General features: G+C 60.9%; 53 protein-coding genes (1 of these 53 cut by a window edge). 38 read left to right on the top strand and 15 right to left on the bottom strand.

The window, feature by feature from the left end; genetic code table 11:
• Positions 1-197: 197 nt before the first annotated feature.
• From prfB to C2846_RS06530, 6 genes are all read left to right on the top strand, one after another.
• A protein-coding gene (prfB, locus tag C2846_RS06505; RefSeq protein WP_119701005.1) for a peptide chain release factor 2 occupies positions 198-1,293 on the top strand; the annotation gives its coding sequence in 2 pieces (ribosomal slippage) (positions 198-269 and positions 271-1,293; 1,095 coding nt in all).
• A gap of 49 nt (positions 1,294-1,342) precedes the next feature.
• Positions 1,343-2,848 (top strand): lysine--tRNA ligase, encoded by a 1,506-nt coding sequence (lysS, locus tag C2846_RS06510; RefSeq protein ID WP_080048183.1) that lies wholly within the window; start codon positions 1,343-1,345, stop codon positions 2,846-2,848.
• Positions 2,849-3,241: 393 nt separating this feature from the next.
• On the top strand, positions 3,242-4,525 hold the full coding sequence (locus tag C2846_RS06515; protein WP_080048182.1) for a flavohemoglobin expression-modulating QEGLA motif protein: 1,284 nt from the start codon (positions 3,242-3,244) through the stop codon (positions 4,523-4,525).
• An 11-nt stretch (positions 4,526-4,536) separates the two neighbouring features.
• Positions 4,537-4,875 (top strand): PA3694 family proteiin, encoded by a 339-nt coding sequence (locus C2846_RS06520; protein WP_080048180.1) that lies wholly within the window; start codon positions 4,537-4,539, stop codon positions 4,873-4,875.
• Positions 4,868-5,551, top strand: a complete 684-nt coding sequence (gene ung, locus C2846_RS06525; protein WP_119701006.1) for a uracil-DNA glycosylase — start codon at positions 4,868-4,870, stop codon at positions 5,549-5,551. The genes C2846_RS06520 and ung overlap by 8 nt, the downstream gene beginning before the upstream one ends.
• 72 nt (positions 5,552-5,623) lie before the next feature.
• Positions 5,624-6,439, top strand: coding sequence for an enoyl-CoA hydratase (locus C2846_RS06530; protein WP_119701007.1), 816 nt, complete (start codon positions 5,624-5,626; stop codon positions 6,437-6,439).
• 70 nt (positions 6,440-6,509) lie between these two features.
• On the opposite strand, the gene C2846_RS06535 is transcribed toward C2846_RS06530, so the two are convergent.
• Together C2846_RS06535 and ygfZ are read right to left on the bottom strand one after the other, a co-directional pair.
• Positions 6,510-7,337: an HDOD domain-containing protein gene (locus C2846_RS06535; protein WP_080048179.1), complete on the bottom strand. Its 828-nt coding sequence runs from the start codon at positions 7,335-7,337 to the stop codon at positions 6,510-6,512.
• Between the two features lie 10 nt (positions 7,338-7,347).
• Complete coding sequence (gene ygfZ, locus C2846_RS06540; protein WP_080048178.1) at positions 7,348-8,367, bottom strand: CAF17-like 4Fe-4S cluster assembly/insertion protein YgfZ; 1,020 nt, start codon at positions 8,365-8,367, stop codon at positions 7,348-7,350.
• Positions 8,368-8,674: 307 nt separating this feature from the next.
• Here ygfZ and C2846_RS06545 point away from each other — a divergent pair, with 307 nt between their 5' ends.
• Positions 8,675-8,929 (top strand): FAD assembly factor SdhE, encoded by a 255-nt coding sequence (locus tag C2846_RS06545; RefSeq protein ID WP_119701144.1) that lies wholly within the window; start codon positions 8,675-8,677, stop codon positions 8,927-8,929.
• Positions 8,930-8,984: 55 nt separating this feature from the next.
• Entirely contained in the window at positions 8,985-9,365 is a 381-nt protein-coding gene (locus tag C2846_RS06550; protein ID WP_131038208.1) for a hypothetical protein, read from the top strand.
• Here C2846_RS06550 and nadB read toward each other — a convergent pair.
• Positions 9,334-10,947: an L-aspartate oxidase gene (nadB, locus tag C2846_RS06555; protein WP_119701009.1), complete on the bottom strand. Its 1,614-nt coding sequence runs from the start codon at positions 10,945-10,947 to the stop codon at positions 9,334-9,336. The two genes, C2846_RS06550 and nadB, sit on opposite strands and share 32 nt — an antisense overlap.
• 310 nt (positions 10,948-11,257) lie before the next feature.
• Here nadB and rpoE point away from each other — a divergent pair, with 310 nt between their 5' ends.
• The 13 genes from rpoE (at position 11,258) to acpS (ending at position 22,161) form a co-directional block, all read left to right on the top strand.
• Positions 11,258-11,833: an RNA polymerase sigma factor RpoE gene (gene rpoE / locus C2846_RS06560; protein ID WP_080048175.1), complete on the top strand. Its 576-nt coding sequence runs from the start codon at positions 11,258-11,260 to the stop codon at positions 11,831-11,833.
• Positions 11,834-11,893: 60 nt separating this feature from the next.
• Positions 11,894-12,499, top strand: coding sequence for a sigma-E factor negative regulatory protein (locus C2846_RS06565; RefSeq protein WP_119701010.1), 606 nt, complete (start codon positions 11,894-11,896; stop codon positions 12,497-12,499).
• Positions 12,499-13,455: a MucB/RseB C-terminal domain-containing protein gene (locus tag C2846_RS06570; protein WP_119701011.1), complete on the top strand. Its 957-nt coding sequence runs from the start codon at positions 12,499-12,501 to the stop codon at positions 13,453-13,455. The genes C2846_RS06565 and C2846_RS06570 overlap by 1 nt, the downstream gene beginning before the upstream one ends.
• Complete coding sequence (locus C2846_RS06575; protein WP_119701012.1) at positions 13,452-13,931, top strand: SoxR reducing system RseC family protein; 480 nt, start codon at positions 13,452-13,454, stop codon at positions 13,929-13,931. Before C2846_RS06570 ends, C2846_RS06575 begins: the two co-directional genes overlap by 4 nt.
• A 44-nt stretch (positions 13,932-13,975) precedes the next feature.
• The gene (locus C2846_RS06580) at positions 13,976-15,409 is read left to right on the top strand and encodes a DegQ family serine endoprotease (protein ID WP_165443781.1); all 1,434 of its coding nucleotides are present in this window, start codon (positions 13,976-13,978) and stop codon (positions 15,407-15,409) included.
• Between the two features lie 169 nt (positions 15,410-15,578).
• A complete protein-coding gene (gene lepA, locus C2846_RS06585) occupies positions 15,579-17,378 on the top strand; it encodes a translation elongation factor 4 (RefSeq protein ID WP_080051568.1) in 1,800 nt (599 codons plus the stop codon).
• Between the two features lie 20 nt (positions 17,379-17,398).
• Entirely contained in the window at positions 17,399-18,277 is an 879-nt protein-coding gene (gene lepB / locus C2846_RS06590) for a signal peptidase I (protein ID WP_119701013.1), read from the top strand.
• Between the two features lie 96 nt (positions 18,278-18,373).
• On the top strand, positions 18,374-18,751 hold the full coding sequence (locus C2846_RS06595) for a DUF4845 domain-containing protein (protein WP_095623992.1): 378 nt from the start codon (positions 18,374-18,376) through the stop codon (positions 18,749-18,751).
• Positions 18,748-19,437 (top strand): ribonuclease III, encoded by a 690-nt coding sequence (gene rnc, locus C2846_RS06600; RefSeq protein ID WP_080048165.1) that lies wholly within the window; start codon positions 18,748-18,750, stop codon positions 19,435-19,437. Before C2846_RS06595 ends, rnc begins: the two co-directional genes overlap by 4 nt.
• A complete protein-coding gene (era, locus tag C2846_RS06605) occupies positions 19,430-20,326 on the top strand; it encodes a GTPase Era (RefSeq protein WP_119701014.1) in 897 nt (298 codons plus the stop codon). The genes rnc and era overlap by 8 nt, the downstream gene beginning before the upstream one ends.
• Positions 20,327-20,337: 11 nt before the next feature.
• Entirely contained in the window at positions 20,338-21,048 is a 711-nt protein-coding gene (gene recO / locus C2846_RS06610; protein WP_119701015.1) for a DNA repair protein RecO, read from the top strand.
• Positions 21,041-21,784 (top strand): pyridoxine 5'-phosphate synthase, encoded by a 744-nt coding sequence (pdxJ, locus tag C2846_RS06615; protein WP_080048163.1) that lies wholly within the window; start codon positions 21,041-21,043, stop codon positions 21,782-21,784. Before recO ends, pdxJ begins: the two co-directional genes overlap by 8 nt.
• Entirely contained in the window at positions 21,781-22,161 is a 381-nt protein-coding gene (acpS, locus tag C2846_RS06620; protein ID WP_080048161.1) for a holo-ACP synthase, read from the top strand. Before pdxJ ends, acpS begins: the two co-directional genes overlap by 4 nt.
• A gap of 179 nt (positions 22,162-22,340) precedes the next feature.
• On the opposite strand, the gene C2846_RS06625 is transcribed toward acpS, so the two are convergent.
• Positions 22,341-25,130, bottom strand: coding sequence for a response regulator (locus C2846_RS06625; RefSeq protein ID WP_119701016.1), 2,790 nt, complete (start codon positions 25,128-25,130; stop codon positions 22,341-22,343).
• A gap of 238 nt (positions 25,131-25,368) precedes the next feature.
• On the opposite strand from C2846_RS06625, the gene cysM reads away from it, so the two are divergent.
• From cysM to mazG, 4 genes are read left to right on the top strand one after another with little or no spacing between them, the layout of a single operon-like run.
• Positions 25,369-26,265: a cysteine synthase CysM gene (gene cysM / locus C2846_RS06630; RefSeq protein ID WP_119701146.1), complete on the top strand. Its 897-nt coding sequence runs from the start codon at positions 25,369-25,371 to the stop codon at positions 26,263-26,265.
• Positions 26,266-26,267: 2 nt separating this feature from the next.
• Positions 26,268-27,626, top strand: a complete 1,359-nt coding sequence (gene rlmD, locus C2846_RS06635; RefSeq protein WP_119701017.1) for a 23S rRNA (uracil(1939)-C(5))-methyltransferase RlmD — start codon at positions 26,268-26,270, stop codon at positions 27,624-27,626.
• Positions 27,627-27,656: 30 nt separating this feature from the next.
• A complete protein-coding gene (gene relA / locus C2846_RS06640; protein WP_080048158.1) occupies positions 27,657-29,903 on the top strand; it encodes a GTP diphosphokinase in 2,247 nt (748 codons plus the stop codon).
• The gene (gene mazG, locus C2846_RS06645) at positions 29,900-30,718 is read left to right on the top strand and encodes a nucleoside triphosphate pyrophosphohydrolase (RefSeq protein ID WP_119701018.1); all 819 of its coding nucleotides are present in this window, start codon (positions 29,900-29,902) and stop codon (positions 30,716-30,718) included. The genes relA and mazG overlap by 4 nt, the downstream gene beginning before the upstream one ends.
• Positions 30,719-30,906: 188 nt before the next feature.
• Here the strand turns inward: mazG and C2846_RS06650 are convergent, their stop codons facing one another.
• Complete coding sequence (locus C2846_RS06650; RefSeq protein WP_119701019.1) at positions 30,907-31,251, bottom strand: pilin assembly protein; 345 nt, start codon at positions 31,249-31,251, stop codon at positions 30,907-30,909.
• Positions 31,252-31,418: 167 nt separating this feature from the next.
• Between C2846_RS06650 and ppc the strand changes: the two genes are divergently transcribed.
• The 6 genes from ppc to C2846_RS06680 all read left to right on the top strand — a co-directional run bounded on the left by ppc (position 31,419) and on the right by C2846_RS06680 (position 37,841).
• A complete protein-coding gene (gene ppc / locus C2846_RS06655) occupies positions 31,419-34,058 on the top strand; it encodes a phosphoenolpyruvate carboxylase (protein ID WP_119701020.1) in 2,640 nt (879 codons plus the stop codon).
• A 275-nt stretch (positions 34,059-34,333) separates the two neighbouring features.
• A complete protein-coding gene (gene adk / locus C2846_RS06660; protein WP_119701021.1) occupies positions 34,334-34,981 on the top strand; it encodes an adenylate kinase in 648 nt (215 codons plus the stop codon).
• Between the two features lie 98 nt (positions 34,982-35,079).
• Positions 35,080-35,751, top strand: a complete 672-nt coding sequence (gene tsaB, locus C2846_RS06665; RefSeq protein WP_119701022.1) for a tRNA (adenosine(37)-N6)-threonylcarbamoyltransferase complex dimerization subunit type 1 TsaB — start codon at positions 35,080-35,082, stop codon at positions 35,749-35,751.
• An 85-nt stretch (positions 35,752-35,836) separates the two neighbouring features.
• Positions 35,837-36,151 carry a hypothetical protein gene (locus tag C2846_RS06670; protein WP_119701023.1) on the top strand — a complete coding sequence of 105 codons (315 nt, stop codon included), beginning with the start codon at positions 35,837-35,839 and terminating at the stop codon, positions 36,149-36,151.
• A 3-nt stretch (positions 36,152-36,154) separates the two neighbouring features.
• Positions 36,155-37,045 (top strand): DUF72 domain-containing protein, encoded by an 891-nt coding sequence (locus tag C2846_RS06675; protein WP_240638158.1) that lies wholly within the window; start codon positions 36,155-36,157, stop codon positions 37,043-37,045.
• A 7-nt stretch (positions 37,046-37,052) separates the two neighbouring features.
• Positions 37,053-37,841: a class I SAM-dependent methyltransferase gene (locus C2846_RS06680; protein ID WP_119701024.1), complete on the top strand. Its 789-nt coding sequence runs from the start codon at positions 37,053-37,055 to the stop codon at positions 37,839-37,841.
• Positions 37,842-37,855: 14 nt separating this feature from the next.
• Here the strand turns inward: C2846_RS06680 and plsB are convergent, their stop codons facing one another.
• Positions 37,856-40,330, bottom strand: a complete 2,475-nt coding sequence (plsB, locus tag C2846_RS06685) for a glycerol-3-phosphate 1-O-acyltransferase PlsB (protein WP_119701148.1) — start codon at positions 40,328-40,330, stop codon at positions 37,856-37,858.
• 405 nt (positions 40,331-40,735) lie between these two features.
• Here plsB and C2846_RS06690 point away from each other — a divergent pair, with 405 nt between their 5' ends.
• From C2846_RS06690 to C2846_RS06710, 5 genes are all read left to right on the top strand, one after another.
• On the top strand, positions 40,736-41,665 hold the full coding sequence (locus C2846_RS06690; protein WP_119701025.1) for an ABC transporter ATP-binding protein: 930 nt from the start codon (positions 40,736-40,738) through the stop codon (positions 41,663-41,665).
• Entirely contained in the window at positions 41,662-42,396 is a 735-nt protein-coding gene (locus tag C2846_RS06695) for an ABC transporter permease subunit (protein ID WP_080048145.1), read from the top strand. The genes C2846_RS06690 and C2846_RS06695 overlap by 4 nt, the downstream gene beginning before the upstream one ends.
• A 16-nt stretch (positions 42,397-42,412) precedes the next feature.
• Positions 42,413-44,254 (top strand): GldG family protein, encoded by a 1,842-nt coding sequence (locus tag C2846_RS06700; RefSeq protein ID WP_080048144.1) that lies wholly within the window; start codon positions 42,413-42,415, stop codon positions 44,252-44,254.
• Between the two features lie 13 nt (positions 44,255-44,267).
• Positions 44,268-45,257, top strand: coding sequence for a DUF4340 domain-containing protein (locus C2846_RS06705; RefSeq protein WP_119701026.1), 990 nt, complete (start codon positions 44,268-44,270; stop codon positions 45,255-45,257).
• Positions 45,258-45,539: 282 nt separating this feature from the next.
• Entirely contained in the window at positions 45,540-45,749 is a 210-nt protein-coding gene (locus C2846_RS06710) for a cold-shock protein (RefSeq protein WP_095623974.1), read from the top strand.
• 140 nt (positions 45,750-45,889) lie between these two features.
• On the opposite strand, the gene C2846_RS06715 is transcribed toward C2846_RS06710, so the two are convergent.
• The 4 genes from C2846_RS06715 to rlmF all read right to left on the bottom strand — a co-directional run bounded on the left by C2846_RS06715 (position 45,890) and on the right by rlmF (position 49,247).
• Positions 45,890-46,264: a hypothetical protein gene (locus C2846_RS06715; protein ID WP_119701027.1), complete on the bottom strand. Its 375-nt coding sequence runs from the start codon at positions 46,262-46,264 to the stop codon at positions 45,890-45,892.
• 11 nt (positions 46,265-46,275) lie between these two features.
• Entirely contained in the window at positions 46,276-47,079 is an 804-nt protein-coding gene (locus C2846_RS06720) for a putative RNA methyltransferase (protein ID WP_119701028.1), read from the bottom strand.
• Positions 47,079-48,215, bottom strand: coding sequence for a succinyl-diaminopimelate desuccinylase (dapE, locus tag C2846_RS06725; RefSeq protein WP_119701029.1), 1,137 nt, complete (start codon positions 48,213-48,215; stop codon positions 47,079-47,081). Before dapE ends, C2846_RS06720 begins: the two co-directional genes overlap by 1 nt.
• 63 nt (positions 48,216-48,278) lie before the next feature.
• Entirely contained in the window at positions 48,279-49,247 is a 969-nt protein-coding gene (rlmF, locus tag C2846_RS06730; RefSeq protein WP_119701030.1) for a 23S rRNA (adenine(1618)-N(6))-methyltransferase RlmF, read from the bottom strand.
• 222 nt (positions 49,248-49,469) lie between these two features.
• Here rlmF and tcdA point away from each other — a divergent pair, with 222 nt between their 5' ends.
• Positions 49,470-50,246 carry a tRNA cyclic N6-threonylcarbamoyladenosine(37) synthase TcdA gene (tcdA, locus tag C2846_RS06735; RefSeq protein WP_119701031.1) on the top strand — a complete coding sequence of 259 codons (777 nt, stop codon included), beginning with the start codon at positions 49,470-49,472 and terminating at the stop codon, positions 50,244-50,246.
• Between the two features lie 77 nt (positions 50,247-50,323).
• On the opposite strand, the gene dapD is transcribed toward tcdA, so the two are convergent.
• From dapD to map, 5 genes are read right to left on the bottom strand one after another with little or no spacing between them, the layout of a single operon-like run.
• Entirely contained in the window at positions 50,324-51,358 is a 1,035-nt protein-coding gene (gene dapD / locus C2846_RS06740) for a 2,3,4,5-tetrahydropyridine-2,6-dicarboxylate N-succinyltransferase (RefSeq protein WP_119701032.1), read from the bottom strand.
• A 32-nt stretch (positions 51,359-51,390) separates the two neighbouring features.
• Positions 51,391-51,735: an ArsC family reductase gene (locus C2846_RS06745; protein WP_095623967.1), complete on the bottom strand. Its 345-nt coding sequence runs from the start codon at positions 51,733-51,735 to the stop codon at positions 51,391-51,393.
• A complete protein-coding gene (gene dapC, locus C2846_RS06750) occupies positions 51,732-52,934 on the bottom strand; it encodes a succinyldiaminopimelate transaminase (RefSeq protein WP_119701033.1) in 1,203 nt (400 codons plus the stop codon). Before dapC ends, C2846_RS06745 begins: the two co-directional genes overlap by 4 nt.
• An 11-nt stretch (positions 52,935-52,945) precedes the next feature.
• A complete protein-coding gene (locus tag C2846_RS06755) occupies positions 52,946-55,639 on the bottom strand; it encodes a [protein-PII] uridylyltransferase (protein WP_119701034.1) in 2,694 nt (897 codons plus the stop codon).
• A 14-nt stretch (positions 55,640-55,653) separates the two neighbouring features.
• Complete coding sequence (gene map, locus C2846_RS06760) at positions 55,654-56,442, bottom strand: type I methionyl aminopeptidase (RefSeq protein ID WP_080048131.1); 789 nt, start codon at positions 56,440-56,442, stop codon at positions 55,654-55,656.
• Between the two features lie 288 nt (positions 56,443-56,730).
• Here map and rpsB point away from each other — a divergent pair, with 288 nt between their 5' ends.
• A protein-coding gene (gene rpsB, locus C2846_RS06765) for a 30S ribosomal protein S2 (protein WP_080048130.1) crosses the window boundary here: on the top strand, positions 56,731-56,911 show its 5' end (the start). It continues 563 nt past the right edge of the window; 181 of the gene's 744 nt are visible here — the first part of the coding sequence; it begins with the start codon at positions 56,731-56,733; its stop codon lies off the right edge, out of view.

Below are 56,911 nucleotides of genomic sequence, written 5' to 3' on the forward strand. Positions count from 1 at the left end.
CAGGTCAGCGACAATTGGGCCAGTACCGAAATGATTTAATCAGTGTTTCTTTAGTGTAGGCGCTCTGGCTGGAACTTCTCTGATCTGGGTCAAGGCTGGTGGCGCTGCGGTCAACCGCCTTCGGTCGTGGAGAAACTGCACGGGGCAGCCGATTTCCGCTACAATGCCGGCTTTTTCCCGAGCGGGCTGTCTGACCTATGGAAATCAATCCGATTCTGAACAACATCAAAGATCTGCGTGGTCGTTCCGAGACCATCAGGGGGTATCTTTGACTACGATCACAAACGTGATCGTCTGACCGAAGTCGAGCGCGAGCTCGAAGATCCAAACGTCTGGAATGATCCGGAGCGGGCTCAGAACCTGGGCCGTGAACGGGCTCAACTGGCGCAGATCGTCGAAACGCTGGACGATATGCACGCTGGCCTGACGGATGCCTCCGAACTGCTGGAAATGGCCGCTGAAGAAAACGACGAGGCCGCCGTGGCCGACATCGTCAGCGAGCTGCAGCGCTTGCAGGACAGTCTGGAAAAACTCGAATTCCGGCGCATGTTCAGCGGCGAGATGGACGCCAACAACTGCTACCTGGATATCCAGGCCGGCTCTGGCGGTACCGAGGCCCAGGACTGGGCCAACATGCTGCTGCGCATGTATCTGCGCTGGGCCGACAAGCACGGCTTCGAGGCGGAAATTGTCGAATTGTCCGAAGGTGAAGTCGCCGGGATCAAGAGTGCCACCGTGCATGTACGTGGCGAATATGCCTTTGGCTGGCTGCGTACCGAGATCGGTGTGCACCGGCTGGTGCGCAAGAGCCCGTTTGACTCCGGCAACCGTCGGCATACCTCGTTCTGCGCGGTATTCGCCTCGCCGGAAATCGATGACAACATCGAAATCGACATCAACCCGGCCGATCTGCGGGTAGACACCTACCGCTCCTCCGGTGCCGGTGGTCAGCATGTTAACACTACCGACTCGGCAATCCGGATCACCCACGTGCCGACCAATACCGTGGTCAGTTGCCAGAACCAGCGTTCGCAGCACGCCAACCGTGATACTGCAATGAAGATGCTGCGTGCCAAGCTCTATGAGCTTGAAATGCAGAAACGCAACGCCGCCGCCCAGGCGCTGGAAGACAGCAAGTCGGATATCGGCTGGGGCCATCAGATCCGCTCCTACGTGCTGGACCAGTCGCGGATCAAGGATCTGCGCACTGGTATCGAGCGCAGCGACTGCGACAAGGTGCTCGATGGCGATCTCGATGAATATATCGAGGCCAGCCTGAAGCAGGGGCTCTAAGCTCCCGCCAGGCCAACTCTATTACGTGTTTTACCCAGGAAGACCCGACATGACCGATCAGCAGCATGACCAGCAAGCCCATCACGAGGAAGAAAACCGCCTGATTGCCCTGCGCAAGGAAAAGCTTGCCGCCGAACGGGCCAAGGGCAACGCTTTCCCCAACCGCTTCCGCCGTGACAGCTACGCCGGTGATCTGCAGAAGGCCTATGCCGAGCACAGCAAGGAGCAATTGGAAGGCGCGGCGATTCCGGTCAAGGTGGCTGGGCGCATCATGCTCAACCGTGGCGCTTTCATGGTCATTCAGGACATGAGTGGGCGGATTCAGGTGTATGTTGACCGCAAGGGCCTGCCGGCCGAAACCCTGGAAGCGATCAAGACCTGGGACATGGGCGATATCATCGCTGCCGAAGGCACCCTGGCGCGTTCCGGCAAGGGCGACCTGTATGTGCATATGACCGCCGTACAACTGCTGACCAAGTCGCTGCGGCCACTACCGGACAAGTTCCACGGTCTGACCGACACCGAGCAGCGCTACCGGCAGCGTTATGTTGACCTGATCGTCAACGAGGACACCCGCCACACCTTCCAGGTACGTTCGCAGGTGATCGGCCACATCCGCAAGTTCCTCGCCGAGCGCAACTTCCTCGAAGTCGAAACGCCCATGCTGCAGACCATCCCCGGCGGTGCCGCAGCCAAACCGTTCGAAACCCATCACAATGCGCTGGATCTGCCGATGTTCCTGCGCATCGCCCCGGAGCTGTATCTGAAGCGGCTGGTGGTAGGTGGCTTCGAGCGGGTGTTCGAGATCAACCGCAATTTCCGTAACGAAGGCGTATCGACCCGGCACAACCCCGAGTTCACCATGCTCGAGTTCTACCAGGCCTACGCCGACTATGAGGACAACATGGACCTGACCGAGGAACTGTTCCGCGAGCTGGCCATGGCGGTGCTGGGTACTACCGAGGTGCCCTACCAGGGCAAGGTGTTCGATTTCGGCAAGCCGTTCGCGCGGATGTCGGTGTTCGACTCGATTCTGCACTTCAATCCCGAGATCAGCGCCGAGGACCTGCGTGACCTGGGGCAGTGCCGGGCGATAGCGAAAAAGGCCGGTGCCGACGTCAAGGGCTTTGAAGGACTGGGCAAGTTGCAGACCATGGTGTTCGAGGAACTGGTCGAGCACAAGCTGGAGCAGCCGACCTTTATTACCCGCTATCCGTTCGAGGTCTCGCCGCTGGCGCGCCGCAGCGATGACGATCCGAGCGTGACCGATCGCTTCGAGCTGTTCATCGGTGGCCGTGAAATCGCCAATGCCTATTCCGAGCTGAACGACGCCGAGGATCAGGCCGAGCGTTTCCATGCCCAGGTGGCCGACAAGGACGCCGGTGACGATGAGGCCATGCATTTTGATGCCGACTTCGTGCGTGCGCTGGAATACGGCATGCCGCCGACCGCCGGCGAGGGCATCGGTATCGACCGCCTGGTGATGCTGCTGACCGACTCGCCATCGATCCGCGACGTGATCCTGTTCCCGCATATGCGTCCGGAGCATCACTGATCGTTTTTCCGTTGGTCAGTGCAGGGAAACCTTGAGCCCTGGAGTGATGTGCTGCTGGCGCGCCTGGGGACGGCCTATGGCGGACACGCTACAAGCCATCCCTGGGGCTCGACGATGGCCATCCCTGGCCATCGACGGTCCGCCATAGGCCGTCCCCAGGCGCGCTTGGATACATTGATGGGGCTCAGGGTTTCCCCAGACGGCCAGACGGAGCCAACGCTCCTTGCGCTGTCGAAGGTCACTCATTGTGGACCGTCGATAGCCAGGGATGGCTATCGCCGAGCCTACAGGGATGTACTTGTGGCGTGTCCACAATGAGTGGCCTTCGGCAGGGCATTGCACCCAACAAACAAGCCCCGTAATGTCAACGCTCGTCATTCAGAGATTTCGGTCATGGCAGTCAAACAGAGCGAGCAATACCAACTGGTGATCCGCAGCCTGTCCGATCGGCTGGTGGAGGCGCAGGCGCCGATTCGGGTGCTGGATGCGATCAAGTGGGATGATAGTGTGCGCGAGGAGTTTTTTCGCAAACGCTGCAAGAGCCTGCCGCCAGTGGATGCCGATTACTATGCCCAGCGCCCGCTGAGCTTCGATCCGGCCGAGCGTCTGCAACTGTTCCAGGATATTGAGCGCGACATTACCCGCCAGCTAGGCACCTTCAGCCCGGTCGGCCAGATCATGCGCCGCATGTGCCGCGAATATCGCATGGTCATCCGCATGCTGGAAGGGCGCGGTACGCCGGAGTTCGGGCGAATCTCCCAAGAGCTCTATGGCTCGGCTTCGGACGCGTTCCACGCTGGCGACCCGACCATTACCGACCTGGGCATCATGCTTAGTGAGTCCTTGAGCAATATCGGTAACGACCTGGGCCGAGAGCCCAAGACCATTGCAGCGCCAGAAGCGGTGGCGATTCTGCAGGACAGGATGAATCAGGCGTTTCCCGATGATCAGGCGGTGCGGGTCTTCGAGTCCGACGGCATCGTTGCCGATGCGGCCGCTGGCGCCGATTACATCAAGATTCGCAGCGATGCCATGTTCAATCAGCGCGACCTGAAAATTCTGGCAGTGCATGAAGGCATGGTGCATGTGGCGACCAGTCTGAATGGTCAGCACCAGCCGATCTGTACCTTTCTGGCCAAGGGGCCGCCGTCCTCGACCGTGACCCAGGAAGGCCTGGCGATTTTGATGGAGGTGATTACCTTTGCCTCCTATCCAGCCCGGCTGCGCAAGCTGACCAACCGTACCCGGGCAATCCAATTGGCCGAGTCCGGGGCCAATTTCCTTGAAGTGTTCGAGTTCTATCGTGGCGAGGGTTACAGCCGCGAGGACAGTTATGCCAACGCCAGCCGTGTGTTCCGTGGCTCCAGCAGCGCTGGTTTGCCATTCACCAAGGATCTGGCCTACCTCAAGGGTTTTATCCTGACCTATAACTACATCCAGTTGGCGGTGCGCAAAGGCAAACTGCAGCAGATTCCGTTGCTGTTCTGTGGCAAGACCACGCTGGAGGATATGCGCACCCTGGGGCAACTGGTGGACGAAGGTCTGGTGGTGCCGCCGCGCTACTTGCCCGAGCCGTTTGCCGATCTCAATGCGCTGAGCGCCTGGATGTGCTTTTCCGGATTTCTTACCAACCTCAGCCTCGAGCGGATCGAGGCCGATTACGCCAATATTCTGTAACGGAGTTTCGCATGGCCTGGATTCAGGAAGCCAACAAGATACCCATGATTTTGACCGCGTTTGCCACGGTCATCGCCACTGTGACGGTGTTGCACCTGTATGGCTATCTGAACCTGACTCAGGATGATCAGGGGCGTGAGCTGGCCAGTTTCGATCTGGTTACCGTAGCCGATGCCCAGGGGCAGTTGCGTGGCACCCCGGCCGATTACTTGGCCGAGTGTGTGGATGGAGTGCTGGTGCTGCATTCGCGGCGGCACAATGCTCTGTCCGGGGTGCTGGTCGATGGTCGTCAGCGGGTGGTGCGCTGTGAAGCGCAGTCGGTGCCAGTGCTGGGAGGCGCGGATGACTGAGCGTACTGTGCAACTGGACGAGGGCTGGAAGCAGGTTCTGGCAGACCAGTTCGAACAGCCTTACATGCAGCAGTTGCGCAGTTTCCTGCAGGCCGAGAAAAGTGCTGGCAAGGTGATCTTTCCGCCTGGGCCGCTGATGTTCAATGCGCTCAATAGCACGCCGCTGGAGCAGGTCAAAGTGGTGATCATCGGTCAGGACCCCTATCACGGTCCGGGGCAGGCACACGGTTTGAGCTTTTCGGTGCCGCCGGGTGTGCCGGCACCGCCGTCGCTGCAGAATATCTTCAAGGAAATCCAGCGTGACCTTGGCTACCCCATTCCTGACCATGGTTGCCTGCAAAGCTGGGCTGACCAGGGCGTGCTATTGCTCAATGCGGTGTTGAGCGTGCAGCAGGCCAATGCCGGGTCGCATGCCAATCGGGGCTGGGAGCGTTTTACCTCGCGGATCATTGAAGTGCTGAACGAGCAACGTGAGCATCTGGTGTTCATGCTCTGGGGCAGCTACGCACAGAAAAAAGGTGCGCATATCGACTCTGACCGCCATTGCGTGCTGGCCTCGCCACACCCTTCGCCGCTGTCGGCCCATCGCGGTTTTCTCGGTAACGGACATTTCTCGGCCGCCAACCGTTATCTGCAAGAGCATGGCCTGACGCCGATCGATTGGCGTCTGCCCTGATCCCGAAGGTTGTGTGGCCCGGTGGGTTATGGCTTATCCTTGAGGCAGTTTGAACCTGCCTGGAGAACCACCATGGAACATGCTCTGCAACCCTATACCGCGCTGGTACCCAAGACCAAGATGCTGGTGGTCCAGAAGGTGGGCCATACCGCGCTGGTGACCATCGACAACCCGCCGGCCAATACCTGGGATGAAGATACCCTGCACGGCCTGTATGAACTGGTGAAGCATCTGGACAGCGATCCGGAGATCTATGCTTTGGTGATCACGGGACGTGGCGAACGGTTTTTCTCGGCCGGTGCCGACCTGAAGCTGTTTGCTGAGGGTGATCGGGCTCAGGCCCGGCAAATGGCACGCTGGTTTGGCCTGGCCTTTGAGGCGCTACGGGACTTTTCTGGAGTGTCGATTGCCGCGATCAATGGCTATGCCATGGGTGGTGGGTTGGAGTGCGCTCTGGCCTGCGATATCCGTATTGCCGAGCGTCAGGTGCAACTGGCTTTGCCGGAGGCCAGTGTCGGGCTGCTGCCGTGTGCCGGTGGGACCCAGGCACTGGCCTGGCTGGTGGGCGAGGGCTGGGCCAAGCGGATGATTCTGTGTGGTGAGCGGATCGATGGGGTCAAGGCCGAGCGCATTGGTCTGGTCGAGGAGGTGGTCGAGGAAGGGCAGGCCGTGCCGGCGGCGCTACATCTGGCCGCTCAGGTTGGGCGTCAGTCGCCGCGTGCGGTCAAGGCCTGCAAGCAATTGATCCAGGGTGCCCGAAGTCAGCCGTTGAACAGCCTGCTGGCCGACGAGCGCGAGCGCTTTGTTGATCTGTTCGAGCTGCAGGACACCCTTGAGGGTGTCAATGCGTTTCTGGAGAAGCGCCCGCCGCAATGGCGTAACCGCTAACCGCAGGCTGAAAATCGGCCATTGCGAGGAGCGTGGCGACGCAGCAGTCCTCGCAATGGGTAAGGGTCGTTCAGCCGAGCAGGTGCGTAGCTGCTTCCATCTCTGCTGACAGGTCTTCTTCCTCGCCGAGCGGGTTGATACCCAGCTTGGCGAAGGAGGGAATCTGATTCCAGTTCATCTGGGCGAATGGGTGTTCGCTGCCGGCCAGTCCATGGAGCATGGCGACCTGGACGATATCTGCATAGTCGGCTGTGGCCGAGTTGCGGGTGAAGTCCAGGTGCTGGCTGGGTACCTTCAATAGCGGTGCGGGGAAGTCCCAGGCCTCGAGAATCTTGTCACCCAGGACCGGATGGATGCGTTCAATGACCAGATTCAGGCTGATCGAATCGCGCAGCAGTTGGCTGTTTTCCTCGGCATAACTGAGGACCGGCAAAACACCGATCTGGTGGACCAGGCCGGCCAAGGTCGCCTGGTCGGGCTTGAGCCGGGTGTAGTGGCGGCACAGCACGTGGCTGATGCCGGCGACTTCGGTGCTGCGTGCCCAGACTTCACGCATTTTGCGGTCGATCACGTCCGAGGTGGCCTGGAACATCTGCTGCATGGCCAGGCCGGTGGCCAGGTTGGCTGTATAGGTGATGCCTAGGCGGTTGACGGCCATCGACAGGTCGGTAATTTCGCTCCGACTGCGCAGTAGCGGGCTGTTGACTACCTTGATCAGGCGCGCACTGAGTGCAGCGTCGTTGCTGATTTCCTTGACCAGAAAGGGGATGCTGACATTCGGGTCTTCGGCGGCTTCGCGAACTCGCAGGGCGATTTCCGGCAAAGTGGGAAGCGTCAACTGGTCCTTGTTGATGGCGTCGATCAGTTCGTCTTGAACGCGTTGGGCCAGATCGGTCATGCAGTTTCCCTTATTCGGAGGCGTTGTCGGTTTCGGTGGCTGCCAGTTCATGGTCGTAGGGCAGGTCGGCCAGGGTCAGCAGCGGCCCGTCGGCATCGGCCAGACTCAAAGTGGCATATTGTGCCGCATCCTTTTGCAGCACGGCCAGCATTTCCACGCGCTGGGTGGTACGTGCGGCGATAACCAGTTCACCGATCGGCTTGCCGCTGTCGCGCTCGACGATCAGTGTACCTGGCGGTGGTATCGCGGTTCCGGCCAGTAGCAGGCGAAACATCCGGCGTTTGAGTTTGCCCAGATACTGCATGCGGGCGACGATTTCCTGGCCGGTGTAACAGCCTTTTCTGAAGCTGACGCCGCCCTGTAGTTGCAGGTTCAGCATCTGCGGAATGAAGCTCTCCTGGGTTGGCCCCATGACCTGGCCGATCCCGGCACGGATCTGGCGCAGCAGCCATTGGTTGAGGTGAGCGGCAGTGGCCTGTTGGCACAACTGCTCAAGTACGGCTGGGGCCTTGTCGGCCGGTAGCCATAGCTCGTAGGCGCCGTCACTGAGGCGAATTACCAGTCCTTGGGCGGTTTGGCTCGGGATGTCAGTGGTCTCGGGTACGGCCAGTCCTGCCTGCTCCAGAGCCCGGCCGGCCTGTTCACCCCAGAGTCCGAGTCGGCACCAGTGCTGGCTGGCGTCTTCCAGGCGGGCCTTGCGGAAAAAGACGGCGTATTTGTTCAGGTCGGCCAGTTGTGGTGTTAGCAGTGACTGTTCCAGCGCCAAGAGGTAATGCTCGGGTTCACTGCGCAGCAGCCGAAAGCTCGACTGCATCCGCCCTTTGGGGTTGCAGCGCGCGCCCGGCGTACTGCCGGGAACTGGCAGGCGACTGATGTCGCAGGTGATCTGACCCTGCAGGAAGCGCTCGGCATCGGGGCCGGAGATCGCCAGGATGGCCTCGTGACTGAGCAGGGTCAGAGCCGTGGCGGGCTCATGATCGGGTTCGCAGGTGGCGAAGCGGGAGTGCAGGGGCTCAATAATGGCGGTCATGTCAGTCATTGCTTGTGGTTGGTCCTAAGGAAACACTGATTAATTGCACGTAAGCTCAGTAGCCCGGTTGGCGCTGACCTGTTCTGGACCGTTAGATGCCAGGGATGGCATCTAAGAGCGTACAGGGATGTATTTACAGCGTGTCCAGAACAGGTCAGCGACAATTGGGCCAGCTCCAAAACTGATTTAATCAGTGTTTCCCTAACATCATAAGGCAGGGTTGGTGGCTTGTCAGTGCGGCCCAGTTCCGGTGTTGAGGTTATAATGATGTTTAATGCATAGCTTTCAACCCGGTGTGGAGATGTTGATGTCGGCCGATATAGAAATGAAACGTTTGTACTGGCACAGCCGGCGCGGCATGCTGGAGCTGGATGTGCTGCTGGTTCCCTTTCTGCAGGAGGCCTACCCGGGGCTGGATGAGGCGGACAAGGCACGCTACCACAAATTGCTTGAGTGCGAGGATCAGGACATGTTCGGCTGGTTCATGCAACGTGGCGAACCGGAAGATCCGGAGCTCAAGCGCATCGTGAGGATGATTCTGGATCGTGTACAGCCCGACTGAATATCTACTATTGCGACGCCAGCCCTCCCGTGTGCTGGGGGGGCTTGTATTGGTCGTGAGCCTGCTGGCCTGTCTGGCGCTGTATCGCAGCGCCTTGCCGGGGCTGGGTGTGCTGCTGGGTATCGTCCTGGTGCTGGGTTACTGCCTGTGGCTGTGGCCCCGGCAGGTCAGCCTGCGGCATGCCCAGTCGGTAACCGGGCTGCGGTTCGACAGCCAGGGCTGGCATGTGTTGCGGCGCGATGGTTCCGAAGCTGATGTGAGTCTGCAGGCCGATACCTATGTCAGTGCCTTCCTGACCGTGGTGCGGCTGCGTGAGCCCGGGCGCTGGCGCCCGGTCTCTGTGATTTTGCCGGCCGACGCGGCGTCCGAGGATGCCTTGCGGCGTTTGCGTCTGCGCCTGCGTTTCAGTCGTCAGCGCTGGGCGGCTGCAGAATAGTGTCCTCGGCCTGCTCGAGCTGGGCCGGGTAGTCAAGGGTGTAATGCAAGCCGCGACTTTCCTTGCGCAGCATTGCCGAACGGATGATCAGGTCGGCCACTAATGCCAGGTTGCGCAGTTCCAGCAGGTCGCGGCTGACCCGATAGTTGCTGTAGAACTCGTGGATTTCGGCGCGCAGCATGTCGACCCGGTGCTTGGCGCGCTGTAACCGCTTGGTGGTACGCACGATCCCCACGTAATCCCACATGAACCGCCGCAACTCGTCCCAGTTGTGCGAAATGATCACGTCTTCGTCGGAGTCGGTGACCTGGCTTTCATCCCAGCGCGGCAGGTCGCTGGCTAGCTGGGTCTGGTCCAGGCGGCTGAGAATGTCCTGGCTGGCGGTGCGGCCGTAGACGATACATTCGAGCAGCGAATTGCTGGCCATACGGTTGGCGCCGTGCAGGCCGGTGAAGCTGGTCTCGCCGATCGCATACAGGCTGTCCAGATCGGTACGCCCGTTCTGGTCGACGACAATCCCGCCGCAGGTGTAATGCGCTGCCGGTACTACCGGGATCGGTTCGCGGGTGATGTCGATACCGAAAGTCAGGCAGCGTTCGTACACGGTCGGGAAGTGACTGCGGATGAACTCGGCCGGCTTGTGGCTGATGTCCAGGTACACGCAGTCAAGCCCCAGGCGTTTCATTTCATGGTCGATGGCGCGGGCGACAATGTCGCGCGGGGCCAGTTCGGCGCGGGCGTCGAAGCGCGGCATGAAGCGCTGGCCGTTGGGCAGTTTGAGTAGTGCGCCTTCGCCGCGCAGGGCTTCGGTGATCAGGAAGCTCTTGGCTTTGGGGTGGTACAGACAGGTTGGGTGGAACTGGTTGAATTCCATGTTGGCAACCCGGCAGCCGGCACGCCAGGCCATGGCGATGCCGTCGCCTGAGGCGCTGTCAGGGTTGCTGGTGTACAGGTATACCTTGCTGGCGCCGCCTGTGGCCAGCACCGTGAAGCGTGCGCTAAAGGTTTCCACGTGACCGTTCTGACGGTTGAGAATGTAGGCGCCAAGGCAGCGTTTGCCACTGCGGCCAAGCTTCTGGCTGGTGATCAGGTCGACCGCTACCCGATCTTCAAGCAGTTCGATGTTGCTATGGGCCTGGGCCTGTTGCAGTAATGTATTGAAAATCGCTGCACCGGTAGCGTCGGCGGCATGAATGATGCGTCTGTGGCTGTGGCCGCCCTCGCGGGTCAGGTGGAAGTCGTCACTTTCGCTTCCATCTTCACGTCGTTCACGGGTAAAGGGCACACCCTGTTCGATCAGCCAGCCGATAGCATCGCGGCTATGGCCGACGATGTGGCGTACCGCATCTTCATGACACAGGCCGCCGCCAGCGATCAGGGTATCCTGGACATGAGCGTCGACGGTGTCGTGGTCGTCAAGTACCGCGGCTACCCCGCCCTGGGCCCAGAAGGTTGAGCCTTCGGACAACTGGCCCTTGCTCAGGACAGCCACGCGAAGGTCTGCCGCCAGGTGCAGGGCCAGGGTCAGGCCAGCAGCACCGCTGCCGATTACCAGTACATCGTATTCATGCCTGAGGTTCATAGATTGAGGTGCGTCCGTTGAAATCGTGGCTGGAGACCGGCTGCCATGGGCGGTTTGGTGTAGGCCGACTCAGTAGTATATAGAAGGCGTGCGGGCTGCAATACCGTCTGGATGCATGTGTCGGCGCATCGTTGTTTCTGCTGCCGCGCCGGGCTTGCTATTATGCAGGCAGCGGCATGATGGCCGTATGGAACTTTTGCTGTGCTCCGGGCTCCTATGCCTGAACCTGAGTGAGGGGAGAACTTTTGGTTACATTGCGGGTCTACCACATCAAGGCGGGTCGAACGACTGACAGCCATGGGGCGTCAGCATGACCGAACCTAGCGACCAGCAGTTGGTCGAACGTGTACAGCGCGGTGATAAGCGAGCTTTCGATCTGCTGGTACTCAAGTATCAGCACAAGATTCTGGCGCTGGTGACGCGCTTTGTACATGACGCCCATGAGGCGCAGGATGTGGCCCAGGAGGCTTTTATCAAAGCCTATCGGGCGCTGGCGAACTTTCGCGGTGACAGTGCCTTTTATACTTGGCTCTATCGCATTGCGATCAATACCGCCAAGAACTACCTGGTCGCCCGTGGTCGGCGTCCGCCAGATTCTGATATCGCCGCCGACGAGGCGGAATATTATGAGGGGGATAGTGCCCTCAAGGATATTCATTCGCCGGAACGCGATCTGCTGCGTGACGAGATTGAGCAGGTGGTTAACAACACTTTGCGCCAGTTGCCGGACGATTTGCGAACCGCTCTGACCTTGCGTGAATTTGAAGGTTTGAGTTATGAAGACATTGCCGCTGTGATGGACTGCCCGGTTGGTACCGTAAGATCGCGTATTTTCCGGGCGCGCGAGGCAATAGATAAAGCCCTCAAGCCCTTGCTCGAAGCCTGAGCAGTGGATTGAATGGCATCATGCAGCGAGCCCTTCGGGGCCTATAGCAGAGGTACAGCAATGAGAAGCGAATCCTTGCAGGAGTCTCTCTCCGCGCTCATGGATGATCAGGCCGATGAGCTGGAAGTGCGACGGGTGCTGCAGGCCTGTGAGCAGGATCAAGCCTTGCGTGACACGTGGGCGCGCTACCAGTTGGCGCGGGCGGTGATGCACAAGGAGCCCTGGCAGGGTCAGGTTGACCTGTCTGCGGGGATTGCCGCTGCCTTGGCCGATGAACCTGCTCCTATCACCAGCCAGCCAGAGCCTCGACGTGCCGCCTGGTGGCCGCGCATGGGGCAGGTGGCCGTAGCCGCCTCGGTAACCCTGGCGGTGCTGATCGGGGTGCGCATGGTCAATCAGGATGTAACCCCGGGTGAGCCGGTAATCGTCGCCGAGCGCAATGCGCCGAACATGGCGCCGGCACCATTGTCGGGTCGTCAGCCTGGTGGCGCGGTTCTGGCTGGCTTCTCCCGGTCCTCTGACGTCAACGCCGACCCGCAGGCTCCGTCGGCTTGGCACGAGCAGCGTATTGGCAACTATCTGCGTGAACATGCCGAGCACAGCGCCCAGTTCACCACACCGCACCTGTTGCCTTATGCTCGCGCTGCGAGCCTGGAAGGTAATTAGTGGTAATACTGGGTCGCACGCTGCGAGGTGCTTGTCTGGCGGTGCTGCTGGCAGCGCCAGGTGTGCAGGCTGACGAGGCGCGAAACTGGTTGGCACGAATGGCCGAAGCGGCCAACCAGCAAAATTATCAGGGTGCGTTTGTCTATGAGCGCACCGGCAGTTTTTCCACTCACCAGATTTGGCGACAGGTCGACGGCGATACCACCATCGAGCGTTTGGTTCAGACCGACGGTCCTCCTAATGAATGGGTGCGGCGCAACGGCCAGTTGTTGTGTGCCAGCTCATTGACACCGGGCATCACCTGGAAAGATGCTGGCCAGGTCGCCGAGCAGCCAGCGTTGCTGCACAACTGGTATGTGCTTCAGGTGTTGGGTACTACGCGGGTCGCCTCGCGGCCGGTAACTGTCATCGCTGTTCAGCCTCGGGATGCGTTCCGCTACGCCTATGAATTGTATCTGGATAATGACACCGGGCTGCTGCTCAAGTCGCTGTTGATCAGCGATCGCAGCGCCTTGCTTGAGCGCTTCCAGTTCACGTCCATCAGTTTTGGTCGTACCGATGCGGCTGCGGTGCGCGCAGGCCCCAGCTGTCTGCCGCTCAAGCCGCAGGAGTCGGTGGCGGCCAGTACCGGACCGAGCCTTCAGCCTGGTTGGTTGCCGCCGGGCTTTGCCTTGGGGCATCGTGACGTACGGCTGGTCGATGATGGCGAACGCTTCCTGAGCGCCAATGTCTATACCGATGGTTTGGCGCGTTTTACCTTGTTTGTTGAGCCCCTTGGTGAAGATGGACTGGCTGATGATCTGCGCGCTCAGCTCGGGCCAACAGTAGCGGTCAGTCGACGTTTGCTGCTGGCCGACGGTAGCTACCTGGCCACGGTGGTGGGTGAAATACCGCCGACGGCGGCTGAGCGGATCGCTGCCTCGCTGGGTGATTCGGTGGAGCGGCACAGGCCATGATTGAGGAGCAGGGGCGGGTATTGAGTGTCGAGCATGGAGCAGTCTGGGTTGAAACTGTGCGGCGCAGTACCTGCGGGAGTTGTCAGGCGCGCGCCGGATGCGGTCAGGCTTTGTTGCAGAAGCTGGGGTCGGGAGCCCGGCGTGGCTTTGTCCGGGCGTTGTGTGATGGTTCTCCCAGAGTTGGTGATCAGGTTCTGATTGGGGTGCCAGAGGATGCTCTGGTGAAAAGCTCGCTCTGGGTTTACGCCGTACCGCTGGCCGGGCTCTTTATCCTGGCTCTGCTGGCCCAGGCCTTGGGCTGGCAAGAACCGGCGATTATTGCGGCGGCGGTGACGGGGCTGGTTCTGGGTTTGCTGCTGGTGCGCTGGCATGATCGGCGCAGTCGCCATGATCCGGCTTTGCAGCCTCGGGTGCTGAGGGTGCTTGGGTCGCAGCCGTCAGGTGTGGTTCAGGGGCTTGGTGAGCAGGGCGCCTGAAACAAGGCTTGATGAACCTTGATGAACAAAGGAGATGAGGGTCTATGCTGTCTGTGCAACGCTGGGTAGTGGTTGCCTTTGGGATATTTGTGCTGGGTTGGCAGTCTGCTGCCATGGCTGCCCGAGGCCTGCCGGATTTTACTGAGCTGGTTGAAGATGCCGCGCCAGCGGTGGTCAATATCAGTACGCGTCAGAATATTCCTGACCGGGCTTCGCGCATGGTGCCCGGTATGCCTGACCTGGAAGGCCTGCCCCCACTGTTTCGCGAGTTTTTCGAGCGGGGTTTCCCGCAGACACCTCAGCAGGCACCCCGGCAGCGCCAGCCGCAGTCGCTGGGTTCAGGCTTCATCATCTCTCGGGACGGTTATGTCCTCACCAATAATCATGTGATCGCCGACGCCGACGAGATCTTCGTGCGCTTGTCTGATCGTCGTGAGCTGCAGGCCGAACTGGTCGGGGCTGATCCGCGCTCTGATCTGGCGCTGTTGAAAATCGATGCTGGCGGCGACTTGCCAGTGGTCAAGATCGGCAAGTCGGCAGACCTGAAAGCTGGTGAGTGGGTATTGGCAATCGGTTCGCCGTTCGGCTTCGACTATTCGGTGACCGCCGGTATCGTCAGTGCCAAGGGCCGCAGTCTGCCGAACGAAAGCTATGTGCCTTTCATTCAGACCGATGTGGCGATCAATCCGGGTAACTCGGGTGGCCCATTGTTCAATCTCGATGGCGAAGTGATTGGCATCAATTCACAGATTTTCACCCGTTCCGGTGGTTTCATGGGACTATCCTTCGCGATTCCGATGGATGTCGCCATGGATGTGGTCGAGCAGCTCAAGCGTGACGGCAGCGTTCAGCGCGGCTGGCTGGGAGTAGTGATTCAGGAGGTCAATAAGGATCTGGCCGAGTCCTTTGGTCTGCCGCGTCCGGCTGGGGCGCTGATTGCCCAGACCCAGCCCGATGGCCCGGCTGATCGGGGCGGTTTGCAGGCTGGTGATGTGATCCTGCAGTTCAATGGCCAGGATATTGTCATGTCCTCCGATCTGCCGCATGCGGTGGGCCGGGTCCGGCCGGGTACTGAGGCCAATGTGGTGGTGATGCGTGACAAGAAGCGCCGTACTATCAAGCTGACCGTTGGTGCTTTGCCGGACGATGACAGCATTGCTGCCTCGGGTGGGCCGGCTCCCGGCGCTCCGGCTGCAGCCGACAACCGTCTGGGCGTGACCGTGGTCGAGTTGAGCGATGAGCAAAAGCAGAGCCTGGATGTGCGTGCTGGCGTGGCGGTGCGTGAAGTGCGGCCAGGCCCGGGCGCCATGGTTGGGCTGCGTCCTGGCGATATCATTACCAATCTTGACAACAAGGTGATCGATTCGGTGAGCGCCTTTGAGCAGACGGCCAAGGAGCTGCCGAATAATCGCTCGATTTCCATGCGGGTAATCCGTCAAGGACGGGCCAGTTACATTACCTTCAGATTGGCCGAATAGGCCGTCATCCACAAGCCGACCAGTGGTGCTGTATCCGTCGCCGGATGTGGCTCCGTGGTCGGGCTTGCGATAGCGCCTTACGGCGTAATCAGGTACACTCGCGGGCTGTTTTGGGGAGCCTGCCCCGCCCACTGCCATGCCTGGCAATCTAGTCTGGATGAACCGCGCCGTGAGTGACCTGAGTCTTATTCGTAACTTTTCGATCATTGCCCACATCGACCACGGCAAATCGACCCTGGCTGACCGTTTCATCCAGATCTGTGGTGGCCTGACCGAGCGGGAAATGGCCGAGCAGGTGCTCGACTCCATGGATCTTGAACGTGAGCGCGGGATTACCATCAAGGCTCACAGCGTGACCCTGTATTACACCGCGCGTGACGGCAAGACCTACCAACTCAACTTCATTGACACCCCCGGCCACGTTGACTTCCACTACGAAGTCAGCCGCTCGCTGGCGGCCTGTGAAGGCGCTCTGCTGGTGGTGGATGCCGCCCAGGGTGTGGAGGCGCAGTCGGTCGCCAACTGCTACACCGCCATCGAGCAGGGACTCGAGGTGATGCCGGTTCTGAACAAGATCGACCTGCCCCAGGCTGAGCCGGAGCGGGTCAAGGCGGAAATCGAAAGCGTGATCGGAATCGATGCAACCGACGCCGTGGCCTGTTCGGCCAAGAGCGGTCTGGGCGTCGAGGATGTGCTGGAGCGCCTGATTCAGGCTATTCCCAGCCCGGAAGGTGAGATTGAGGCGCCACTGCAGGCACTGATCATTGATTCCTGGTTCGACAACTACCTCGGGGTCGTGTCGCTGGTACGGGTTAAGCATGGCCGGATCAAGAAGGGCGACAAGGTCTTGGTCAAATCGACCGGCAAGGTGCATCAGGTCGACAGCGTTGGCGTATTCAATCCCAAGCACACAGAAACCGCTGATCTCAAGGCCGGCGAAGTAGGTTTCATCATTGCCGGTATCAAGGACATTCACGGTGCCCCGGTGGGTGATACCCTGACCCTGTCGAATACCCCGGACGTCGATCCGCTGCCAGGTTTTCAGCGGGTCAAACCGCAGGTCTATGCTGGTCTGTTCCCGGTCAGCTCGGATGACTTCGAGGATTTCCGCGAAGCACTGCAGAAGCTGACCCTGAACGATGCGGCGCTGCAGTTCGAGCCGGAAAGCTCTGATGCGCTGGGCTTTGGTTTCCGCATCGGTTTTCTTGGCATGCTGCACATGGAGATCATTCAGGAGCGTCTGGAACGCGAGTACGACCTGGATCTGATCACCACGGCGCCAACCGTAGTCTTCGAGGTGGTGAAGAAGGGTGGTGAGGTGATCTACGTCGACAACCCGTCGCACTTGCCTGACCCGTCGATGATCGAGGAAATGCGCGAGCCGATCGTGCGAGCCAATATTCTGGTGCCGCAGGATCATCTGGGCAGCGTGATCACCCTGTGTATCGAGAAACGTGGCGTGCAGCATGACATGGTGTTCCTCGGCACTCAGGTGCAGGTTACCTATGACCTGCCGATGAACGAGGTGGTGCTGGACTTCTTCGATCGGCTGAAGTCGGTCAGCCGCGGCTATGCCTCGCTCGATTACAGCTTCGAGCGCTTCCAGGCCGCCAAGCTGGTGCGTCTGGATGTACTGATCAATGGTGAAAAGGTCGATGCTCTGGCGCTGATCGTGCACCGGGACAATGCTGCCTACAAAGGCCGGCAATTGGTCGAAAAGATGAAGGAACTGATTCCGCGGCAGATGTTCGATGTCGCCATTCAGGCTGCCATCGGTGGGCAGATTGTTGCCCGCTCGACAGTCAAGGCACTGCGCAAGAACGTTCTGGCCAAGTGTTACGGCGGTGACGCCAGCCGTAAGAAGAAGCTGCTGGAAAAGCAGAAGGCCGGTAAGAAACGTATGAAGCAGGTAGGTAGCGTGGAAATTCCCCAGGACGCGTTCCTGGCGGTGTTGAAAGTAGACAGCTAAGTCAATAACCAGGGACAGATATGCATTTCAATTTTCCGCTGATACTGGTCATTGCGGTTGCCGGCACGGGATTGCTGGCACTGCTGGACCGGCTCCTGCTGGCTCCCGGCCGGCGTCGTGCGCAGGAGCGCTATCAGAGAGAAGTGGACGTTGCCGATCCGCAAACCATAGAGCGGCTGGGCAAGGAGCCACTGCTGATCGAGTACTCCAAGTCGTTCTTTCCGGTCCTGGCGGTGGTATTGGTGCTGCGCTCTTTTCTGGTCGAGCCGTTCCAGATTCCATCCGGTTCGATGAAGCCGACTCTGGAGGTTGGTGATTTCATCCTGGTAAACAAATTTTCCTACGGTATTCGCCTGCCGGTACTCGATACCAAGGTGATTCCGATCGGGGGCCCGCAGCGCGGGGATGTCATGGTGTTCCGCTACCCGAATGACCCCAGGGTCAACTACATCAAGCGGGTGGTCGGTTTGCCTGGCGATCACGTGGCTTACGCCGACAAGCAGTTGTTCGTCAACGGCGAGCCGGTCAGTCGCGAGTTGCTGCGAGTCGAGCCCGATGACGAAGTGCCGGCCGGACATCCGTTGCAGGCCATTGCCGAAGCCGATGTATTCCAGGAGCAGTTGGGCGAGACAACTCACCTGATTCGCCACAAACGTCTGTCGCAGGCGCCGCCCGCACGCGAGTGGGTAGTGCCTGAGGGGCATTATTTCATGGTGGGTGACAACCGTGACAATTCCAACGACAGTCGTTACTGGAGTGCTTCGGATATGCCTCGAGAGTTGTGGGGTATGGTTCCCGACAACTATATTGTAGGCAAGGCCTTCGCGGTCTGGATGCACTGGCCCGAGCCGAAGTTGCGCAACCTGCCGAGTTTTTCCAGCGTTGCCCTGATCAACTGAGCTTCGATCCGGTCAGCCTTGCAAGGAATGCCTGCCTGGCTTACATGGCCATGGCAGGCTGATAACAACATCAACATCGGACGTAACGAGGTCATCATGCGCCACTCGCAGAAAGGCATGTCATTCTTTGGTTGGCTGGCAGTCATTGCTCTGATCGTTTTCGGTCTGGTAATCGCGGCCAAACTGATCCCCATCTATATGGACCATTTCGCCCTGCGCAAGATAGTGACTTCGGTGAATGACGACCCTTCGTTGAGCATCAATTCGTTGCGTGACATGCATAGCCACATCAGTCGCGGCATGCAGATCAACAGTATTCGCGATATCCGCATGGATGATGCGGTCAATGTGACGGCCAGCGGGACCGACGCCTATACCGTCGTGATCAAGTACGAGGTACGTTCACCGCTGCTCAAGACCGTGGACCTGCTGGTCCATTTTGATGAAACCCATATTGTCAGACCCTTAAAGTGAGCAACAAGCTAGACCGACTTGAACGTAAGATAGGGTACAGTTTCAAGGACCAGGAACTGCTGGTTCTGGCCCTGACCCACCGTAGTCACGGTGGGCGCAACAACGAGCGCCTGGAGTTTCTTGGTGACTCGGTGCTCAATTTTGTCGCCGCCGAGGCGCTGTTCCAACGCTTTCCCCAAGCCCGTGAAGGCCAGTTGTCGAGGTTGCGGGCCCGGCTGGTCAAGGGTGTGACCCTGGCTGAACTGGCCAAGGGCTTCGAGCTGGGCGAATACCTGCGCTTGGGCTCGGGTGAGCTCAAAAGTGGTGGCTTTCGCCGTGAATCGATCCTGGCTGACGCCACCGAAGCGATCATTGGGGCCATCTATCTGGATAGTGGGATGGAGACCGCCCGCGAGCGTATTCTGCACTGGTTGCAGGAACACATTGCCGAGCTGACCCTGATCGACAACAACAAGGACCCGAAAACCCGCCTGCAGGAGTACCTGCAGTCGCGTCAGTGCGAACTGCCGCGTTACGAGGTGATCGAAAGTAGCGGTGAGGCGCACTGCCGGACCTTCAAGGTCGACTGCCAGATTGCCTTGCTATCAGAACGTACTTTCGGGGTTGGCAGCAGTCGCCGGCTGGCCGAACAGCAAGCCGCCCAGGAAGCTTTGCTAGCCCTGGGGGTGGAGAAAATCGATGACTGACGCAAACCGTTGTGGCTATGTGGCCATTGTTGGCCGGCCAAATGTGGGCAAGTCGACGCTGCTCAATCACATCTTAGGGCAGAAGCTGGCGATCACCTCGCGCAAGCCGCAGACCACCCGGCATACGCTGCTGGGGATCAAGACCGAAGGTCCGGTTCAGGCGATTTATGTCGACACCCCCGGTCTGCACAAGGAAAACGAAAAGGCGCTTAACCGCTATATGAACAAGAGCGCCAGCCAGGCGTTGCGTGATGTTGATGTGGTGCTGTTCGTGGTTGACCGGCTGCGCTGGACTGATGAAGACCAGATGGTGCTGGAGCGGATTCAACAGGTGCGCTGCCCGGTGCTGATAGTGGTCAACAAGGTTGACCGCCTGGATGACAAAAACACGCTGTTGCCGCATCTGGAATGGCTGACCGAGCAGTTGCCCGAGGCCGAGGTGGTACCGGTATCGGCGCTGCATGGACGCAATATCGAGCATCTCGAGCAGTTGATTGCCGAACGTTTGCCCGAGAGTGAACACTTCTACCCTGACGATCAGTTGACCGACCGCAGTTCGCGCTTTCTGGCGGCCGAGCTGGTGCGCGAGAAAGTCATGCGTCAACTCGGTGCCGAGGTGCCTTACCAGGTCACGGTCGAGGTCGAACAATTCAAGCAGGAAGGCAAGATCCTGCATATTCACGCGTTGATTCTGGTCGAGCGCGATGGTCAGAAGAAAATCATCATCGGTGATGGTGGTGAGCGCCTGAAGAAGATTGGCCAGGAAGCGCGGCTGGATATGCAAAAGCTGTTCGGCAGCAAGGTTATGCTCAATCTCTGGGTCAAGGTGCGCCGCGGCTGGTCTGATGATGAGCGGGCGCTCAACTCGCTGGGTTATCGCTTCGACTGATCGGGTGCCCCATGCACCTTGCGCTAACTCCCGCCTATGTCCTGCACAGCAGGCCCTACCGCGACAGCAGCGCGCTGGTCGATTTGCTGACCCTGCATCAGGGGGTGCAGCGAGTCGTCTGGCGTGGCGCGCGTAGTGCGCGCAAGGGCAATGCTGCTCAACCGTTCGTGCCGCTACTGGTCGGCCTGGGCGGGCGCGGTGAACTGAAAACCCTGCAGCAGGCCGAGATCGCCGGGCATTATCGCCTGCTTCAGGGCGATGCACTGTTCAGTGGTTTGTACCTGAACGAGTTGCTGGTACGGCTGCTGACTCCCGGTGATCCCCAGACTCTGTTGTTCGCCGCCTATCAGAACAGCCTGCAGGCGCTGGCCGAGGCCGAGCCGGTCGAGCCGTTGCTGCGCCGTTTCGAATGGCAACTGCTGGCGGTTCTGGGCTATGGTTTCAGTCTTGTCGAGGATGCCGAGGGCACTAGGGTTGACGCGCAGGGTTATTATCACTGGCAGTTCGAGCAAGGCCTGGTACGGCTCTCGGGTCCGGTCCCGCCATCGGCACTGCCGGGGGCGGCGCTGCTGGCCATGGCCGCCGATGACTGGCGTGACGCCGAGACTCTGCGCACCGCCAAGCGTTTGATGCGCCAGGCTCTGGGCGTTCATCTGGGTGAACGACCGCTGCTCAGCCGACAACTGTTTTCCGTTTCCAACAAGGAGTCTTCCCGTGACTGATCCACAACGTGTGCTGTTGGGGGTGAACATCGACCATATCGCCACTCTGCGTCAGGCGCGTGGTACCCGTTACCCCGACCCGGTCCAGGCGGCAATCGAGGCCGAGCAGGCTGGCGCCGATGGTATTACCGTGCACCTGCGCGAGGATCGCCGGCATATTCAGGAGCGCGATGTGCGTCTGCTCAAGGAAGTAATGCAGACCAGGATGAATCTGGAAATAGCGGTTACCGACGAGATGCTGGTGTTTGCCCGGGAGATTGCTCCTGAACACGTGTGTCTGGTGCCCGAGCGGCGCGAAGAACTGACCACCGAGGGTGGGTTGGATGTACTGGGCAATCAGGCCCGGGTGCAGGAAGCGGTCGAGCAACTGGCTGCCCAGGGCGCCGAAGTGTCGCTGTTCATCGATGCTGATCCACGCCAGATTGAGGCGGCCAAGCAGGCTGGGGCGCCTGTGATCGAGCTGCATACCGGCCACTATGCCGACACCCAGGGGGCTGAGCAGGCCGAGGCGCTGGCGCGCATCCGTGAAGGGGTGATCTATGCCCGCAAGCTGGGTCTGGTGGTCAATGCCGGGCATGGGCTGCACTATCACAATGTCGAGCCGATTGCGGCTATCCCCGGAATCAATGAGCTGAATATCGGGCATGCAATCATTGCCCGGGCGCTGTTCAGTGGTCTGGCTGAGGCGGTACGGGAAATGCGGGCGCTGATCCTGAGTGCTGCGGCTGGCCGATGATCATCGGGATTGGCACTGATCTGGTGCTGGTGGCGCGGATCGAGGCGGTGGTGGCGCGCCAGGGTGAGCGCTTTGCCCGGCGCATTCTGACCCCTGCCGAGTTCCAGCGCTACGCCACGCATCACCAGCCGCTGCGGTTTCTGGCCAAGCGCTTCGCTGCCAAGGAAGCGATCCTCAAGGCCTTGGGAACCGGGCTGGCCAAGGGCATGTCCTGGCAGCATATCCAGATCGACAGTGATGCCAACGGCGCGCCTCTGGTGGTGCTGAGCGGCACGGCGCTGGCCCGGCTACAGCAGGGCGGCGGCGGACGCATGCTGCTGTCGCTCAGTGATGAGCGCGAGCAGGCGCTGGCTTTTGCGCTGTGGTCCGCCGGCTAGGGAAACATTGATTAATTGCACGCAAGCCCAGCAGCCCGGTTGGCGCTGACCTGTTCTGGACTGTCGATGCCCTGGATGGGCATCGTCAAGCCCCCAGGGATGGGTTCACGGCGTGTCCAGAACAGGTCAGCGACAATTGGGCCAACACCGAAACTGATTTAATCAGTGTTTCCCTAGGGTCAGCGCTGCTCCAGGTCGGCCTGACAGGCCTGCAGTCGCTCGATGGCCTGTAGCAGTTGGTGGATCTCGGCCTGGCAGTTCTGCCCCTGTTTCAGTCGATTCTCAGCCGCCTGGCAACAATTACGCAATTGTGGCACGCCGCAATAGCGGGTAGCGCCATGCAGGCGGTGAACATGTTCGAGCAGGGCGTCTGGCTGTTCCTGCTGCAGTGCCTGTTCGATACGCCGGCGTTCATCCGCCAGGCTGCCGATCAGCATGTGCAACATGTCTTCGGCCAAATCTAGCTTGCCGGCGGCCAGGCGCAAGCCTTCGGCGTTGTCCAGCACTGGCAGCGCTTCATCCAGGGTGCTGGCCTCGGGTTGCGGCTCATCATCACGTGCTGGTGCTTCGGGTAGCGGGTCAAGAATGATGCCGGTCCAGCGGTGCACGCAGTAGCGCAGCTGTTCCGGGCTGATCGGCTTGCTCAGATAGTCGTTCATGCCACATTTGAGCAGTTGTCGCCGCTCCTCGGCCAGGGCATGGGCGGTCAGGGCAACTATCGGGACCGCATCGCAACCGGCAATCTCTTCGCGCAGACGCAGTTCGGCAGTGGTCTGGCGGCCGTCCATGCCAGGCATCTGAACGTCCATGAATATCAGATCAATACGCTGCTCACCGGTAATGCTCAGGGCTTCTTCGCCGCTGCTGGCGGTGATGACCTGGGCTCCCATTTCGCTGAGGAAGGTTTCGACCAGGCGCAGGTTTGCCGGGTTGTCGTCGACACACAAAACCTTGAGCAGGCTCTCCTGGCGTGGTTGGTTGACGGCGGGGTCGTTCTGGGGTTGCGGGCGTAGCAGCAGCAGGGCGGCGCGGAACAGTTTGCGTTGGCAGACCGGTTTGGAAAGGACCTGGCATTGCGAGCCGACCAATTGATCAAGTTCGGGCAGGTGCTCGCTGGTTTCGGTCAGCAGAATATACTTGCTGTCATATTGTTTGGCCCATTCACGGGCCAGGTTTAGCGGTTCGCCGGGGCCGCAGTTGGGTTGCTGCGAGCTTAGCAACACCAGAGCCGGTGGCTCGGCTCCGCTCTGAAGCTGCTGTTCCAGGACTTGCGGGCTGTCGTACAGGCGAACGCTCAGGCCCAGGTCCTCAAGCCCGTGCAGCAATGCCTGGCGGCTCAACAGCTGAGGCTCGATCAGTGCGGCACTCAGGCCTGCCAGCGGTGTGTTGGGCAGGTCGTCAGCGGCCTGGCTGGATTTGTTGAGGCGCAGCGTCAGCCAGAATTCCGAGCCTTCGCCCGGCTTGCTGTGCAGGCCGATTTCGCCGTGCATCTGCTCGACCAGGCGTTTGGCGATCACCAGTCCCAGGCCGGTACCGCCGGATTGCCGGGTCAGGGTGTTGTCGGCCTGGCTGAAGGCCTGGAACAGTGACTTCTGCTCAGCGCTGGTCAGGCCAACGCCGGTGTCGGTCACGCTGATCCTCAGCAGGGCGTGGGTCTCGTCTTCCTGTTCGAGCATGGTGCGCACGCAAACCGAGCCCTGATGGGTGAACTTGATTGCATTGCTGATCAGATTGGCGAGGATCTGCTTGAGCCGCAGCGGGTCGCCGCTCAGCCCCAGTGGCGTGTCGCGGTAGATGATGTTGACCAGCTCCAGGCCCTTGATATGGGCGGCCGGGGCGAGCATGGTCAGGGTGTCCTGAATCAGGTCGCGCAGGTTAAATGGCAGGTTGTCGAGGATCAGCTTGCCGGCTTCGATCTTGGAGAAGTCGAGGATCTCGTTGATGATCGCCAACAGGTTGTCGGCCGACTTGCCAATGGTATCCAGGTATTCCTGTTGGCGTGGGCTCAGTTCTGTACGTTGCAGCAGGTTGCTGAAGCCAAGAATGCCGTTGAGTGGGGTGCGCAATTCATGGCTCATATTGGCCAGGAATTCGGATTTGATCCGGCTGGCTTCCTGAGCAGTCTTGCGCGCCATGTCCAGCTCGATGTTCTGGATTTCGATGGTTTCCAGGGTTTGCCGCAGATCTTCGGTGGCCTGGTCGATGTTCTGCTGCAGTTCGCCCTGGGCGCTCTGCAGGGTGCGGGCCATGGTGTTGATGCCATTGGCCAGATCATCCAGTTCGCGGCTGCCGGTGGCGCCCAGGCGCACATCCAGCTGGCCTTCGCTGATCCGGTCAATGGTGTCGTTGATTTGGCCGACCGGGTCGGTGATGCGTCGGCCCATGGTGCTGACTACCCCGCCGGTAATCAAGAGACCGATGATGATCAGGGCGCTGGCGCTGAGCAGGCCCTGGTAGCGGCGGATCTGGGTGCTGCTGTGGCTCAGTTCGACCTCCAGCCAGCCGAGCAACTGATCGGTTTCCAGTAGGGCGTCGGGAAATTGTGCGATCAATTCGGCGGTGGCCAGCAGCGGCAGGGTGAAACGGCTGCTGGCCCCGCTAGCCTGGACCTGCAGGCCAGTGCCAGCGCCCAGCCCGTCGGTAGCCAGGGTGCGTGCGCCGGGGATCATCCGTGGGCCGGCATGGGTCAGCAATTGCTGGTCGGGGCTGAGCAGGCTGACGGCTCTGACATCGCTGTGATTGAGGGCGTTGTTCAGCAGGGTACTCAGTTCTTCGGGCTGTTGGTGGATCAGGGCCACTGTGCTGGGGCGTTGCAGGTACTCGACGGTCATCAGTCCGCGTTCGAGCAGTTGGCGTTCCAGCTGGTTCGACTGTTGCCAGGCAAACCAGCCACCCAGAGTCACTGCCAGAAGCCCGGCCGGGACCAGGGTCATCAACAGGATGCGGGCCTTGATGCCAATCTCGCTCATGGGACCTCTCGTGCAGTTTGTTAGTGGGTCAGAATATGCAGGGAAACATCGCTCACCGGCCCACCAGGATTTTATCTGTCGGATTTGTGTTTCACCTGGGTCCTGAGACCCGTTTGTCGGTATCATAGGCGTACTGACAAAAAAGCACAGCCTCAAGCCAGAGCCGAACCTCAGAGCAGCGTCCTGTCAACGGGCCTGGAGGGCGGCAAACTGACGTAATTGAGTATGTAGGTGAATGATGAATATCGAGTATCCCACCATTGCCGACTGCATTGGCAACACCCCTCTGGTTCGCCTGCAACGTTTGCCCGGCCAAACCAGTAATACCGTACTGGTCAAGCTCGAAGGCAACAATCCGGCGGGGTCGGTCAAGGATCGTCCGGCACTATCAATGATCGAGCGCGCCGAGTTGAGCGGGGCGATCAAGCCGGGTGACACACTGATCGAGGCGACCTCAGGCAATACCGGTATCGCGTTGGCCATGGTGGCGGCGATCAAGGGTTATCGAATGGTCCTGATCATGCCCGACAACATGAGTGCTGAGCGCAAGGCGGCGATGACCGCCTATGGTGCCGAACTGATTTTGGTCAGCCGCGAGGCTAGTATGGAAGGTGCCCGTGATCTGGCCTTGCAGATGCAAAGCGAAGGCAAGGGCAAGGTACTCGACCAGTTTGGCAATCAGGACAATCCCGAGGCTCACTACACTGGTACTGGTCCGGAGATCTGGCGCGACACTCAGGGCAGCATTACCCATTTTGTCAGCTCGATGGGCACCACTGGTACCATCATGGGCACGTCTCGCTATCTTAAGGAACAGAATCCTGCGATCCAGATTGTCGGCCTGCAGCCGATGGAAGGTGCCTCGATTCCTGGTATCCGGCGCTGGCCGGAGGCCTATTTGCCGAGCATCTTCGATGCCAGTCGGGTCGATCAGGTGATCGACATGGGTCAGGATGAGGCCGAGCGGACCATGCGTCGGCTGGCTCGTGAAGAGGGCATCTTCTGTGGCGTTTCCTCTGGCGGCGCGGTGGCCGGGGCCTTGCGTATCAGTGCTGAGGTCGAGAATGCGGTGATTGTGGCAATCATTTGCGACCGGGGTGATCGCTACTTGTCCACCGGGGTCTACGACAGCTGACCATGAACAGATTTCGAGGGCGGGCCCGGCGTACACCGCAGGCGCAGGCGCCAGCGGCCATTGGTCAGCGGCTGGAGCTTGGACTTGAGCGCTTGACCCATGATGGTCGTGGCATCGGCCAATGGCAGGGGCGCACGGTGTTCGTCGAGGGTGGTTTGCCCGGAGAAACCGTTAGAGCCCGGGTTGTTCAGGCCCGCAGCAAGCTGATCGAGGCGCGCCTGGAACGGGTGCTTGGTGGCGATTCCGAACGTCAGGTTCCGGCCTGCGCGCATGCCGATCTGTGCGGTGGCTGCAATCTTCAACACATGCCACATGCGACTCAGCTCAGGATTAAGCAGCAGGCTCTGGCCCAGCAATTGCGGCATTTTGCCGGTATACAACCCGAGCACTGGGCAGCGCCGCTGCTAGGGCCGGAATACGGCTACCGGCAGCGTACCCGTATCGCCGTGCGCTGGCAGCCGGAGCAGCAGCGTTTGCAGGTAGGTTATCGCCAGCGTGGCAGCAACGAACTGGTTGAAGTGAATCAGTGCCCTATTCTGGTGCCTGCGCTTGAAGCCTTGCTCAAGGCGCTGCCGGTAGTGCTGGGGCGCTTGCAGGCACCTCAGGCGTTGGGGCATGTCGAGCTGATCGGTGGTGAGCGGCCAGCATTGTTGGTGCGGCATGTCCGCGCGTTGCCGGCGGCTGATATCGAGGCGCTTGGCGTGCTGGCCCGAGCGCACCAGGCACACTGCTGGCTACAGGGCGAAGAGGGGCAGGCGGCGCGGTGCGTGACGGCCGATGCCGAACAGGCGATGCCGGTCTACCGTCTGGGCGATCAGCAGCTATGCTTTGAGTTCGCTCCGGGTGACTTCACTCAGGTCAATGCCGAGATCAACCAGCGGATGGTCAACCAGGCGCTGGACTGGCTGGCACCACAACCGGGTGAGCGGATTCTGGATCTGTTTTGCGGGGTAGGTAATTTTGCCCTGGCCCTGGCGCTCCAGGGTGCGCAGGTCAACGCCATCGAAGGCAGTGAGGCGATGGTGGTCCGGGCTGCGGCCAATGCCGGCAAAAATGCGCTGCAGGGCCTGCACTTTTCCCAGGCGGACTTGTCGAAGCCGGTGACGGAGATATTGTCCGGACAGGTTTGGGACGCGGCTTTGCTGGATCCGCCGCGTGACGGGGCACAGCAGGTGGTCCAGGGGTTGGCGGCGCTGGGGGTTGGTCGGGTGTTGTATGTTTCCTGCAATCCGGCGACCCTGGCGCGTGATGCGGGACTGCTGGCCGAAGCGGGATATCGACTGGAGCGGGTCGGGATCATGGACATGTTCCCGCATACCGCCCATGTGGAAGCCATGGCTCTGTTTCGACACCACAAGTGAGTGTCGCCAGAGCGGCGAGGAATCGAGGTAATGGTACAAGTCAGAGCGGAACACCCGATCAATCGTGACGGTAGCGTCAATCTGGATGCCTGGCTGGAGCGTATCCAGCACCGCGTGCCGTTGCAGTCACCGGCGGTGCTGCGTGAAGCCTGTGAGTGGGCGGAAGATCTCGAGCAGGCGGCGATCGCCGCAGAGAACATCTGGTCCGAAGGCACCAGCAGTTACCGGATTGGCCTGGAAATGGCCGAGATTCTGGCCGATCTCAAACTGGACCAGGATTCACTGGTGGCCGCCGTGGTCTACCGGGCGGTGCGTGAGCGCAAGACTGACCTGGCCGAGGTCGAGCACCGGTTTGGTGAGGTAGTCGCCCGGCTGGTAGATGGGGTGCAGCGGATGGCAGCCATCAGCGTCTCGCAAAACCCGGCCAAGACCAAGGCGTTCAGCCCTCAGGCACAGATCGAGAATCTGCGCAAAATGCTGGTGACTATGGTCGATGACGTACGGGTGGCGCTGATCAAGCTGGCCGAGCGTACCTGTGCAATCCGGGCGGTCAAGGATGCGCCCGAGGAAAAACGCTATCGGGTCGCCCGCGAGGTGTTCGATATTTATGCTCCGCTGGCCCACCGGCTGGGCATCGGTCATATCAAGTGGGAGCTGGAAGACCTGTCGTTCCGCTACCTTGAGCCGGTGCAATACAAGCAGATCGCCAAGCTGCTGGACGAGCGCCGACTGGATCGCCAGGAGTACATCGACAGTGTCATGAACCAGCTGCGCAGCGAGCTGGAAGAGGCGGGTATCCACGCCGAGATTACCGGTCGGGCCAAACACATCTATTCGATCTGGCGCAAAATGCAGCGTAAAGGGATCGATTTTAGTCAGATCTATGACGTGCGGGCGGTTCGGGTCCTGGTGCCGCTGGTGCGTGACTGCTATACCGCGCTGGGCATCGTGCATAGCCTGTGGCGGCATATTCCCAACGAGTTTGACGACTATATCGCCAACCCCAAGGAAAATGGCTATCGTTCGCTGCATACTGCGGTAATCGGTCCGGAGGGTAAAGTGCTGGAGGTCCAGATCCGGACTCAGGCCATGCACGAGGAAGCCGAACTGGGGGTTTGCGCCCATTGGCGCTACAAGGGTACCGACGTCAACAGCGCCTCCAATGCCTACGAAGACAAGATCGCCTGGTTGCGTCAGGTACTCGAGTGGCACGAGGAGATGGGCGATATTGGTGGTCTGGCCGAGCAATTGCGGGTCGACTTCGAGCCGGATCGCATCTATCTGTTCACCCCCGATGGTCATGCAGTGGATGTGCCCAAGGGCGCGACCCCGCTGGATTTCGCCTATCGCATTCATACCGAGATTGGTCACCGCTGCCGGGGTGCCAAGGTCAATGGGCGGATCGTCCCGCTCAACTACATTCTGCAGACCGGTGAGCAGGTCGAGATCATCACCGGCAAGCACAACGGCCCAAGCCGGGACTGGCTTAACACCAACCTCGGTTACGTCAATACCTCGCGGGCCCGGGCCAAGATTCAGCACTGGTTCAAGCAGCAGGCGCGGGAACAGAACGTTCAGGCCGGCAAGCTGATGCTCGAGCGTGAATTGACCCGGCTGGCGCTGAACGGGGCCGATTATGCGCAACTGATTGACCGGCTCGGGATCAAGAGTCAGGAGGATCTGTTCGCCGCCGTAGGCTCGGGCGATCAGCGTCTGGCCCATGTGGTCAATGTCGCCCAGCAACTGGTCGAGCCGGACCGGCACAGCGAGCAACTGGAGCTTATTCCCCGGCGACCGAGCCGCCCTGGCCGGCGTGGCGATGTCTATATTCAGGGCGTCGGCAATCTGATGACCCAACTGGCCGGATGCTGCCAGCCGGTGCCGGGTGATCCGATCATCGGTTATATCACTCTGGGCCGTGGTGTAACCGTACACCGGGCTGACTGTGCCAACGCCGTGCAGCTGCAGGACCGCGATTCCGAGCGGCTGATCGAAGTCAGTTGGGGTGGTGAGCCGGTACAGACCTACCCGGTGGAAATCTATATTCGCGCCTATGATCGCTCGGGTCTGTTGCGTGACGTATCGCAGTTGCTGGCCAATGAGAAGGTCAATGTGCTTGAGGTCAACACCCGGACCAACAAGGACGACAACTACGCCGCCATGCTGCTGACCGTCGAAGTGCCGAACCTGAGCCTGCTGGGGCGTCTGCTGGCCCGGATCAGCCAATTGCCGAACGTGCTGGAGGCTCGCCGCAACCGTCAGGAGGCCCGCGGATGAGCTATCAGCTGGACGATCTGCTATACCTGATGGCGCGCTTGCGTGACCCGCAATATGGTTGCCCCTGGGATCTGGAGCAGTCGTTCGAGACCATAGTGCCGCATACTTTGGAAGAAGCCTATGAGGTGGCCGATGCCATCGCCGAAGGCGACTTCCGGCAACTGGCTGGCGAGTTGGGCGATCTGTTGTTTCAGGTGGTCTACTATGCCCAGCTTGGGCGTGAGGCCGGCCACTTTGGCTGGGATGAGGTGGTGGATGGGATTACCCGCAAGCTGGTCCGTCGCCACCCGCATGTCTTCCCTGACGGTAATCTGCGCACGCCGCCGGGCACCCTGAACCTGCCCCAGGAGCAGATCAAGCGCCGTTGGGAGGAGATCAAGGCCGAGGAGCGCGCTGAGCGCGCCGACGCACCGGAGCAATTGTCGCTGCTCGATGACATCCCCAAAGCCCTGCCAGCGCTGAGCCGGGCGCAGAAACTGCAGGGCCGCGCCGCCCGGGCCGGGTTCGACTGGCCGGACACTTTGCCGGTAATCGACAAGTTGGCCGAGGAGCTGGACGAGATCCGTCAGGCCATTGCCCAGGGCGACCAGGCTGCGGTGGCCGAGGAGGTCGGCGATCTGCTGTTCTGTACGGTCAATCTGGCGCGCCATCTCAAGGTCGATGCCGAAACGGCGCTGCGGGCCGGCAATGACAAGTTCGAGCGGCGGTTCCGCTTTATCGAGCAACAGCTGAGCGAAGGTGGGCGTGGCGTCGAGCAGTGCTCACTGCAGGAACTCGACGCCCTGTGGGATGAAGCCAAGCGTCAGGGGCTTTGACGCTATGTATAAGGGAAGCCCTGATTAATTACACAAAAGTCCAGCCGCCTGGTTGGCACAGACCTGTTCTGGACCGTTAGATGCCAAGGATGGCATCTACGAGCCCCCAGGGACGGGTTTACGGCGTGTCCAGAACAGGTCTGTGCCAATCGGGCTGACACACCGAAGCCGGTTTAATCAGTGCTGCCTTAATGTTGTGATTCTTTCTCCTGACTGACCAATTGCTGCAGATGCTTGCGGCTCAGGGCCAGGTAACGGGGGGTTGGGCCGACATCGTCATATAACGGATCGCCCAGCTCATCCAGCGCGATGACCTTGGTGCCCGGCTGGTAGGGCAGGCCGGCTTCCAGCTCTTCCAGAGCGGAGCTCAGCAGGTCAGTGATCAGATCCTCAATCCGGCGCTTGGGATACATCTCATGCAATGCGGCAAGCCGCGCGGCATCCTCCAGCGGCAGATTGACCTGGTAAGTGTTGCTGGTGACGCGGCCTTTGGCGATGCGTTCCCAGTGCTGGGTGAGTTCACGGATCTTCATGTTTCCCCCTATCGCCCGGAGTGCCGGGCACAACCAGTGACAAGTCGCTTGTGGCGACACTTTCAGCATAGATCAGTTGTAGCCCGCTTGCCGCCCAAAGCAGGGCTTGTCAGCCTGGTTGCAAAACGACATGCTGACCGGACATGGTGAGGTCAGAGGAGGATGGCATGGCAGAAATCGATGTGCGGCTGCGCGAAGATGTGCATGATCTGGGCGAGCTGTTGGGGCAAACCATCAAGACGCATCTGGGGGATGATTTTCTGGCCCGGATCGAGCGTATCCGCCTGGGAGCCAAGCAGGGTCGCCAGACTGATCAGGCCGCTCATGAGGCCTTGCTCAGCGAATTGCATGACCTGCCGGACGATCTGCTGCTGCCGGTGTGCCGGGCCTTCAACCAGTTTCTCAATCTGGCCAATATCGCCGAACAGTATCACCGGATCCGCCGGCGCCGCGAGGATGAGCCCGTTGGCTTCGAGGAGCGCTGCCTTACCGAGCTGTTCGAGCGCCTGCGTACCCAAGGCCTGTCAGGCGAACAGCTCAGTGCCGAAGTCGAACGGCTGGATATTGAGCTGGTACTGACCGCACACCCCACCGAAGTTGCCCGACGTACCCTGATTCAGAAATATGATGCCATTGCGCTGGCGCTGGCCCGCCGTGATCACGATGACCTGAGTGCCGGGGAGCGGGCCGCCGTGCGTGAGGATCTGGCCCGTCTGATCAGCGAGGCCTGGCATACCGATGAAATCCGCCGCAACCGGCCGACCCCGGTGGATGAGGCCAAATGGGGCTTTGCCGTAATCGAGCACTCGTTGTGGCAGGCACTGCCGCAGTTCTTGCGCCGGCTCGATGATGAACTGGCTGCTGTTGCTGGGCCTGGGCTTGGGCTGCGTAGCGCACCTTTGCGCGTGGCCTCATGGATGGGCGGGGATCGTGACGGCAACCCCAATGTCACCGCACCGGTAACCCGCGAAGTGTTGCTGCTGGGCCGATGGATGGCTGCCGACCTGTATCTGCGCGATATCGAGCTGCTCAGCAACCAGCTCTCGATGCAGGCTGCCAGCGCTGAGCTGCGCCAACGGGTAGGCGATGTCGATGAGCCCTATCGGGCGTTGATGAAACAGTTGCGCAGTCGCCTGCAGTCGACCCGCTCCTGGGCAGAGGCGGCGTTAAGTACCGAGCTGGTCGAACCGGCCGACTGTCTGCACAGCATCGATGAGCTGCGAGAGCCGCTGGAGTGCTGTTACCAGTCGCTGCTGGAGCAGGGCATGGAGCTGATCGCCAACGGCCCCTTGCTGGATACCCTGCGTCGGGTCAATGCCTTCGGGCTTGGCCTTGTACGCCTGGATATCCGTCAGGACGCGGCGCGGCATGCCGATGTCCTCAGCGCCTTGACCGAATATCTGGAGCTGGGGCGTTATGCTGACTGGGATGAGTCGCAGCGCTGCCAGTTCCTGTTGACTGAACTGGCCAGCAAGCGGCCGCTGCTTCCGCCGCACTGGCAACCGAGCGCGGAGGTGGCCGAAGTGCTGGCAACCTGTCGGGTGGTTGCCGCCCAACCGCGTGAACTGCTGGGCTCCTATGTGATCTCCATGGCGGGCAGTGCTTCCGATGTGCTGGCGGTCAAGTTGCTGCTCAAGGAGGCCGGCCTGAGCTGGCCGATGCGGGTGGTACCGTTGTTCGAGACGCTGGCCGATCTGGATCAGGCGGCGGCTGTCATCGATCAGTTGTTGGGCCTGCCGGGTTATCGAGCGCTGGTGGGTGACGAGCAGGAAGTTATGATCGGCTATTCCGACTCGGCCAAGGATGCCGGAACTCTGGCCGCTGGCTGGGCCCAGTACCGGGCTCAGGAGGCGCTGGTGCAGGTCGCTCGTCAGCATGGCGTGCGTCTGCGTCTGTTCCATGGCCGTGGTGGTACCGTGGGTCGTGGTGGCGCGCCAGCGCACATGGCGATTCTTTCGCAGCCGCCAGGTTCGGTGAATGGGCAGTTCCGGGTTACTGAACAGGGGGAGATGATCCGCTTCAAGTTTGGTCTGCCGGGCATCGCGGTGCAGAGTCTGAGGCTGTACACCAGCGCTGTGCTGGAAGCGACCCTGCTACCGCCACCGGCCCCGGAGCCGGCTTGGCGCGAGTTGATGCAGCAGTTGGCTGATCGCTCGGTGGAAATATATCGGGGAGTGGTCCGTGAGGAGCCGCAATTCGTCGAATACTTCCGCCAGGCGACCCCGGAGCAGGAGCTGGCGCGCCTGCCGCTGGGGAGTCGGCCAGCCAAGCGGCGGAGCCAGGGAGGGATCGAAACCCTGCGTGCGATTCCATGGATTTTTGCCTGGACCCAGACCCGGTTGATGTTGCCGGCCTGGCTTGGCGCCGGTCAGGCGTTAGCTGAAGCCCTGGCAGCAGGTCGTCAGCAACAATTGCGCGACATGATGTCGCACTGGCCGTTCTTCCTGGCCCGGGTGGAAATGCTGGAAATGGTCCTGTCCAAGGCTGATGCCGGCATCGCCCGCTTTTACGAAGAGCGCCTGGCCGAGCCGGCACTCTGGCCGCTTGGCGAGCGTTTGCGCAGCGCATTGGAGCAGGCTGTAGCGGTAATTCTCAATCTACGCGAAAGTGACCGGTTGCTGGCCCACAATCCCGTGCTTGGCGAGTCGGTGGCGGTGCGTAACCCGTATACCGATCCATTGCACCTGCTTCAGGCTGAGTTGATGGCGCGGACCCGGGCCCAAGGTCAAAACATCGATCCGGCGCTGGAGCGGGCGTTGCTGGTGACGGTTGCCGGTATCGCTGCAGGGATGCGCAATACCGGCTGACCGGCTGGTCACAAGAGGATAATCATTTCAGGGTTTTATCCGATTGCGACCATGGTCCAGCTTGTGCATGCCCGATTGTGCGTGTATGTTGAACGCCCTTTTGCGATAACCGAACAGTTCCCGCATCAGCCGGGGCCTCTGAACAGGTCACACGCCAGCGCCTGGTACGCCACGGGCCAGGTGGCGTTGTTCCCAGAGCCCGCCCGCTGGTGCCGCCAGCCTCCGGCTCTGAGCCGCAGGCGGCCCCCAGATTTCAGTTAGACGAGGAGTTCAATATGCGCGTGATCCTTTTGGGCGCCCCCGGCGCGGGCAAGGGCACTCAGGCCCAGTTCATCTGCCAACGCTTCGATATCCCCCAGATCTCGACTGGCGACATGCTGCGTGCAGCGGTCAAGGCTGGTACCGAGCTGGGCAAGCAGGTCAAGGAAGTGATGGACAGCGGCGGGCTGGTGTCTGATGACCTGATCATTGGCTTGATCAAGGAGCGTATCGCTCAGGATGATTGCGCCAAGGGTTTCCTGTTTGACGGTTTCCCGCGCACCATTCCCCAGGCCGAAGCCTTGGTTGAGGCCGGAATTGAAATCGACAACGTGCTGGAAATCGCCGTTGAAGACGAAGAAATCGTGGCTCGCATGTCTGGCCGTCGGGTGCACCCGGGTTCTGGTCGGGTCTACCATGTTCAGCACAACCCGCCGAAGGTCGCTGACAAGGACGATGTCACCGGTGAAGATCTGATCCAGCGTGAAGACGATCAGGAAGCCACCGTCCGCAAGCGTCTGGAGGTCTATCATACCCAGACCAAACCGCTGGTCGACTTCTATCAGAAGCTGTCCGCAGCCCAGGGCAAGCCGAACTATTCCATGGTGGAAGGGGTTGGCAGCGTTGAGCAGATCACAGCCAAAGTGATTGCCGCACTGGGCTGATCGCCCGCACCGGCAGTTGATAAACCCGCGCCACCTCACGGTCGCGCGGGTTTTTCGTTTTGGCTACAATCGCGCCTGACTCGTCACACGGACTACCCATGACTACCTTGCTTGCCATCGATACCGCCACCGAAGCCTGCTCGGCTGCGCTGCTGCATAACGGCCAGCGCTACCACCGCTTCGAGATCATTCCCCGTTTGCATGCCCAGCGCCTGCTGCCGATGATCGAGGAGTTGCTGGCCGAGGCCGGGATAGGCATGTCCGCGGTCGACTGTCTGGTGTTCGGCCGCGGGCCGGGTGCCTTTACCGGGGTGAGGATTGCCACCGGCATGGTGCAGGGCCTGGCTTTCGCCATCGGCAAGCCGGTGATTGGTGTGTCCAATCTGGCCGCTTTGGCACAGCGGGCATACCGTGAGCACGGAGTTGAACAGGTCGCTGCCGCCATTGATGCGCGCATGGATGAGGTGTACTGGGGCTGCTATCGGCTTGAGCAGGGCGTTATGCGCTTGCAGGGGGAGGAGCGGGTTTGTGCGCCGGAGCAGGTCAGCCAACCCGCCGAATTGGTGCTGCAGGGTGGGGCTGGTACTGGCTGGCAGTATGCCGAGCGTCTGGCGGTCCAGGCCGAACGTCAGTGGCCGCAGATGTTGCCCGATGCGCAAGACCTGCTCGATCTGGCCATGCCTGACTGGCAGGCAGGTCACTGGCTGGATGCCGCCGATGCCCAGCCGGTGTATCTGCGTGATCAGGTAGCAACGCCCAAACAGCAGTAGCGCTGCTCATGCCGCCGCCTGGGGCTCTTGCAGCGTGCGGCCAAGGCGGATACCCTAGTTTCAATATCAATTGGATTATTCATCCATGCGCCTGGACGGTTTCTCGCCCTTCAATGCGCTCCCGGAGCGCGTCAATCGCCCTGTGGCCCCCCAGGCCAACAGCGAGTCGGCGCGTGCCGGGCAAACGGCCCCGGCGGCACCGGTTGAGCCGGTCAAGGCGCTAGCCAGTCGTCCGGTCAATGCGTCCAGTGCCAATGCCGAATACATTCCGGCGCGTCGTGATAGTGCTGAGCCGACGTTTGGCAAGGCCAATCAGGCCCTGGCCAGCTATCAGTTCACTGCCAATCTGCCGGTCGACGCCGAGGAATCGGGTATTTTCGGTATCGATACCTACGCCTGAGTCGTGAGTCTTTGTCCGCCACCACGCATTGTGCTGGGCTGCCCGCTATGGGCGGAGACCGGCTGGCTGGGTAGTCTGTATCGCAGCGACGCCGATGCTGATCAGCGGTTGCAACAATATGCCCAGGTGTTTGGTGCGGTCGAAGGCAATACCACCTTTTACGCCTTGCCATGTGAGGCTACGGTAGCACGCTGGGCTGAACTGCTGCCGGACGACTTCCGGTTTTGCGCCAAGCTGCCGCGCGAGATCAGTCACGGCGCCCGGCTCGACCCGCACGCCAGCGAACTGCAGCGTTTTTTTCAGCGCCTGGCGCCGTTGCAGCAGCGTCTGGGGCCGATCTGGCTGCAACTGCCGGCGCGCTTTGGGCCCACGGCACTGGCTGAGTTGCTGGCGTTTCTCGACGCCTTGCCCAGTGCCTGGCGTTACGCGGTGGAAGTGCGGCATGCCGACTTCTTTCGCAAGGACGAGACCGAACGCCAGCTCAATCGGCAGTTGCACGAGCGTGGCATCGAGCGGCTGATCTTCGACAGCCGGGCGGTCTTTGCCAGTACGGCTGACGATCCGGCCACCCGTGAAGCCAAGGAGCGCAAGCCGCGCCTGCCGGTACATGCTCTGGCCTTGAGTGAACAGCCAGCAGTACGTTTTATCGGTGGTATGGATAATGCCGCGAACCTGGCGTTTCTTGAGCCTTGGCTGGCCAAGTGCGTGCAATGGCTGGAGCAGGGCCGGGTACCGATGCTGTTTATGCACACCCCGGATAACCGGCTGGCGCCGCAACTGGCGCGCCAGTTCCATACCCGTCTGGCCGAGCGGGTCCCTGATCTGCTGCCAATGCCGGCCTGGCCGGGCGAGCTTGAGCTGGCCGAGATGCCTGTGCAGGATGCACTTTTTTAGGAACATCATGACTGAAACAACTGAATACCGTATCGCTGTCGGCTGGCAATCGGCAGCCCAGCGTCCAGCCGCCGAAGCCTTGGCCCAGCGTTTGAAGTTGGAGTGCCGGGCGGCAGCGGATGTTGCCCAGGGGTTGTTGCTGTGTCTGGGTGAGGATGGTCTGAGCCTGTGTGATACCGCACCGGGTGCGCCGGGGGCGGTCCGGGTGGACTTTGTTGAGGGCGCTCTGGCCCATCGTCGCCAGTTTGGCGGTGGAACCGGGCAGATGGTGGCCAAGGCGGCTGGGCTCAAGGGCTCGGTTCGCCCCACGATTGTCGATGCCACTGCCGGGCTCGGGCGTGATGCCTTTGTCCTAGCGGCACTGGGGTGTCAGGTGACGCTGATTGAGCGGCAGCCGATTATTGCTGCGCTGTTGGCTGATGGTCTGGAGCGAGCCCGGCAGGCCGGTGGCGAGGTGGCGCAGATCGTTGCCCGGATGCGGCTGATCGAAGGGGATGCCATTGCCTTGATGACGGCCTGGGCTGATGAGGTGCCGCAGGTGGTTCACCTGGATCCGATGTTTCCGCACCGCGACAAGTCGGCGCTGGTGAAGAAGGAGATGCGCCTGTTCCGGCCGCTGGCGGGCGATGATCTGGATGCCCCGGCACTGCTGAGTGCGGCCCTGACGCTGGCTAGTCATCGGGTAGCCGTCAAGCGTCCGCGCAAGGCCCCGGCGATTGAAGGGCCGGCCCCCAGTGCCCAACTAAGTGGGCAGTCCAGTCGTTACGATATCTACGGCAAGCAGCGCCTGGCCTGACCCTAGATAAGGCCTCAAGCGGGCTTGGAGCTGCGCGCTACCTGCCGAATGGAGAGACGAATTTCGGCGCTCAATACCCGTTTGGCGGTGTTCTCGGCAATATCCTCCAGTTCTGGCAGGTAACGCAGCTTGCCGGTTTCGTCGCTGTACAGCACATCCAGCTCAGTCAGGCGTTGGATGAATTGGCGGAACAGGGTCTTGTCGAAGAACTCCGGCGCGTTGAGCCCGTGCAGAATCGACAGGCGTTGGGCCATGACCGAACAGAGGCTTTCCAGTTGCTCGGCGTCCAGGCTGCCGTTGGGATGGTCAAGCAGCAGGGCGGCGACCATGTAAAAGCGCTCCAGGGTCTGCAGCAGGCTGCGGGCCAGCAGGGTGAGCATCACGAATTCGCCTGAACTGGGGTCGGGGCGCACGATCTGACCATCTTCCTCGCGCAGCAGGCCGTGGCTGATCAGGCCATCAATCCAGTGCTGAATCACCTGCGACAGCTCGGCTTCATCCCAATGGATGAAAAACTCGGCCTGCAGGTACGGATAGATGGCGCTGACCAGCCGGGTGATCTGTTCGCGTCCTAGCCGGGCGTTGTTGAGGAATAGCCCGGCGATCAGCGCCGGCAGGGCGACCAGGTGCAGCACATTATTGCGGTAGTAGGTCATCAATACCGCCTGGGGTTCGTCCAGATAGAGGATCTCACCCAGAGCGTCGGATTGCCGGCCGATCAGTTGCATGGCCTCGACATGACGTATCAGTGCCTGGCCGTCGAGTTCCGGCAGGCTCACGCTGGTGCTGTAAGGGACCTGGCGCAGTAACGTCAGATAGGCATCCAGGGCGCGCACCAGCGAGGTTTCATCCAGTGCCAGCTTGCGGGTGGCGAGCATCACCAGGGCCACCAGATTGACTGGGTTGACGTCGGCGGCGGCATTGATCGCCCGGGTCAGGGTCAGTGCCAGTTGCTGGGTGGTCGGGTTCAGCCACTCGGGGCGGTAGTCCGGGCCGTGGGTCTGCTCGCGCCAACCGGGTTGCTGCTGGTCGAGAAATCTGGCCAGGGGCACGGGCTCGCCGAAATTGACCGCGACCTGGCCGAATGGCAGCTTGAGCGCCGACAGCACCCGGAAAATGTCGAAGAATGACTCTTTTTTCTTCGCCTGGCCACGCAGCTCACCCAGATAGGTACGGCCTTCGAGCACCCGTTCATAACCGATGTAGACCGGTACGAACATGATCGGCCGGCGTGAGGAGCGCAGGAAGCTGCGCAGCGTGATTGCCAGCATCCCGGTTTTCGGGTTCAGCGTCCGGCCGGTCCGTGAACGCCCGCCTTCGATGAAGTACTCGGTTGGAAAGCCGCGGCTGAACAGGGTGTGCAGGTATTCGTTGAATACCGCCGTGTAGAGCTGGTTGCCGCGGAAGCTGCGGCGCATGAAAAAGGCTCCGCCACGGCGCAGAATGCCGCCGATGATCGGCATGTTGAGGTTGATGCCGGCGGCGATATGTGGCGGCGTCAGACTGTTGCGAAACAGGATGTAGGACAGCAGCAGGTAGTCGATATGGCTGCGATGGCAGGGCACATAAATGATCTCGTTGCCCTGGGCGATCTCCTGGACCCGCTCGATATGATTGATGCGGATGCCGTCGTAGAGCTTGTTCCAGAACCAGCTTAGCACCACTTCCAGAAAGCGGATGATGGTGTAGGTGAAGTCCGAGGCGATCTCGTTGGCGTAGCGGGCAGCCTGCTGCTGCGCCTTGGCTTCATCGATACCCTTTTCCTCGGCCTCGCGGGCAATTGCTTCGCGGACCAGCGGGGCGTGCAGGAGGCCCTTGAGCAGGGTTCGGCGGTGCGACAGGTCGGGCCCGACTACGGCCCGGCGCTGTTGCTGGAAGTGAACCCGCAGCAGGCGATTGACCTTGCGCACGTTGCGAGCATGGCCGAGGTCTTCGGCCACCAGCTGGCGCAGGGACAGCGGCGAGCCGAACCGCACGCGAATCTTGCGCCCATGCAACAGGATGGCCAGAAACTTGCGCAAGCGCCCGCCAACCGCCCAGTTGTAGGCGAACAGCAATTTGATAGCCGAGGATTCGACATCCGGGGACTGGCCCCAGAACACGCTGACCGGCACCAGTTGCACGTCTTCTACGCGCTGCTGTTCGACTGCATCCAGCACTCTGAGCAGGCGGGGTGACTGGCCGCGCGGATCGGGGCGGCCGAGCCACACCTGTTCGCGGCTGAGAAACAGGTGGGCTTCCTTTTCGTCCAGGCTGGCATCGGGCGCTCGCACAGGCCGGGGCAGGCCCGCACGGCTGCACTCGCGATCCAGTACCAGCAGGTCGGACAGCGCGCGGTAGGGCAGGACATAGATGATCGGGCGCCCGGAATCCAATCCGGGACTGGTCGCAGAATTGCCGATAACCTCGGAGCGGGCCCAGAGATACAGCAAACGACGGAGCAGGCCGAAGCGCAAACGGCCGAACAACGATGAATAGGCGGCGGACATCAGGTTCTCGGTATGCAGGACAGCACAGCTGTCGTTCATGGGTGCAGGGCGAATTTTAGCGGTTTTAATCTCTTGTTACAGCTTGGCTGGCGTATTGCTGGCGCGACAGCGCTTGAAATGACCGGCACTGGGCCCATATAGTCACCACCTTGGGCGTCGCTGCGCGTATCTCCGGGTAGTGTGCTGCGTAGCCCGCGTTGGCTGGCCGTGTGCACGATACGGGACAGACTTCAGGGGCGCCTGCGGCGTCGCTTCTACGATTCGGAGCCACAAGCTGCCTGCGAACTGTGGCCGTGCGACGAACCTGCAGGCCCTGTTGCGGTCTATTCCCTCCAGTATCAGCACCCAGTCGACGCACCAAGCGGCCGCGGGGGTGGCCGCATAAATATTGGGGGAACAGAGGCCATGATAAGCATAAACAGCCTGACCAAACGCTTCGGCGAGCACGTTGCAGTGGACAACCTGTCCTTTGACGTCAAGCCGGGAGAAGTGCTCGGATTTCTCGGCCCGAACGGTGCCGGCAAATCCACCACCATGAAAATGCTCACCGGATTTCTTACCCCGGACGGCGGCAGCGCCACGGTGTGTGGGTATGATATCCAGACCCAGACCCTGCAGGCCCAACGCGAGATGGGCTACCTGCCCGAAGGCGCGCCCTGTTACGGCGACATGCGGGTCAAACGCTTTCTTGAATTCATTGCCGAGGTACGTGGTTTCAAGGGGGCTGAGAAGCACCAGCGCGTGGCACACGCGGTAGAGCAGGTGGAACTTGCGGGTGTGCTCAACCAGAGTATCGAAACCCTGTCAAAAGGCTTCAAGCGCCGGGTTGGTTTGGCCCAGGCAATCCTCCATGACCCCAAGGTGTTGATTCTCGACGAGCCCACAGATGGCCTGGACCCGAACCAGAAACATCAGGTACGCCGACTGATTCAGCAACTGGCTGAAGGCAGTAACAAGATCGTGGTGATTTCCACGCATATCCTCGAAGAGGTCAGCGCGGTTTGTTCCCGGGCAGTGATCATAGGTCGCGGCAAGTTGCTGGCCAACGGCACACCGGATGAACTCGAAGCCCGTTCACGTTACCACCAGGCGGTGACCCTGGAACTGCAGCAACCGGTCGATACCCAGCCATTGCTGAGCCTGCCCGGGGTGGTCGAGATCGAGCAGCAGCGCGAAGGGCAACTGTTGACCGTGCTGGCTCAGCCTGGTGCGGTGATCTTCCCGGCGGTTGGTGAGCTGGCGCGCAGCCACAACTGGCCGGTCAAGGAACTGTCGGTCGAGCGGGGCCGTCTGGATGAAGTGTTCCGCCGTCTGACCGCGGGGGAGGCCGCATGAATAACCTGAGCGTGATCTTCAAGCGCGAGCTGGGCAGCTACTTCGCCACCCCGCTGGCGTTCATCTTTATTGTCATCTTCCTGGTACTGTCGGCGGTATTCACCTTTTATCTGGGTGGCTTCTATGAAAGCGGTCAGGCCGATCTGGTGCCGTTCTTCAACTTCCATCCCTGGCTGTATCTGTTTCTGGTACCGGCCGTGGCCATGCGCCTGTGGGCCGAGGAGCGCAAGTCAGGCACCATCGAGCTACTGATGACCCTGCCGGTGTCACGCGCCGACATGGTGCTGGGCAAGTTCCTCGCGGCCTGGGTATTCATCGGCATCGCTCTGCTGCTGACGTTCCCGATCATCATTACCGTCAACTATCTGGGCTCGCCGGACAATGGTGCGATCTTTACCGGTTATCTGGGTAGCTGGCTGTTGGCGGGAGGCTATCTGGCGATTGGTTCGTGCATCTCGGCGCTGACCAAGAACCAGGTGATCGCCTTCATCGTCAGCGTAGTGGTGTGCTTTATCTTTATCGTCAGTGGCTTTCCGCTACTGCTTGATCTGTTCAGCGGCTGGGCTCCCCAGTGGCTGCTGGACGCCATTGCCTCACTCAGCTTCCTGATTCGCTTCGATGCCATCAGCAAGGGCGTTCTGGATCTGCGTGACCTGCTGTATTTCATCTCGTTGATGGCCGTCTGGCTGCTGGCCACGGCAATCGTCATCGACCTGAAAAAGGCCGACTGAGGCAAAGGAGATCGACATGAAACGACTGATGTATTCCGGTACCGGCCTGCTGGTACTGCTGCTGGCCTTCCTTGCCTTCAACATGGCCTCCAGCGTGTTGCTGACCGGTGCCCGGCTCGACTTGACCGAGCAGAAGCTCTACACCATCTCCGATGGAACCCGGCAGATCCTGCGTGATATTGACGAGCCGATCACCTTGTACTTCTTCTTCTCCGACCGTGCCAGTAAGGACATGGTGATGCTGCGCAACTACGCACGCCGGGTTGAGGAGATGCTCAAGGAATATGAGCGGGTAGCCGGCGGCAAGCTGCGCTTGCAGATCATTGATCCGCAACCGTTCTCGGAGGCTGAGGACCGCGCGGCCGAATTCGGTTTGCAGGCGATTCCGTTGAGTCAGACCGGTGACAAGCTGTACTTCGGCCTGGCCGGTACCAACAGCCTGGCCCAGCGTGAAATCATTCCGTTCTTCACCCTGGAACAGGAAGGCCTGCTCGAGTATGAGCTGAGCCGTCTTGTCAACAGCCTGTCGCAGCCGGAGAAACCGCAAATCGGCCTGATCAGTGGTCTGCCCATTGGTGGTGGGATGAACCCAATGAGCGGCCAGCCCATGCCGCCGTGGACCGTGCTGGAGCAGATTCGCCAGCTGTTCACCATTCAGAGCCTGGAACCTGATCTGGATGAGATACCTGAGGACATCGAGGTGCTGCTGCTGATTCATCCCAAGTCGCTGACCGAGTCGGCACTGTTTGCGGTGGATCAGTTTGTGCTGCGTGGTGGCCGTTTGCTGAGCTTTATCGATCCCTATGCGGAAATGGACATCAGCACTGATGCCATGATCGAAGGTATGGCCGACGGCCGTGCTTCTGACCTGGGCCCGCTGCTGGCGGCCTGGGGGGTGGACTACGATCTGGAGAAGGTGGTGGTCGACACCCGCCTGGGCATGTCGGTCAGCCGCGGCCAGGGCCAATTGCCGGCTCGGCATATTGGCTGGCTGGAGCTGGAACAGGCCCAGCGTGATAGCGAAGACACCGTGACCGCTCCACTGCAGTTGCTGACCATTGCCACCGGTGGTGCGCTGAAGCCGATCGAGGGTGCCAGTACCCGGTTCATGCCGCTGCTCTCAAGTACCGCGAGCAGTGCGTTGGTCGACAGTAGCCGCTTTGCCACCCTGCAAGACCCGGAAGCGCTGCTCAATGGTTTCCAGGCCGATGAGCAGATCTATCACTTTGCCGCTCGCCTGCAAGGGCCGGCCAGCACTGCCTACCCGCAAGGGCTGGAAGGGCGTGAACCAGTGCTGACGGAGGCTGACAACATCAATGTGTTGCTGGTGGCCGACACCGATCTGCTCAGCGATCGGATGTGGGTGCAGGTGCAGGACTTCTTTGGTCAGCGTATTCCACAGCCCTGGGCCGACAATGGTGGCTTCCTGATCAACGCGCTGGACAACCTGTCCGGTTCCGAGGCGCTGATCAGCGTGCGCTCACGCGGCGACTTCAGCCGTCCGTTCACTGTGGTACAGGACCTGCAGCGCAAGGCTGAGCGGCGGTTTCGCGCCAGCGAGCAGCGCTTGCAGCAGCAACTGGCCGAGACCGAGCGGCGTCTGGCCGAGCTGCAGCAAAATCAGGATCCCACTCAGTTGACTGAGCTGAGCAGTGAGCAGCAGGAGGCGATCCAGCGTTTTCTCGACGACAAACTGGAAATCCGTAAGCAGCTGCGTGATGTCCGGTTCCAGCTCAATGCCGACATCGAGCGCCTGGGCAATTGGCTGAAGGTCATCAACATCGGTCTGGTGCCGCTGTTGCTCAGCCTCGGCATGCTGGGCTGGTGGCTGATCGGTCGCTGGCGGCGCAAGGCCTGAGGGGAGGGCGGATATGCGTAACAAGCTGATAATCGTCACTGCCATCGTCAGTCTGGTGCTGGTGGCGTTGACTCTGCAAATGCGTAGCAGTGACCGGGTGGCCGATCTGCAAAGCCGGCCCATGCTTGATGAGGCCCAATTGGCGTTGTTGGGGCAGGCTGAATGGATCAGCCTGGCACGAGCTGACCAGGTGGTTGAGCTGCGTCGTGATCAGGAAGGCTGGGGTGTGCCGGTCCATGATCAGTTTCCGGTGCTGCGCGAGCGCCTGGCAGCACTTCTGACTGCCTTGCGTGGTGCGCGGATTCTGGAAGCCAAGACCGCCAACCCGGAGCATCATGCCCGGCTCGGGCTGGATGATCAGGCCAGTGGTGATAACAGCCTGAAAGTCATGCTGGGCGCTGGTGACAACCAGTTGGGGCTGATCTTTGGTGAAGCCGCCGGCAGTGGTCAGTTGATGCGCTTTGCAGGGCAGGATCAGGTCTGGTTGCTCAGCCGGCCGCTGGGCATGTCGCTGAGCAGCCATGACTGGCTTGATCTGAAGGTGGTCGAGTTGCCGATGGAGCTTGCGGCCAGTGCCCGCTGGGCCCATGCCGATGGTGATGTGCTGGCGCTCGAAAAGGCCAGCGAGGGCGATTACAACTTCCGCATCGCTGACCTGGCTCCAGAGCAGCAGCAGGGTAATGAGCGCTGGATCAACAGCATGGTTCTGGCCTTGCTTGATCTGCGCGCTCAGAGTGTGGCTCTGCGTGATAGCCTGGAGCTGGATCAGCCAAAACTGCGCATGACCGTCACCACCTGGGCCGGTACCGAGCTGCAAGCAGCCCTGTATGAGCTCGCCGGCCGCTACTGGGTAGTGATCGAGAGCTTTGCACAGGAGCCGTCCGAGTCCGAACAGATCCGGGTCAATGCCGATTCGCGCTGGGCGTTTCAGATCGGTATCGGGCAGATGGAAAACCTCAACAAGCGCCAGGCCGATATCATTCGCACTGCTGTTGACGAGTAACGAGGTGGGCTCGTGCCGGTCAGTGATCTGGCCGGCAGGGCCTCTGTCTGGGCATAAAAACCACTTGCACCGGCATTGGGTTTGGCTAGAATCGGGGGTACGGCCTCTAATAACACCCTTCTATGTGAGGCGCGGCCAGGCTTATGGCTGCCCCTCGCCCAGTTGAGCACGACCGCATCTGCGCCAGGCACACGGGCTTGAAGTACAGGTTGATATGGAGCGTCGACAGTGCTGCTCCTTCGGACAGCGTGTACCTATAAGGCAGTTGTGGAGATTGTGGTAATGGCTGAACGCGAGCTCGGGACCGTCAAGTGGTTCAACGATGCCAAAGGTTTTGGTTTTATTCAGCGTGAATCCGGCCCGGATGTTTTCGTGCATTTCCGTGCCATCCGTGGTGATGGTCACCGCACCCTGGTTGAAGGTCAAAAGGTGGAGTTCACCGTGACCCAGGGGCAGAAGGGTCTTCAGGCCGAAGACGTCACCAAGCTCTGAAGATAAAGGCTGTTCGAGCAATCGGGCAGCCTTTTTCCTTTCCAGGACGGCTATCTGACGCTGTAGCGTTGGAGGCTGGCTGTGTGCGTTGATTCTTCAGGTTTGCGGCTCTGGAAAGGCACAAAGGGCTCTGCGCAGGCTTAGTTCTGCATCGCCCAGATAAACTCGTTTTCACCCTCGGCATTGACCCTGAGCCAGCGATCAGCATCGTCTTCGCCATCGTCTTCGGACCAGCCCCCCACCGAGCAACGTACTTCCTGACCAATCGCGGCGAACACGGCACGGGCGCAATCGGTGTCGGTGGCCCAAGGGGTTTGGTCACTGTCGAACCAGATGCTTGCCCACTTGCCTGCGGCCTTGCGCACGATCAATACCGGGATGCGCACACCGTTCAGTTCCAGGCTGGCTCGTCCGCTGGTGCTGGTCTGTTGCAACTGGCCGAGGTTACCCAGCCAGTCGAGCAGAGCGGGCAGATGGTCTTCACGCAGGTAGATCTCGATATCCGGTTGGCGCACGGGTGGTCCTCTTAGCGGCGTTGCAGCATGACCAGACGCATGGCCACCTCCAGTCCTTCGATGCCGGCCTCGATCAGCGCCTGCTGGCGCTCGGGCTGGCTGCGAAAGCCGTGAGGGGTCATGCCGATCAGATTGGCCAGGTCGGCCGGGTTCAGGTTCAAAGCATAGCGCAGGGTCATGTCGCTGACGATCTCCAGCCCGGTGGGACAGTCGCGGATCAGGTCCGGGGTCGGGTGAATCTGGTCGTACAGCGATTCACGCAGGCTCAGCAGATGCTCGGCCTGGGGGCCGACCAGCAATACTCGGCCACCCGGTTTGAGCGTGCGCAGACATTCGTCCCAGGACCAGGGGCTGAACACGCACAACAATGCGTCCAGGCTGGCATCAGCGACCGGCAGGCGTGCGCTGGAGCCGACCAGCCACTGGACCGACTTGCTGCGGCGACAGGCCTTGATGATCGCATCCTTGCTGATGTCCAGCCCGGCTATGGCTGCATCTGGCAGGGCCTGCTGTAACCGGGTCGTGTAATAACCTTCACCACAACCCATGTCCAGCAGACTGGCCGGGGTATGCGCGGCCAGGCTCTGATTGATCTGCTCGCTGACCGGCTGATAGTGGCCGGCATCGAGAAAGGCCTGGCGGCAGCCCAGCATCTGCGGTGTGTCACCAGGCTGCTTGCTGCGCTTGTGCTGGACCAGTAACAGATTCAGGTAGCCCTGACGCGCCTGGTCATAACTGTGCTGGTTGGAGCAGCGCCACTGGCGCTCCTGCTGAGTCAGCGCGCTGTGGCACAGTGGACAGATCAGACTCAGCATCAGCCCAGCAGCCGTTCCAGGGTGGCCTGATAGATGTCGGTCAGGGTCTCCAGGTCGGCGGCACTGATCTGTTCGTCAACCTGATGGATGGTCGCATTGACCGGCCCCAGCTCGACCACCTGGGTTCCCATGGTGGCGATGAAGCGCCCATCGGAGGTGCCACCGGAGGTGGAGGCCTGGGTGGTGCGCCCGGTCACCTGTTCAATGGCGGCGGCGATGCCATCGAGCAGCGCGCCCGGCTCGGTCAGGAACGGCAGACCGGACAGGTTCCAGTCCAGTTCGTATTCCAGGTTGTGTTGGTCGAGGATTGCCCGTACCCGTGCTTGCAGGCCTTCGACCGTGGATTCGGTGGAGAAGCGGAAGTTGATCAGGGCGACCAGCTCGCCGGGTACCACGTTGGTGGCGCCGGTGCCGCTGTTGAGGTTGGAGATCTGGAAACTGGTTGGTGGGAAAAAATCGTTGCCCTGGTCCCAGGTCTCAGCCGCCAGAGCAGCCAGCGCCGGGGCGGCCAGGTGAATCGGGTTGCGCGCCAGGTGTGGGTAGGCTACATGACCCTGTTTGCCCTTGACCAGCAGCCGGGCATTGAGTGAACCGCGTCGGCCGTTCTTGACCACATCACCTACCAGTTCAGTGCTCGATGGCTCGCCAACGATGCACCAGTCGACCTGCTCGTTGCGGGCCTTGAGCGTTTCCACCACCTTGACCGTACCGTCGGTGGCAGGGCCTTCCTCGTCGCTGGTGATCAGAAAAGCGATCGAGCCCTGGTGGTTCGGATGGGCGGCCACAAACCGCTCGACTGCCACCACCATTGCTGCCAGGCTGCCCTTCATGTCGGCTGCACCGCGCCCATGCAGCATGCCGTCAACGATCCGCGGCTGAAACGGCGGGTTGCTCCAGTGCTCCAGTGGACCGGTCGGTACGACGTCGGTGTGCCCGGCAAAGCACAGTACCGGACCTTGACTGCCGCGCCGGGCCCAGAGGTTATCGACCTCGCCAAAGCGCATGGGCTCAAGCTGGAAGCCAATGGCTGCCAGGCGCTCGCCCATCAATTGCTGGCAGCCAGCATCGTCAGGTGTGGTGGAGTCGCGGCTGATCAGTTCGCAGGCCAGGGACAGGGTGGGGGACAGGTCGGTCATCGGTACGGTCACTTGCGGCGTTGGACAGGCCGCAATGATAACAGACCCGGCCGCCGTCGTGATTTATTCACCGGACTGTGGCCAGCGCTCGCGGCGCCAGCAGCGGCGCTGTTTCTTGTCCAGAAAGGTCCAGGCCAGCAGGCGACTGTGCTTATGGCCCTGGTGCATTGGCACAATCCGGACGTCGCGGGCACCAAGCTGCTGTAGCTGCGCCTGTAATGCCGGCAGGCTGGCAGCCTTGGACACCAGCGCGGTAAACCAGAACACCTGCTGGGCGAAGGCCGCACTTTCCTCGGTCAGGCGCCCGAGAAACCCGGCTTCGCCCCCTGGACAGTGCAACTCGTTGGCCTGACCGCCAAAGTTGAGCAGCGGCTCGCGCTGTGCCCGGCCGGGTTGGCCGAGGTTGCGCCATTTGCGTCGGCTGCCATCCCGGGCCTGGGCGGCGCTGGGATGAAATGGCGGGTTGCAGAGGCTGAAGTCGAACCGCTCGTCGGCGCCGATGATGCCGTGCAGGATATTCTGGGGGGCTGACTGCTGGCGCAGCTCGACCGCTGTTGGCAAGGCGTTGGCGGTGACAAGTCGCTGGGCATTGGCGAGCGCCGTCGGGTCGATGTCGCTACCGACGAAACGCCAGCCGTATTCATGCGTGCCGATCAGCGGGTAAATCAGGTTGGCACCGGTGCCAATATCCAGACCGACCAGACCTGGGCCGGTCGGAATCGTGCCGTTGTGGCTTTCGCCTAGGAGGTCGGCCAGGCAATGGATAAGATCGGCGCGTCCAGGTACCGGTGGGCACAGGTAGCCATGGGGAATATCCCAGTCGCGCAGCGCGTACCAGTGTGTCAGCAGGGCGCGGTTGAGTGCCTTGACCGCCTCGGGTTCGGCAAAGTCAAGGCTCGGTTCGCCATTTGGGTTGGTGCGTAGCCAGCGGCCCAGAGCCGGGCTGGTCTGGGCCAGCCGGGGCAGGTCGTAGTGTCCCTGGTGGCGGTTGCGCGGATGAAAGCGCACAGGCGGTGTGGAGGCTTTGGACATGGCTTGGATTATTTACTTGGATAAACCTTAGTGTCCCATGCCGGGCGAGCTGGCGACAGTCCTGTGCCTGCGGTTATGCACACGATCTGTGGATGGTGCTGTGGATAAGTTCGGGACAGTCCGGGCCAGTGCCGATGAATCTTGGGCTGGTAGCGGTCGTGCGTTTAATGATCAGTACGTGGCGCGCTGGTATACTGCCGGCCCTGGAATTTCGAGGTGCACATGACTGTTGATGATCCCCGCTTTGGTGGCATAGCCCGACTTTATGGCCGTGAAGCCCTGGCGCGCCTGCAGGCAAGCCATGTGGCGGTGGTCGGCATTGGCGGGGTGGGCTCGTGGGTGGCCGAGGCGCTGGGGCGCACCGGCATAGGCCGGATCACGCTGATCGATCTGGACGAGTTGTGCCTGACCAACACCAACCGCCAGTTGCCGGCGCTGGCCGGGCAGATTGGTCGGCCCAAGGTCGAGGTCATGGCTGAGCGTCTGCGGGCGATCAATCCGGCCTGCGAGGTGCACCCGGTGATGGACTTCGTGACCCCGGCGACACTGGCTGACTACATCACCGATGATCTCGATGGTGTAGTTGACTGCATCGACAGTGTCGCCTCCAAGGTGGCGTTGATCGCCTGGTGCCGGCGGCGCAAGATCCCGATCATCACCACCGGCGGTGCTGGTGGGCAGATTGATCCGACCAAGGTCAGCGTCGCCGACCTGTCAAAAACCGTCAACGATCCGCTGGCGGCCAAGGCGCGTTCGTTGTTGCGTCGTGACCACAACTTCCCGCGGGCCGAGAGCAAGCGCAGCTTTGGCGTGCCTTGCGTGTATTCCACCGAGCAGTTGCGCTATCCGAAACCCGACGGCACGGTGTGCCAGCAGAAGTCCTTTGTCGGTGAGGGGGTGCGGCTGGACTGCGCCGGTGGTTTTGGTGCGGTGAGCATGGTGACCGCGACGTTCGGAATGGTTGCGGCGGCGCAGATGGTGCAGCGGCTGTTACGTTAATAGCACGCAGCAAAAAAGGCCCGCACTGGAAGGTGCGGGCCTTTTTGTGTCACAGCTGAAAACGTGCTGCCGACGTCTCAGTTGTGCGCGTGGAGCATTTCGTTGAGCTGAATGGCGCTTTTGTTGGTCTTGCACTCGATGGCGCCGGTCTGCGAGTTGCGGCGGAACAGCAGGTCGTTCTGGTTGGCCAGTTCACGGGCCTTGACCACCTTGACCAGATTGTCGGCGTCATCCAGCAGGGCGATCTTGATCCCGGCGGTGATGTACAGGCCGGCCTCGACGGTGCAGCGGTCACCCAGCGGGATGCCGATACCAGCGTTGGCGCCGATCAGGCAGCCCTCGCCGACCGAGATAACAATGTTGCCACCGCCGGACAGGGTGCCCATGGTCGAGCAGCCGCCACCCAGGTCCGAACCCTTGCCGACGAATACACCAGCGGAGATACGGCCTTCGACCATGCTGGTGCCGTCGGTACCGGCGTTGAAGTTGATAAAGCCTTCATGCATCACAGTGGTGCCTTCGCCGACGTAGGCGCCCAGGCGTACGCGGGCGCTGTCGGCGATACGCACGCCGGTCGGCACCACGTAGTCGGTCATGCACGGGAACTTGTCGACGCTGTGCACGTTCAGGGTTTCACCCTTAAGACGGGCGGCCAGTTGGCGCTGCGGCAGTTCGTTGATGTCGATAGCGCCCTGATTGGTCCAGGCTACGTTCGGCAACAGCGGGAAGATACCGGCCAGCACGACCCCGTGCGGTTTGACCAGCCGGTGCGAGAGCAGGTGCAGTTTGAGGTAGGCCTCGGGGGTGGAGCTGGGTGCTTCGTCGCTGGCCAGGATGGTGACCACCAGCGGGCGATTGCTGGTTTCCAGTTGGGCGATCAGGGCGCCGCTTTCTGCGTAGCCGGCAGCGGCCATGGCCTTGCCCAAAGCGCCACATTGACTGGGTTGCAGGCTGATGGCCTGGTTGCCGCCAGTGTAACCGACCTGTTCGGAGACGGCCTTGACCAGGGCCGGTTCGGGGTTGAGCAGGGGTTGCGGATAGTAGACTTCAAGCCATTCGCCGGCGCTGTTCTGGGTACCGATGCCAAAGGCCAGGCTGAAACATTCGCTCATGGGTGATTCCTTGGATGCTGGTGCATGGAGTGTCAGTCGAAGGCGGTGGCATACCACTCGGGTTTGAAGCCGACCAGCCGCTGGTCGCCGGTATCCAGTACCGGTCTTTTGATCATCGAAGGGTTGGCCTGCATCAGGGCTACGGCCTTGTCGGTGTCGATGTTCTGTTTGTCCGCATCTTCCAGTTTGCGGAAAGTGGTGCCTTGACGGTTGAGGATTTTCTCCCAGCCGTGCTCATCGCACCAGGCTCGCAGCCGTTCGGCGTCGATACCTTCTTTCTTGTAATCATGGAACTGGTAGTTCACACCCCGCTCGTCGAGCCAGGTGCGGGCTTTTTTCATGGTGTCGCAGGCCTTGATGCCGTACAGGGTGATCATGGGGTCAGGCTCCCGAGAAACTGGCGAATGCGCTGGGCCGCCTCGATGCAATCATCCAGCGGCGCAACCAGGGCCATGCGCACCCGGCCGGCGCCAGGATTATACCCGTCAACATCGCGTGAGAGGTAACGTCCAGGCACAACCGCGACATTTTGTTCGGCCAGCAGGCGCTTGCAGAAGCTTTCGTCATCGATCGGGGTGCGTGGCCACAGGTAGAAACCGGCGTCTGGACGCTGCACGTCCATGATGTCGCCAAGGATATCCAGTACGGCATCGAACTTGGCCTGGTACTGGCGGCGGTTCTCCTCGACGTGGGCTTCGTCCTGCCAGGCGGCCAGGCTGGCCAGCTGCGTCTGCACCGGCATGGCACAGCCGTGGTAGGTGCGGTATTGCAGGTAGGGGCCGAGCAGGCTGGCGTCGCCGGCCACGAACCCGGAGCGCAGGCCGGGCAGGTTGGAACGTTTGGACAGGCTGTGGAATACCACGCAGCGGGCAAAGTCGTCCCGACCCATGGCGGCGCAGGCCTGCAATAGACCTACCGGGCCACTTCGATCGGGGGCATGGATCTCGCTGTAGCACTCGTCCGAGGCGATCACGAAGTCGTACTGATCAGCCAGCTGAATCAGTCTTTGTAGGGTCGCTAGCGGAATCACCGCGCCTGTCGGGTTGCCCGGCGTGCAAATGAACAGCAACTGGCAGCGCTGCCAGATCTGCGCCGGCACCTGCTCAAAATCCGGAATGAAGCCGTTGCTGGTGTCACAGGCCAGGTAGTGCGGCTCGACCCCGGCGAGAAAGGCTGCGCCTTCGTAGATCTGATAGAACGGGTTGGGGCTGACCACCAGGCCTTGCGGGTCGCGCTGAACCAGAGCCTGGGTGAAGGAAAACAGCGCCTCGCGTGTGCCGTTGACCGGGATCACCTGGGTTGCAGGGTTGAGGCTGTCGGACTTGAGCTGAAAGCGTTGGGTCAGCCAGTCGGCGATACCCTGGCGCAGTTGCGGCAGTCCGGCTGTAGTTGGGTACACCGCGGCCTGGTCCAGATTGTTGGCCAACGCTTCAAGTACAAAAGGTGGTGAGGGGTGCTTGGGTTCGCCAATCGACAGCGAGATCGGCCGTAGTGCCGGATTCGGGGTGATATCGGCAATCAACGCCCGCAGTTTCTCGAACGGGTAGGGCTGCAGACGTTGCAAGTCGTGATTCATCCGCGGGGTCCTCAAATGGTTATCTGGCGCGGGGGGGCGCTGCCGTTGCTGTCACTCAGGGTGGCGACGATGGTTTGCTGCAGGCGCTGGCACAGTTGCGGGTCGGACAGCGCCTGGTTATCGGCGCCGGTAAGTACAAAGACGTCATCGACCCGCTCGCCCAGGGTGACGATCTTGGCGTTCTGTACGCTGATGTCGAAGTCGAGGAAAATCCGCCCCATGCGTGCCAGCAGGCCAGGGCGGTCTGGAGCGCTGAGCTCAAGGATGGTGTGCTGGCCTGCCGGGTCGTTGAAGATGGTGACTTCCGGCGGGAAGGCAAAATGCTTGAGCTGACGTGGTACCCGGCGCTGGATGATCGCGGGGTAGTCGTCGGGGTTGGATAGTGCCTCGATCAGCCCCTGCTTGATCTGGCGAATGCGTTCGGGGTTGTCGCCGATCGAGCCGCCGTCGGCGTCCAGTACGATATAGGTATCGAGGCTGAAGCGGCTGGTCGAGGTGATGATCCGGGCGTCCTGGATGCTCAGGTTGAGCTGGTCCATCGCGGCGACTGTGGCGGCGAACAGGTCATTCTGGTCCGGGGTATAGATGAATACCTGGGTAGCACCCTCGAATTCGCGCTGGGCGGTCTCCTTGATCAGTACCAGTGGCCCGAGACTGGCCGGGTGCTGGATGATCGCCTCGGCATGCCAGGCTACGTCGCTGGCGGTGTGGCGCAGGAAGTAGTCATCACCGAGCTGGGTCCACAGGGCCTGGACGTCGTCTTCGTCGATGCCATTGCGCACCAGAATGTCGAGCGCCGCCTGCTGCGTCTGATGGATCTGTTCTTCGCGATCCGGTGGGTTGTCCAGGCCACGGCGCAGTGCGCGCTTGGTCTCGGTATAGAGCTGGCGCAGCAGTGAGGCGCGCCAGGAATTCCACAGTGTCGGGTTGGTGGCGTTGATGTCGGCGATGGTCAGCACGTAGAGGTAGTCCAGGCGTACCTGGTTGCCCATCTGCACGGCGAAGTCGTGAATCACCTGTGGGTCGGAAATGTCCTTGCGCTGGGCGGTGGTCGACATCACCAGATGATTTTCCACCAGCCAACTGACCAGATGGGTATCCCAGGCTGGCAGATGGTGGCGCTGGCAGAAGGCTTCGGCATCCACCGCGCCGAGTTCAGAGTGGTCGCCACCCCGGCCCTTGGCGATATCGTGATACAGCCCGGCCATGTACAGCAGGTCGGGTTTGGGCAGGCGGCAGAAGATCTTCCAGGCCAGTGGGTATTTTTCCTGATAGTCCGGGCGTCCGAGCTTGCGCAGGTGCTTGATCAGGTTCAGGGTGTGGGCGTCGACGGTATAGATGTGGAACAGGTCGTGCTGCATCTGGCCGACGATCTTGCCGAACTCCGGCAGATAGCGGCCAAGGATGCCGTAACGGTTCATCCGTCGCAGGTTGCGGTGAATACCTTCCTTGCAGCGGAACAATTCGATGAACAGGCTGGTATTGCGGATGTCGGCGCGAAAAGCGTCGTCGATCAGATGCCGGTGGTCACGCAGCAGACGAATAGTGTCGGCTCGTACCCCGCGAATCTGTGGGTTCTGGGCCATCAGCAGGAAAATTTCCAGCAAGGCCGAGGGGGTGCGGCGAAACACCTGCGGCTGGGTAACCTCGATGTAGTGATCGCGGATCTGGAACCGGCTATTGAGCGGTTGAATGTCGGCATGCTCGGCATCACGCAGGAGAATCTCCTCGAAATGCTGCATCAGCAGGTCGTTGAGCTCCGACAGTGACATCACTACCCGGAAGTACTTCTGCATGAAGCGTTCGACCGCCAGCTTGCTGTCGCTGTCTTCATAGCCCATCTGCCTGGCCAGGGTGCGCTGGTGGTCGAACAGCAGACGATCTTCGGCGCGTCCGGCGAGAATGTGCAAGGCGAAGCGGACCTGCCAGAGAAAGGCCCGTCCGGACGCTAGAATGGTGTACTCGGCTTCGTTGAGAAAGCCGCGCTCGACCAGTTCACGCAGATCGTTGGTGCCAAAGTGACGCAGTGCTACCCAGCCGATGGTCTGGATATCGCGCAGCCCGCCCGGGGAGCTTTTGACGTTGGGTTCGAGGTTGTACTCGGTGTCGTTGAACTTGGCGTGGCGGGCCTGTTGTTCGGCGCGCTTGGCGCGGAAGAATTCGGCGTCACTCCACATGTGCCCGGCGCTGATGGTGGCGATCATCGCCTGGCGCAGTTGCTCATCGCCATGCAGGGTGCGCGACTCCATCAGGTTGGTGATCACGGTGATGTCGGCCCGGGCCTGTTCGGCGCATTCGGTCACGTTACGCACGCTCTGACCAACTTCCAGGCCGATGTCCCAGAGCAGCATCAGAAACTGCTCAATGCTGTCGCGGAAGGGCTCGTCGCTATCCTTGAGCAGGATCAGCAGGTCAATGTCCGAATGCGGATGCAGTTCGCCGCGACCATAGCCGCCGACGGCCAGCAGGGCGATGCCCGGGTCGTTGGCGCAGGGCAGGCGTTGCCAGGCCTGCTGGAGAATCTGGTCGGTGACCCAGGCGCGCTCGTGAATCAGTTTGTGGATGTCGCGCCCGCCTTCAAAGCGTGATTGCAGGACGCTGTCAGCCTGACGTATGGCTTTCTTAAAGGCAGCGACGGGGCTGCTTTTCAGGGCCAGTTCCGCCTGAAACTGGCCGGGGTCGAAAAGTTCGTTGTCCACTGGCACGCCCTGAGCAGGTATTACTGGAAAGTCTCTTCCTGGCGACGGGTCAGAACCTCGTAGCCGTCGGCGGTGACCAGAATGGTGTGTTCCCATTGGGCCGACAGCTTGCGGTCTTTGGTGATGGCGGTCCAGCCGTCACCGAGCAGGCGGGTTTCCGGGCGGCCCTGGTTGATCATCGGTTCGATGGTGAAGGTCATGCCTTCCTTGAGTTCAAGGCCGGTGCCGGCACGGCCGTAATGCAGTACCTGGGGGTCTTCGTGGAAGACCTTGCCGATGCCGTGGCCACAATATTCGCGCACCACGCTGTAATGGTTGGCATGGGCGTGCTCCTGGATGATCGCGCCGATATCGCCAAGCCTGGCACCTGGGCGGACCACCGATATACCTTTATAGAGGCATTCCTGGGTGACCCGCGACAGGCGCTCGGCCCACTCCGGCACTCCGCCGACAGAGAACATCTTGCTGGTATCGCCGTGGTAGCCGTCCTTGATGACGGTCACGTCGATGTTCAGCACGTCGCCGCTCTTGAGTGGCTTGTCGTTGGGAATGCCGTGACAGACCACGTGATTGAGCGAGGTGCAGATCGACTTGGGAAAGCCTGGCCGCCCTGGTGCTGCACCATAGTTGAGTGGGGCTGGGATAGCTTTTTGCACATTGACGATATAGTCATGGCAAATGCGGTCCAGTTCGTTGGTGGTGACCCCGGGCTTGACGTGCTCACCGATCATTTCCAGCACCTCGGCAGCCAGGCGGCCGGCGATACGCATGCCGGCAATGTCTTCCGGGGTCTTGATGGTTACAGTCATGGCTGAGCTCTCGTGTGCAGTAACGCCCGCAGGCGCATCGATCAGGGGATTAAGCACGAAAGTGTACCAGATTGGGCAGCCCGACCGCGACCCGTCGGTATTCCGACGGACAGCTTCGCCTTTCCTTGTGTGCGGTTCTATGCTATAAAGCGCCCCGCCTGAATAGAGTCAGCATGCTGGCGGCAGGCGAAAACTGAAACCGCACACGTATCGACACGGTGTCCTGGGTGCCCTTCGGGGTTGGACGCTGGGATGCGTGGAGGCCCAACCCGACTATATGGAGTTATCATGACCCAAGTCTCTATGCGTGACATGCTGAAGGCCGGTGCGCACTTCGGCCACCAGACCCGTTACTGGAACCCGAAAATGGGCAAGTACATTTTCGGCGCTCGCAACAAGATTCACATCATCAACCTGGAAAAAACCATGCCGATGTTCCATGAAGCCGTCAGCTTCGTGGAAAAACTGG

Origin of the sequence: Pseudomonas jilinensis (assembly GCF_003586265.1) — a bacterium.
Taxonomy (GTDB): Bacteria; Pseudomonadota; Gammaproteobacteria; order Pseudomonadales; family Pseudomonadaceae; genus Halopseudomonas; species Halopseudomonas phragmitis.

Excerpts from the sequence above, each read along its gene's own strand:
- recO (WP_119701015.1), top strand. The coding sequence starts at position 20,338 with ATGCACCTTGCGCTAACTCCCGCCTATGTCCTGCACAGCAGGCCCTAC.
- C2846_RS06580 (WP_165443781.1), top strand. The coding sequence starts at position 13,976 with ATGCTGTCTGTGCAACGCTGGGTAGTGGTTGCCTTTGGGATATTTGTG.
- C2846_RS06565 (WP_119701010.1), top strand. The coding sequence starts at position 11,894 with ATGAGAAGCGAATCCTTGCAGGAGTCTCTCTCCGCGCTCATGGATGAT.
- cysM (WP_119701146.1), top strand. The coding sequence starts at position 25,369 with ATGAATATCGAGTATCCCACCATTGCCGACTGCATTGGCAACACCCCT.
- C2846_RS06705 (WP_119701026.1), top strand. The coding sequence starts at position 44,268 with ATGCGTAACAAGCTGATAATCGTCACTGCCATCGTCAGTCTGGTGCTG.
- adk (WP_119701021.1), top strand. The coding sequence starts at position 34,334 with ATGCGCGTGATCCTTTTGGGCGCCCCCGGCGCGGGCAAGGGCACTCAG.
- mazG (WP_119701018.1), top strand. The coding sequence starts at position 29,900 with ATGAGCTATCAGCTGGACGATCTGCTATACCTGATGGCGCGCTTGCGT.
- C2846_RS06535 (WP_080048179.1), bottom strand. The coding sequence starts at position 7,337 with ATGACCGATCTGGCCCAACGCGTTCAAGACGAACTGATCGACGCCATC.
- map (WP_080048131.1), bottom strand. The coding sequence starts at position 56,442 with ATGACTGTAACCATCAAGACCCCGGAAGACATTGCCGGCATGCGTATC.
- C2846_RS06680 (WP_119701024.1), top strand. The coding sequence starts at position 37,053 with ATGACTGAAACAACTGAATACCGTATCGCTGTCGGCTGGCAATCGGCA.
- relA (WP_080048158.1), top strand. The coding sequence starts at position 27,657 with ATGGTACAAGTCAGAGCGGAACACCCGATCAATCGTGACGGTAGCGTC.
- C2846_RS06520 (WP_080048180.1), top strand. The coding sequence starts at position 4,537 with ATGGCCTGGATTCAGGAAGCCAACAAGATACCCATGATTTTGACCGCG.
- ung (WP_119701006.1), top strand. The coding sequence starts at position 4,868 with ATGACTGAGCGTACTGTGCAACTGGACGAGGGCTGGAAGCAGGTTCTG.
- C2846_RS06670 (WP_119701023.1), top strand. The coding sequence starts at position 35,837 with ATGCGCCTGGACGGTTTCTCGCCCTTCAATGCGCTCCCGGAGCGCGTC.
- C2846_RS06700 (WP_080048144.1), top strand. The coding sequence starts at position 42,413 with ATGAAACGACTGATGTATTCCGGTACCGGCCTGCTGGTACTGCTGCTG.
- ygfZ (WP_080048178.1), bottom strand. The coding sequence starts at position 8,367 with ATGACCGCCATTATTGAGCCCCTGCACTCCCGCTTCGCCACCTGCGAA.
- lysS (WP_080048183.1), top strand. The coding sequence starts at position 1,343 with ATGACCGATCAGCAGCATGACCAGCAAGCCCATCACGAGGAAGAAAAC.
- C2846_RS06710 (WP_095623974.1), top strand. The coding sequence starts at position 45,540 with ATGGCTGAACGCGAGCTCGGGACCGTCAAGTGGTTCAACGATGCCAAA.
- C2846_RS06690 (WP_119701025.1), top strand. The coding sequence starts at position 40,736 with ATGATAAGCATAAACAGCCTGACCAAACGCTTCGGCGAGCACGTTGCA.
- acpS (WP_080048161.1), top strand. The coding sequence starts at position 21,781 with ATGATCATCGGGATTGGCACTGATCTGGTGCTGGTGGCGCGGATCGAG.
- era (WP_119701014.1), top strand. The coding sequence starts at position 19,430 with ATGACTGACGCAAACCGTTGTGGCTATGTGGCCATTGTTGGCCGGCCA.
- C2846_RS06695 (WP_080048145.1), top strand. The coding sequence starts at position 41,662 with ATGAATAACCTGAGCGTGATCTTCAAGCGCGAGCTGGGCAGCTACTTC.
- rlmF (WP_119701030.1), bottom strand. The coding sequence starts at position 49,247 with ATGTCCAAAGCCTCCACACCGCCTGTGCGCTTTCATCCGCGCAACCGC.
- tcdA (WP_119701031.1), top strand. The coding sequence starts at position 49,470 with ATGACTGTTGATGATCCCCGCTTTGGTGGCATAGCCCGACTTTATGGC.
- ppc (WP_119701020.1), top strand. The coding sequence starts at position 31,419 with ATGGCAGAAATCGATGTGCGGCTGCGCGAAGATGTGCATGATCTGGGC.
- C2846_RS06595 (WP_095623992.1), top strand. The coding sequence starts at position 18,374 with ATGCGCCACTCGCAGAAAGGCATGTCATTCTTTGGTTGGCTGGCAGTC.
- nadB (WP_119701009.1), bottom strand. The coding sequence starts at position 10,947 with ATGAACCTCAGGCATGAATACGATGTACTGGTAATCGGCAGCGGTGCT.
- plsB (WP_119701148.1), bottom strand. The coding sequence starts at position 40,330 with ATGTCCGCCGCCTATTCATCGTTGTTCGGCCGTTTGCGCTTCGGCCTG.
- C2846_RS06545 (WP_119701144.1), top strand. The coding sequence starts at position 8,675 with ATGTCGGCCGATATAGAAATGAAACGTTTGTACTGGCACAGCCGGCGC.
- dapD (WP_119701032.1), bottom strand. The coding sequence starts at position 51,358 with ATGAGCGAATGTTTCAGCCTGGCCTTTGGCATCGGTACCCAGAACAGC.
- tsaB (WP_119701022.1), top strand. The coding sequence starts at position 35,080 with ATGACTACCTTGCTTGCCATCGATACCGCCACCGAAGCCTGCTCGGCT.
- rlmD (WP_119701017.1), top strand. The coding sequence starts at position 26,268 with ATGAACAGATTTCGAGGGCGGGCCCGGCGTACACCGCAGGCGCAGGCG.
- dapC (WP_119701033.1), bottom strand. The coding sequence starts at position 52,934 with ATGAATCACGACTTGCAACGTCTGCAGCCCTACCCGTTCGAGAAACTG.
- C2846_RS06650 (WP_119701019.1), bottom strand. The coding sequence starts at position 31,251 with ATGAAGATCCGTGAACTCACCCAGCACTGGGAACGCATCGCCAAAGGC.
- C2846_RS06575 (WP_119701012.1), top strand. The coding sequence starts at position 13,452 with ATGATTGAGGAGCAGGGGCGGGTATTGAGTGTCGAGCATGGAGCAGTC.
- rpoE (WP_080048175.1), top strand. The coding sequence starts at position 11,258 with ATGACCGAACCTAGCGACCAGCAGTTGGTCGAACGTGTACAGCGCGGT.
- C2846_RS06515 (WP_080048182.1), top strand. The coding sequence starts at position 3,242 with ATGGCAGTCAAACAGAGCGAGCAATACCAACTGGTGATCCGCAGCCTG.
- C2846_RS06530 (WP_119701007.1), top strand. The coding sequence starts at position 5,624 with ATGGAACATGCTCTGCAACCCTATACCGCGCTGGTACCCAAGACCAAG.
- lepB (WP_119701013.1), top strand. The coding sequence starts at position 17,399 with ATGCATTTCAATTTTCCGCTGATACTGGTCATTGCGGTTGCCGGCACG.
- dapE (WP_119701029.1), bottom strand. The coding sequence starts at position 48,215 with ATGACCGACCTGTCCCCCACCCTGTCCCTGGCCTGCGAACTGATCAGC.
- C2846_RS06625 (WP_119701016.1), bottom strand. The coding sequence starts at position 25,130 with ATGAGCGAGATTGGCATCAAGGCCCGCATCCTGTTGATGACCCTGGTC.
- C2846_RS06745 (WP_095623967.1), bottom strand. The coding sequence starts at position 51,735 with ATGATCACCCTGTACGGCATCAAGGCCTGCGACACCATGAAAAAAGCC.
- C2846_RS06720 (WP_119701028.1), bottom strand. The coding sequence starts at position 47,079 with ATGCTGAGTCTGATCTGTCCACTGTGCCACAGCGCGCTGACTCAGCAG.